Source organism: Pedobacter sp. (assembly GCF_041662865.1).
In the GTDB taxonomy this organism is placed as follows: domain Bacteria; phylum Bacteroidota; class Bacteroidia; order Sphingobacteriales; family Sphingobacteriaceae; genus Pedobacter.
In genome coordinates, this window is the sequence record NZ_JBAZRL010000006.1 from 57672 (window position 1) to 115342 (window position 57671).

At 34.1% G+C, this 57671-nt stretch carries 46 protein-coding genes and 2 pseudogenes (2 of these 48 cut by a window edge); 27 read left to right on the forward strand and 21 right to left on the reverse strand.

Annotated features, from left to right (window positions below; translation table 11 throughout):
* The 5 genes and pseudogenes from WC622_RS03665 to WC622_RS03685 all read right to left on the reverse strand — a co-directional run.
* A protein-coding gene (locus WC622_RS03665; protein WP_372817397.1) for a DNA cytosine methyltransferase crosses the window boundary here: on the reverse strand, positions 1 to 173 show its 5' end (the start). Its footprint begins 889 nt before the window's first position; the window shows 173 of its 1062 coding nt (coding positions 1–173); it begins with the start codon at positions 171 to 173; its stop codon lies off the left edge, out of view.
* Positions 174 to 291: 118 nt separating this feature from the next.
* Positions 292 to 2339 (reverse strand): annotated as a pseudogene (locus WC622_RS03670) (AIPR family protein).
* Positions 2340 to 2350: 11 nt separating this feature from the next.
* Positions 2351 to 3295: a PD-(D/E)XK motif protein gene (locus WC622_RS03675; protein ID WP_372817399.1), complete on the reverse strand. Its 945-nt coding sequence runs from the start codon at positions 3293 to 3295 to the stop codon at positions 2351 to 2353.
* Positions 3288 to 5954: a Z1 domain-containing protein gene (locus WC622_RS03680; RefSeq protein WP_372817401.1), complete on the reverse strand. Its 2667-nt coding sequence runs from the start codon at positions 5952 to 5954 to the stop codon at positions 3288 to 3290. Before WC622_RS03680 ends, WC622_RS03675 begins: the two co-directional genes overlap by 8 nt.
* Positions 5941 to 7362: an ATP-binding protein gene (locus WC622_RS03685; protein ID WP_372817403.1), complete on the reverse strand. Its 1422-nt coding sequence runs from the start codon at positions 7360 to 7362 to the stop codon at positions 5941 to 5943. Before WC622_RS03685 ends, WC622_RS03680 begins: the two co-directional genes overlap by 14 nt.
* 210 nt (positions 7363 to 7572) lie before the next feature.
* Here WC622_RS03685 and WC622_RS03690 point away from each other — a divergent pair, with 210 nt between their 5' ends.
* The 3 genes from WC622_RS03690 to WC622_RS03700 all read left to right on the forward strand — a co-directional run bounded on the left by WC622_RS03690 (position 7573) and on the right by WC622_RS03700 (position 11554).
* Positions 7573 to 8691, forward strand: coding sequence for a hypothetical protein (locus WC622_RS03690; protein ID WP_372817405.1), 1119 nt, complete (start codon positions 7573 to 7575; stop codon positions 8689 to 8691).
* Between the two features lie 697 nt (positions 8692 to 9388).
* Entirely contained in the window at positions 9389 to 10420 is a 1032-nt protein-coding gene (locus WC622_RS03695; RefSeq protein WP_372817407.1) for a hypothetical protein, read from the forward strand.
* Between the two features lie 144 nt (positions 10421 to 10564).
* A complete protein-coding gene (locus WC622_RS03700) occupies positions 10565 to 11554 on the forward strand; it encodes a hypothetical protein (RefSeq protein ID WP_372817409.1) in 990 nt (329 codons plus the stop codon).
* A gap of 397 nt (positions 11555 to 11951) precedes the next feature.
* Here WC622_RS03700 and WC622_RS03705 read toward each other — a convergent pair whose 3' ends face one another.
* The gene (locus WC622_RS03705) at positions 11952 to 12650 is read right to left on the reverse strand and encodes a hypothetical protein (RefSeq protein ID WP_372817411.1); all 699 of its coding nucleotides are present in this window, start codon (positions 12648 to 12650) and stop codon (positions 11952 to 11954) included.
* A 502-nt stretch (positions 12651 to 13152) separates the two neighbouring features.
* Between WC622_RS03705 and WC622_RS03710 the strand changes: the two genes are divergently transcribed.
* Positions 13153 to 15306 (forward strand): alpha-L-fucosidase, encoded by a 2154-nt coding sequence (locus tag WC622_RS03710; RefSeq protein ID WP_372817413.1) that lies wholly within the window; start codon positions 13153 to 13155, stop codon positions 15304 to 15306.
* Positions 15307 to 15326: 20 nt separating this feature from the next.
* Here WC622_RS03710 and WC622_RS03715 read toward each other — a convergent pair whose 3' ends face one another.
* The gene (locus WC622_RS03715; protein WP_372817415.1) at positions 15327 to 16187 is read right to left on the reverse strand and encodes an AraC family transcriptional regulator; all 861 of its coding nucleotides are present in this window, start codon (positions 16185 to 16187) and stop codon (positions 15327 to 15329) included.
* A 216-nt stretch (positions 16188 to 16403) separates the two neighbouring features.
* Here WC622_RS03715 and WC622_RS03720 point away from each other — a divergent pair, with 216 nt between their 5' ends.
* Complete coding sequence (locus WC622_RS03720) at positions 16404 to 17027, forward strand: GNAT family N-acetyltransferase (protein WP_372817417.1); 624 nt, start codon at positions 16404 to 16406, stop codon at positions 17025 to 17027.
* Positions 17028 to 17433: 406 nt separating this feature from the next.
* Here the strand turns inward: WC622_RS03720 and WC622_RS03725 are convergent, their stop codons facing one another.
* Positions 17434 to 17802, reverse strand: coding sequence for a hypothetical protein (locus WC622_RS03725; protein ID WP_372817419.1), 369 nt, complete (start codon positions 17800 to 17802; stop codon positions 17434 to 17436).
* Between the two features lie 178 nt (positions 17803 to 17980).
* On the opposite strand from WC622_RS03725, the gene WC622_RS03730 reads away from it, so the two are divergent.
* From WC622_RS03730 to WC622_RS03780, 11 genes are all read left to right on the forward strand, one after another.
* A complete protein-coding gene (locus WC622_RS03730; protein ID WP_372817421.1) occupies positions 17981 to 18283 on the forward strand; it encodes a GNAT family N-acetyltransferase in 303 nt (100 codons plus the stop codon).
* A 341-nt stretch (positions 18284 to 18624) separates the two neighbouring features.
* A complete protein-coding gene (locus WC622_RS03735; protein ID WP_372817423.1) occupies positions 18625 to 19764 on the forward strand; it encodes a hypothetical protein in 1140 nt (379 codons plus the stop codon).
* A 36-nt stretch (positions 19765 to 19800) separates the two neighbouring features.
* Entirely contained in the window at positions 19801 to 20454 is a 654-nt protein-coding gene (locus tag WC622_RS03740; protein ID WP_372817425.1) for a head GIN domain-containing protein, read from the forward strand.
* Between the two features lie 11 nt (positions 20455 to 20465).
* Positions 20466 to 21968: a DUF4833 domain-containing protein gene (locus tag WC622_RS03745; protein WP_372817427.1), complete on the forward strand. Its 1503-nt coding sequence runs from the start codon at positions 20466 to 20468 to the stop codon at positions 21966 to 21968.
* Positions 21969 to 22027: 59 nt separating this feature from the next.
* Positions 22028 to 22606 carry an RNA polymerase sigma-70 factor gene (locus tag WC622_RS03750; protein ID WP_372817429.1) on the forward strand — a complete coding sequence of 193 codons (579 nt, stop codon included), beginning with the start codon at positions 22028 to 22030 and terminating at the stop codon, positions 22604 to 22606.
* Between the two features lie 7 nt (positions 22607 to 22613).
* A complete protein-coding gene (locus WC622_RS03755; protein ID WP_372817431.1) occupies positions 22614 to 23573 on the forward strand; it encodes a FecR family protein in 960 nt (319 codons plus the stop codon).
* A complete protein-coding gene (locus tag WC622_RS03760) occupies positions 23573 to 25309 on the forward strand; it encodes an STN and carboxypeptidase regulatory-like domain-containing protein (RefSeq protein WP_372817433.1) in 1737 nt (578 codons plus the stop codon). Before WC622_RS03755 ends, WC622_RS03760 begins: the two co-directional genes overlap by 1 nt.
* Before the next feature lie 174 nt (positions 25310 to 25483).
* On the forward strand, positions 25484 to 26074 hold the full coding sequence (locus WC622_RS03765) for a TetR/AcrR family transcriptional regulator (protein ID WP_372817435.1): 591 nt from the start codon (positions 25484 to 25486) through the stop codon (positions 26072 to 26074).
* Positions 26075 to 26080: 6 nt separating this feature from the next.
* A complete protein-coding gene (locus WC622_RS03770; RefSeq protein ID WP_372817437.1) occupies positions 26081 to 26305 on the forward strand; it encodes a hypothetical protein in 225 nt (74 codons plus the stop codon).
* A gap of 4 nt (positions 26306 to 26309) precedes the next feature.
* Positions 26310 to 27563, forward strand: a complete 1254-nt coding sequence (locus tag WC622_RS03775; RefSeq protein ID WP_372817439.1) for an MFS transporter — start codon at positions 26310 to 26312, stop codon at positions 27561 to 27563.
* Between the two features lie 231 nt (positions 27564 to 27794).
* Entirely contained in the window at positions 27795 to 29252 is a 1458-nt protein-coding gene (locus tag WC622_RS03780; RefSeq protein WP_372817441.1) for a glycoside hydrolase family 30 beta sandwich domain-containing protein, read from the forward strand.
* A gap of 22 nt (positions 29253 to 29274) precedes the next feature.
* On the opposite strand, the gene WC622_RS03785 is transcribed toward WC622_RS03780, so the two are convergent.
* Genes WC622_RS03785 through WC622_RS03795 form a run of 3 tightly spaced genes read right to left on the reverse strand, consistent with a single transcriptional unit; the run spans position 29275 to position 31436 of the window.
* Positions 29275 to 30117: a DUF6263 family protein gene (locus tag WC622_RS03785; RefSeq protein ID WP_372817443.1), complete on the reverse strand. Its 843-nt coding sequence runs from the start codon at positions 30115 to 30117 to the stop codon at positions 29275 to 29277.
* A 22-nt stretch (positions 30118 to 30139) separates the two neighbouring features.
* Positions 30140 to 30550, reverse strand: a complete 411-nt coding sequence (locus WC622_RS03790) for a hypothetical protein (protein WP_372817445.1) — start codon at positions 30548 to 30550, stop codon at positions 30140 to 30142.
* Between the two features lie 13 nt (positions 30551 to 30563).
* Positions 30564 to 31436 carry a hypothetical protein gene (locus WC622_RS03795; protein ID WP_372817447.1) on the reverse strand — a complete coding sequence of 291 codons (873 nt, stop codon included), beginning with the start codon at positions 31434 to 31436 and terminating at the stop codon, positions 30564 to 30566.
* A gap of 266 nt (positions 31437 to 31702) precedes the next feature.
* Between WC622_RS03795 and WC622_RS03800 the strand changes: the two genes are divergently transcribed.
* The 5 genes from WC622_RS03800 to WC622_RS03820 all read left to right on the forward strand — a co-directional run bounded on the left by WC622_RS03800 (position 31703) and on the right by WC622_RS03820 (position 39149).
* Entirely contained in the window at positions 31703 to 33673 is a 1971-nt protein-coding gene (locus WC622_RS03800) for a DUF1800 domain-containing protein (protein ID WP_372817449.1), read from the forward strand.
* A 7-nt stretch (positions 33674 to 33680) separates the two neighbouring features.
* Positions 33681 to 34952 (forward strand): DUF1501 domain-containing protein, encoded by a 1272-nt coding sequence (locus tag WC622_RS03805; protein WP_372817451.1) that lies wholly within the window; start codon positions 33681 to 33683, stop codon positions 34950 to 34952.
* A 788-nt stretch (positions 34953 to 35740) separates the two neighbouring features.
* On the forward strand, positions 35741 to 37306 hold the full coding sequence (locus WC622_RS03810; RefSeq protein ID WP_372817453.1) for a M20/M25/M40 family metallo-hydrolase: 1566 nt from the start codon (positions 35741 to 35743) through the stop codon (positions 37304 to 37306).
* A gap of 121 nt (positions 37307 to 37427) precedes the next feature.
* Positions 37428 to 38951 (forward strand): glycoside hydrolase family 10 protein, encoded by a 1524-nt coding sequence (locus tag WC622_RS03815; protein WP_372817455.1) that lies wholly within the window; start codon positions 37428 to 37430, stop codon positions 38949 to 38951.
* Between the two features lie 3 nt (positions 38952 to 38954).
* Positions 38955 to 39149: a hypothetical protein gene (locus WC622_RS03820; RefSeq protein WP_372817457.1), complete on the forward strand. Its 195-nt coding sequence runs from the start codon at positions 38955 to 38957 to the stop codon at positions 39147 to 39149.
* Between the two features lie 122 nt (positions 39150 to 39271).
* On the opposite strand, the gene WC622_RS03825 is transcribed toward WC622_RS03820, so the two are convergent.
* The 4 genes from WC622_RS03825 to WC622_RS03840 all read right to left on the reverse strand — a co-directional run bounded on the left by WC622_RS03825 (position 39272) and on the right by WC622_RS03840 (position 45792).
* On the reverse strand, positions 39272 to 40129 hold the full coding sequence (locus WC622_RS03825; protein WP_372817459.1) for an N-acetylglucosamine kinase: 858 nt from the start codon (positions 40127 to 40129) through the stop codon (positions 39272 to 39274).
* A gap of 18 nt (positions 40130 to 40147) precedes the next feature.
* Positions 40148 to 41458: a TolC family protein gene (locus tag WC622_RS03830; protein ID WP_372817461.1), complete on the reverse strand. Its 1311-nt coding sequence runs from the start codon at positions 41456 to 41458 to the stop codon at positions 40148 to 40150.
* A gap of 7 nt (positions 41459 to 41465) precedes the next feature.
* The gene (locus tag WC622_RS03835) at positions 41466 to 44588 is read right to left on the reverse strand and encodes an efflux RND transporter permease subunit (RefSeq protein ID WP_372817463.1); all 3123 of its coding nucleotides are present in this window, start codon (positions 44586 to 44588) and stop codon (positions 41466 to 41468) included.
* A 94-nt stretch (positions 44589 to 44682) separates the two neighbouring features.
* The gene (locus WC622_RS03840; RefSeq protein ID WP_372817465.1) at positions 44683 to 45792 is read right to left on the reverse strand and encodes an efflux RND transporter periplasmic adaptor subunit; all 1110 of its coding nucleotides are present in this window, start codon (positions 45790 to 45792) and stop codon (positions 44683 to 44685) included.
* A gap of 226 nt (positions 45793 to 46018) precedes the next feature.
* Between WC622_RS03840 and WC622_RS03845 the strand changes: the two genes are divergently transcribed.
* A complete protein-coding gene (locus WC622_RS03845; RefSeq protein WP_372817467.1) occupies positions 46019 to 47827 on the forward strand; it encodes a M61 family metallopeptidase in 1809 nt (602 codons plus the stop codon).
* Positions 47828 to 48010: 183 nt separating this feature from the next.
* Here the strand turns inward: WC622_RS03845 and WC622_RS03850 are convergent, their stop codons facing one another.
* The 4 genes from WC622_RS03850 to WC622_RS03865 form a co-directional block, all read right to left on the reverse strand.
* Positions 48011 to 48487, reverse strand: coding sequence for a hypothetical protein (locus WC622_RS03850; RefSeq protein WP_372817469.1), 477 nt, complete (start codon positions 48485 to 48487; stop codon positions 48011 to 48013).
* 172 nt (positions 48488 to 48659) lie between these two features.
* Positions 48660 to 48890 carry a hypothetical protein gene (locus WC622_RS03855; protein ID WP_372817471.1) on the reverse strand — a complete coding sequence of 77 codons (231 nt, stop codon included), beginning with the start codon at positions 48888 to 48890 and terminating at the stop codon, positions 48660 to 48662.
* An 84-nt stretch (positions 48891 to 48974) separates the two neighbouring features.
* Positions 48975 to 49292 (reverse strand): hypothetical protein, encoded by a 318-nt coding sequence (locus WC622_RS03860; RefSeq protein WP_372817473.1) that lies wholly within the window; start codon positions 49290 to 49292, stop codon positions 48975 to 48977.
* Positions 49293 to 49437: 145 nt separating this feature from the next.
* Entirely contained in the window at positions 49438 to 50154 is a 717-nt protein-coding gene (locus tag WC622_RS03865) for a pirin family protein (protein ID WP_372817475.1), read from the reverse strand.
* 223 nt (positions 50155 to 50377) lie between these two features.
* On the opposite strand from WC622_RS03865, the gene WC622_RS03870 reads away from it, so the two are divergent.
* Positions 50378 to 51520: a putative sensor domain DACNV-containing protein gene (locus tag WC622_RS03870; RefSeq protein ID WP_372817477.1), complete on the forward strand. Its 1143-nt coding sequence runs from the start codon at positions 50378 to 50380 to the stop codon at positions 51518 to 51520.
* An 11-nt stretch (positions 51521 to 51531) separates the two neighbouring features.
* Here WC622_RS03870 and WC622_RS03875 read toward each other — a convergent pair whose 3' ends face one another.
* Entirely contained in the window at positions 51532 to 51690 is a 159-nt protein-coding gene (locus WC622_RS03875; RefSeq protein WP_372817479.1) for a hypothetical protein, read from the reverse strand.
* Between the two features lie 411 nt (positions 51691 to 52101).
* On the opposite strand from WC622_RS03875, the gene WC622_RS03880 reads away from it, so the two are divergent.
* The 4 genes from WC622_RS03880 (at position 52102) to WC622_RS03895 (ending at position 57125) form a co-directional block, all read left to right on the forward strand.
* Positions 52102 to 52455 (forward strand): PadR family transcriptional regulator, encoded by a 354-nt coding sequence (locus WC622_RS03880; protein WP_372817481.1) that lies wholly within the window; start codon positions 52102 to 52104, stop codon positions 52453 to 52455.
* A gap of 95 nt (positions 52456 to 52550) precedes the next feature.
* A complete protein-coding gene (locus WC622_RS03885; protein WP_372817483.1) occupies positions 52551 to 54173 on the forward strand; it encodes a PspC domain-containing protein in 1623 nt (540 codons plus the stop codon).
* Positions 54174 to 54278: 105 nt separating this feature from the next.
* Complete coding sequence (locus WC622_RS03890; RefSeq protein WP_372817485.1) at positions 54279 to 56729, forward strand: TonB-dependent receptor domain-containing protein; 2451 nt, start codon at positions 54279 to 54281, stop codon at positions 56727 to 56729.
* 24 nt (positions 56730 to 56753) lie between these two features.
* Complete coding sequence (locus WC622_RS03895) at positions 56754 to 57125, forward strand: hypothetical protein (protein ID WP_372817487.1); 372 nt, start codon at positions 56754 to 56756, stop codon at positions 57123 to 57125.
* Between the two features lie 78 nt (positions 57126 to 57203).
* Here the strand turns inward: WC622_RS03895 and WC622_RS03900 are convergent.
* Positions 57204 to 57671, reverse strand: a pseudogene (locus WC622_RS03900) (carboxypeptidase regulatory-like domain-containing protein) (its annotated part continues 605 nt past the right edge of the window); the annotation flags it as partial.

Consider the following 57671-nt stretch of genomic DNA (forward strand, 5'->3'; position numbering starts at 1 on the left):
CCGATATCTTTACACAGAATATTTACTCCAGGATGATTTCTACTAAAGGTTTTTGCAGCGGAAGGGTCTTTTTCTATAGCTAGTCCAATAGAAATTCCAGCGTTTTCTGCGCCTAAGCTCAGGCCACCTGCTCCGCTGAAAATATCGATACCAATTTTTTTAGACTTTTTCACGCTGTAATATTTTGATAATCAATTCGTTAGTGAAAAATCCTGATATTTCCAAGAAAAACGCTAACAAACAGTGAAAATAATAAATATGGCAACAATAAAAAATGTTTTTTTTACCCAATCAGATCGTATCAAGTAATACCCCTTCTTGACGTGCGCCTTCAAAGATTTGATATAAAATTTTTGACTGTTTTTCTGAGGGCAGGGTTATTTTTTTCGAGGCCATCTTTTCTAAAACGTCAAGGTGCATGGAGCTTAGATTTTTGATGCCCTTATAATTTTTATAATAACTGAGCAAAGTATTCCAGTCTTTGGCAATAACTTTAAGAACAAAGATTTGATTATCAATACTTTTGTCTACCGCCTTGACATCTTTACTTTCTTTTGCCTTATATTTTTTATCTTCCCTGTGGATAAATAGACGAGGATCTTCAATAGGAAATTCAATGTCAATTTCTTTAACGGCAATCCAGCACATAGAATTTTTAGTCCACTGTGTGATGTTAGCATAACCTGGTGCAGGATGAGTTACTTTATGATATACTCTTTCAGAAATAAGTTTTAGCATCTCAACAAGTGATTGTGGGATTTCCTGAAGTTCCCATATAAGGTCGAAATTAAGTTCAAATCTGGAGGCTTGTGTTAGTTCAGACAGATATGAAATAGTATATGCTACTGTCTGCGCTCGAAATCCCCCATCATACCATGGTGCAGCTGAAACCATTCTCTCTACAGTCCTGAATAGAATAACTCTGCAAATCGCATCTTTAAAATAAACTTCGGTTATTGCTAAATTGTCCTTTTCCAAGGTTTCGGTAATTTCATCAGCAAATTTTTTAAATGCTTCCTGTGCTCCCTTTGATACAATATCAGGTCTACCACGCCACATAATTTCTGTCTTTGAAAGGAGTGTTTTGTCTACAACCTGATTTTTAGGATTTTCTAGTAAGAATTTTGCTTTTTCAGTAGCTTTAAGATATGCCTGACTATTTAAATATTCACCTCGAACTCGCTCATAAAACCAGTGGGTTCGTTTTTGTGCGCCCCCAGTTGCAGGAGCGAATATTCTATTAGAATATTCCTTCATGTCTTTATGGAAAGGACTATTTGAGAAAAAGTCTGAATTATTTATTTTGTTTTGCGTATTTGCGTATTCGGCAACCTTTGATACAAAGTCATCTTGATTTTGTGTGCTTTTTACCACTGAAAGTTTCATCTGGACAGCAACTTTGGAGACATCAAGCTTTGACGTCATTTTAGCAGCGTAAATAGCGGAGGTGGTTTGCCCTCCATTTACAATCTGGAAATTTCGAATTTTTTTAAGCCTTCCGTCATTTGATATTTCTACTGATTCTGCTGTGGCAGTTATACCATTATTATAAGCAAAAACATTTCGGGATTATACTCAATTGTATTTCTAAGCCCCTTATTGACATTCCCCTTGAACTGTAGAAATGTGCGTACATTTTGCTCAAAAAGCTTTTGTCCATTCTCCTCATAAATATCAACCAAAAGGTCACCACTTATCACCGCAAGATATGATTGGTAGCTATTTTTATCATCGTTAATCTTAAGACACGGAAGATCAATTTCAATATCTGAAACGGCAGATTTAGTTTCCGACTCATAAATATTATGTAAATACTCAATATCCACAACTCGGAAATCAAACTGTATATCTTTGATGCTTTCGGCAGGAAGTTCAAGCAGATTTCTTGTTGCTTTACCGTCAGTTAGGACCATAAGCCTAACTTTATTTAACTGTTTCCTTTCAAAGTATCTGAAGATGTTATAAGCCATTGAATATGCTTCAGATGTTTCTTCCATTTCACTGTAGAGTTGTTCAGTACACTTATTAAAAAATGATTTTAATCGACTGAATTTAGTCTCTATCTGACCTTTAGTAAGTGTCTGAATCGTATCGTCTTGGTAGAACTGATGGTTAAGAATGGTAAGAATTTTTCTTTCTTCATCATAATCATAACCGTATGCCTCCAAACCTCTTTTAATATATTCTGCCGGTGTATAGTTAGTGGTCAAGTCACCAACACTTACAAGATCTTCACAGACAATTTCAAAAAATGACTGGGCCTTGAACAGACTCCTAGATTCTGCATCTATTAGAACTGATTGAATAAAATCTTCGTGAAATTCATCTAATGTTGCCATGGGATGGTGAGTTAAAAAGCTGCGTTAAGGTTTGTTTCAAAAATAGAACACTTAGAAAGATCAATGGTATATTGGAGTGCTACAATCTGATTAGCGATTTCTTTTGGGGTAATTTTTGGAAATTCACTATTGACTTTAAATGCCTTTTTGGTATCAGTGAAGTACTTAAAAAATGGTTCTTCAGAAATACCATCAAGATAACCGTATAAGGCGAGCTTACTTTCAAAGATATCTAGTAAATAATGATTGTCGGTAAATTTATCTTTTATTTCCTTTATCAAATCGATTATAGATCGGCCAGTATTATTTTTAGTAAGCCCATAGGCTACAAGTGTTAAGGGCTTTAGTTCAAATATTAATTGGTGCATGGATGAGATTTTTATGAAAGGTCCATTTGATGATATAAATGTTTTTATTTCTACCAAGCTATTTTCAAATGAAAAATCCTGTTTATGAAAATCAGGACCTACCCATGAAAGCAATGCATCTTTATCACTCATAGTTGGCATAACGCATTCTATCAAAAAAATGAGTTCCCCATATAATCCCATCTGGACTTTTTCTGATAACATCTTTGAAGCAACCTGGCTCAAAAATCGTTGCCAGTGTTTCAGTCTTTTCAAAATTGCAATAAACAGTTGGGTTTCATCTCTGATAGATACAGCAATAACTATAAGGTTTGAACATAGTGTATGGAATATTTCCTTGTCGGAAGAATTATTCAAAATTAGATATAACTCATCGTCAGAATCTGTCAAATATCTAATAATCATAGAAATTCCACTGAATTTTCCAACGTCCTCAAATTCTGCGGGGATGGTTTTAACATTTATTCTTATACCAGCTCGACCACCATCATCCAATATCCAGAAAATATTATGATTTGTTTCAGTGTCTATCCTTCTTCCACTGGAGATGAACATATTGTTCCATGGATTATTAAGTTGGTCAGTCATCTGAAATCTGATCTAATTCAAGGTCTTTTAATAAATTTTGATAATAAACAGTATTAATTTTTAACGTTACAATATCTTCTTTCGATGTAACATCTCCCGGAAAGCTTGTTCCAATGGCTATCATTTCGGTTATACTGTCAAAATTCGAAGTTGGCATGCCATCCTTTTTGAATGTAGGTTCTATGATATGGATCATCAAAAGTGGACGTTCCATATTTTTACGAGTTAAACCTCGGTCAGGACCGTAAGTTTTTCTTAGTTCGGGATCTAATATAGCAATTGATTCAGCTGACCCAGATGATACCTGTCGATTCTGAATTTCAAAATAACCATCATCCTTATATGAGAATTGTCTAGTCTCTCTTTTAACTTTAATATCCTTATATTGAAACGTGCTTCCAATGCCGTTATGCAATGAAATATCCCATAGCGTTTCACGCTCTTCTGTAAACTTTTCTATGAATGGCAATGGCATTCTTGATGTGAGTCCCAATCTATCGTTTTCAAAAGTCTTGAAATTCTTTAAAAAATTTCCAACAACCGATCGATCAATTTTTCTCCAAATGAAGCTACCTTCGATTGGTTCTGGATTTGGCAAAGCATCAATCAGATTTTTGACCAATTGAACATTTTTTTCAATATCATTAGGGTCACTTCTAAGGCGACTGGTTTCTTTTAGTCTTCCATCAAGCTTGAGAGAATGAATATATTCTGTGACATTTTTTTGCTTGTTTCTGGCAGTTACCTGCAATGCACTATCAGGGTTTTCTTGAACAGCCAGTCCGAAGTCATTAGGAGTCATGCCCTTCTCGGCCATTAATTTAAAATCTAGGTAAAGATCTTCCGTAGATTTAATTATTTCTGAAAAATCATCAATTCTTTCAGCAGACATAAAAATTCTGCATAAATCTTCATACCCTGGCCTATATCCGAACCATCTACCCATTTGAAGCAAGGTGTCCCAAAAAACTGTACTTCTCAAGAAATAACTGATACTTAGACCCTCTACTGTAAATCCTCTTGCAAGACTTGTCCCTCCAATAACTATTGCATTGGTAACAATATCATTTCTATACACTAAAGGGAGTGTCGTTTTTTGATGCACTTCCCTGATAATGACTGAATCAATGATCTTAACTAGACTTTTTAAAACTTCTGACCAGCTAAATTCTATTTCTGGATAAACATCAAATAGTGTACTCTTTAAGTTCTGTAGGTGTATACTTTGTTCTATTGCATTATCAAGTTTTCCATATGATGTTATATCCTTTCTAACTAATGAAACATAAGCTCCAGCTAACTTTGCAATCATTTTATGGACATCCGTAAATCTTGAAGCATGAATGAGCATACTATTATGCTTGTTCCCTTGTCCCCTCAGTGCTCGAATGCCTACAACTAAAAGAAAAAGTCTTATGGCTTTTAATAAACTTTCAGGCAGAGCATCGATACTTAAATCTTTTTTATGGTTCAACGGAAGTAAATTTCTCCAATCATTGATTGCAACTAAGTGTTTCCTCTTATTGTCGAGAAATATTTTTCTTGCCCCAAAGTAGTTTGTGGGAGCATCGAGCGCATAAATAAAATCCTTGGGAAAAAGATCTCTTCCTAATTCCGTATTTTCAGCATTATGGTCAATAAAAATATTCGCATAAGGTGTAGCTGTAAAAGCGACGTAAGCGCTCTTTTGGAATAGACTTAGAAGAATGCGAAGTTTTTTATTTATTTGAGTTGGATCATCTTCTTCCTTCGTATTAATGGATGCATAATCAGATTCATCATCGATTACTAGCATTGCATGTTTCACAATCTTGTTCACATATTGCTTTTGTAGCCAATCAATTACATTTTTTAGAGTTCCGGAGTTTTTCTTTATAACAAGAAGTATCGGCACGCTGATATTGTCGAAATTTAAACCTTGGGCTACCTTATCTGCATCATGCTTATTGAAGTCTTTTTCTACAGTTGTTAGGCTATAAGGCAATTTTTCGTGGCTAGAATTTCCTTTGCCAGCGCCTACTTGTATCCCTTTTGATTGTCCAATGAATGCTTCATTTAGTCGTTCTTGAGTTTGATTTCTCAGGTTGTTTTTGTCTCCAGCAATAACAACAATAAATTTATAACCTGCATCGGCGGCTTTACAAACTATTGCTGCATAATTGCCGGTCTTGCCTGATTGTACATGGCCGACTACCATGCCATAGCGAGAGAATACTGATGAAGATGGATTCTCCAGATTATCCATAACGACATCAGTATCTTCATCAATTGTCTTCACTACATCTGGCGGAAGTGTTGTTTCTAGAAAACTTGCATATCTATTCCAATAATATTTTTCTGATTTTTGCTTATGAAGAGTTGACCACCAGACTGTATCGCGTTCTTGTTGCTCATCTCCTTGAATAAGTGTGCCATTTGGTAACTTAACGTTGAAATGAATTTCAAATTCCCGTGTTAATCTATTCCAATCACTTTCTGATAGATCTGAATATTTTTCTATAGAAAGTATATCCGCAAATGTTTCAGTGCCTACTGTTGCGATGACTTTTCTTATTTTAGTAATTTCTTCTTCAATTTTGTCATGAGCAAGGGCTCCTGTCACTTTAACAAGCTTATTGTGTATATTTTCCTTTATTGCTTGATAGCTAATTGTGTCCATTTTGAAGTAGGTTTTTGCGATCGTTGTATAATTCGGTTTTCAAAAGCTCATTTATATATTCTTGTGAAAGACCCGCATCAATTAATTTTTTAGTCAACTCAACAATGTCTTCTTCAGAAAATGCAGATTGTTGTTTAACCAAATGAGGACTTTTTTGAAGCTTGAATTGAATTGCTTCTAGCGGAAGATATGCTTCCAGTCCTTTTAAATAATAGTTTAATTTATCAAGATTTTCAGGAGTAAGGCTAGAAGACAACTCCTTGTAAAATGGATGCTCATGATTTACTGCGAAACGGAATTCGTCATTGAGCGGAAGAATTTCCCAGAAGTGCACTATGTTTTTATTTTCAATCTTTCGACCTCTACCTGTAAATGGTCTCGATCCTTTTTCTGTTGATTGGCCAATGATACGGCGCAAATCATTTTTTATTTCCTCGGAAGGCCTTGCAATAGATTTTTTGATATCTATTCCCCAATAAGTATCGATGCTATTAGGTATATCAATCTTAATTCTAACAAGTTTGTGTGCATCTAAAGATTTGTGAAGCCCCCACCAAGTACCATAAATTAGAATTCGATTCTCTCTATATAAATAGAATCCCTGAGATTTAATGTAGCCATCTTCAGTTGCATATAATTCGTATTCTTGCTGTGACAGCTTTGAGTGATGTGGTAAAATATAAGGCTGGACTAAAATAGTTGTTCCATACAATTTAATTTTTTCCAAGGCAAGTTGCTGTGTAGCCGAATGGTTAAGATTAAATGGATTGAATGGGATAAGTGGGTTCTGATTAACAAGTATTCTTACCGATTTTGAAGTTTCTGATCCTTCTAAATATTTATGAAATACTAGAGATAGATGTTTTCTTAACTTGTCAATAACGTTAGAAAAACCATTTTTTTCACATCTATCGACGTTTTCCCAGCATACAAGAGTTCCACTGTTTAAGTTTAAAAGTTCTTCATAAAATGGATAATGGTCAATTTTATCTGGATTAATGAGTAGCCAAGCATTTTGTTCAGATATATAATCGATATCCCATTGTCTAGCAACTACAGAGTTATCTTTTTTTGAAATGACAGTTAGCTTTTTACACTGAGAAAAGGATGCGGTTTTAAGTCCTAATCCAAATCGTCCAAGATCTGTCTTGGTTCTGACTTCACGAGGGTGCTTGGATGCTAGTCTCATCGCTTCTGATAGCTCTACTTCAGACATTCCAAAACCATCATCAAGCATTGCAAATATTAGATCAGGTTGAGGTATGGTAACGATTTTAATATTCAAACACCCTGCGGTAAGACTATTATCTATAAGGTCAGCAACAGCTACCTCAAAAGAATACCCTATGTCTCGGATAGATTCAATAAAATTTCCAACATTAGGATTAACAAGTTCGGTCTTTGGCATTTTTTTGAGAGAGGAAACTTTTAATTAAAAATCTAAAATAATAAACTTTAAGTATACTGTCATCTATTAAAGCCGTGTTCAGCTATATATCTATCTCTTAATGTAAATTACAATTGGTAAGGTAGGCAATTTTAACATTCGGACAATTACATGATGAGAAATCTTATTATTTTTAAGCATTTCAAACTATAAATTTATGGTAGCAATAAAATGTCTAAAGAAAATCAAATGATCCAAATTAAATTCACAAGAGAGGATCTCTATAATATAGTTTGGGAAAAACCACTAAGCCATTTTATCGAACTGTATGGTGGCACTTACGCCGAGGTCAAAATGCTGTTAGAAAAATATAAGATCCCAGTACCGCCAAATGGATATTGGTCGCAACTAAGGGCTGGACACATAATTGAAAAGAAAGCACTTCATATAGATAATACTATTGCAGAAAAGATTATTTATGAACCCAAGCCACCCAAGATCAAGAGAGAAAAACGAATAGAGCAGCATTTTCAGAAGGCAGAAGAAAAATCAGTTGATAAATTTGATAAGGTAGTCTCCGAAGCACAGAGGATATATCAAGCAGAAGCTAAAGGGCGGGACAACAAGAAGCTGATATCGATAGGCTACCATGCTTTAAGTATTAATGTGAGTCCGACCTTAATAGAAAAATCACTGCGATTCTTCAACTCTGTTATCATTGAAATAAAAAAGGCTGGAGGGACTATTAGTGTAATGCCACATTCGACGTTTACGATGTTTAATGGCGAAAAGTTTGTTTTATTGCTAAGGGAAAAACAAAATAGAATCGAAAAAAAAGATGCCCAGTATTCTTGGGATAATTATGAATACATCGGCTCTGGAATACTCCATTTCAAGATTGGAGAAAATTCGTGGAATTCAAAGGAGTGGAAAGATACTACATACGTGTCGATCGAGGAAAAGGTGAATGATATTATTGAATTTCTAAAGCTTGCAGCAATTAAAGCAAAGGAACATCGGAAAGAGCAGGAATTATGGAGAGCAAAGGTCGAAAATGAGCGACAAATCAAGGTTAACATTGAAAAAAGGCAGGCTACTGAACTCGTAGATTTTTTTAAATTAAAGACCGATTCCGAGTTATGGGAGAAAGCTGTGCTAATGAGAAGATACCTTGAAGAAACTGAAAGGCTGGCAAGGGAGCAGAACAGGTATAATGAAGAAATGGAGAACTACCTGTTATGGGCTAGGAGCAAGGTAGACTGGTACGATCCATTTATAAACAAAGATGACGAACTACTTAACGACGTGGATAAGAAAACGTTAACCGCAGTTAAAAAAGGCTATTGGTAAATAGTGCCTTTTTGTTTGGAAATTGCATGATTGTTGCTATATTTGCACTATAAGTAATTACGGTCAAAACGTATTTAAAAGCAGTGGGGAATTCAATGAGTACCGAATTTAGCTGTTTGTAAATCATTGATATAAAAGCTTTTAGTGGGGTGGTTCGATTCCCCTACGGGCTACTGGTTACAAAACGAAAACGAAAGGCTGTAAATCTTAGATTTACAGCCTTTTTTGTTTTAAACTATGCCTAATGAGGCAAAAATTCTTCTATATAAAGCATGTCATGCAGTGAGTTGTACAACTCAGATACAAACTCCTGATGGTCTAGATTTAACCAAGGATAGGCACGGAGAGGGCAGAATAGATGGGTGTTACAGCGGAAATGGTAGTATTCAATCTGCTTCCTTGCGGAAATTGCTAAAACAATCAATAAATTAGGTTAGTAGGCACTATTGGGATAGCTTCAAGACTTCCAATGCAGTAGCACTTCGTTTTTAGGATTCCTTTCAGAAATAAAATCCAATACCGAATTTAATGGCCTTCTAACTTCTCATTTAGCTTCTTTCCCAAAAATCTCATGATATCTATTAAAATTGATCCCATTTGTACCTCTCCATGCCCTTCCAGATTGAATTAGAAGCAAATCAAAAAGGGTTAACTATGCCTAACGATTTTATACAGCTTGCTAAAGCTCTCCATCAAAATGGAAAAAATACTGAGAAATAATATACAAAGTATACAGGATAAAGGAACTGTTTGGAAAATGCTACTAATGTTGTTGGCATTTGATCTAGTGGCGCTAGTAATTCATGTGGTTTTTTTTATTAAAGGCAGTTCATTTATGCTAAATGAGGAAATGTATCCTAAATTATCCTTCTTTTTTGTAGCTCTTGGAATCATCATATTATCTATGGTCATTCTTAAGTTTGGTAATGATAAAGCATTGATTTTAGGGTGCACTTTTTCTGCAGTTCCATTAGTTTTCACCTTTGCTCTGATGATAGCTAAACTAGATTTGGTTGTCAAGAGAGAAGAATCACAAGCACTACATTATTACCATACATCCACCCAACAAGATATTGCATTAGCAATCGAATATAACAATGTCGAACTGCTTAGTGAATTAATAGCTAAAGCTAAGGAAGCAGATAAATTGAGTAGTGATGAAAATCAATATAGCTATTTACAATTCGCAATAGATATGAATTGCTCAAATGGAAAACTAAAGAATTCTTTTGAAAAAATATTGAGAGTATTGCTAGAGTCAGGCATTCATGCAAATGATGCATTGATTGCTGATTATGATTGTTTATCACCAGAATCTGTAGTATTATTATTAGATTTTGGAATGAACCCTAATCGCAATATTAGAGGAAAAGATCCATTAATTTTTGATATGATTGGCAAGGGCGAGAAAGAAAATGCCATAGTGCTATTGCTGATAAGGAGTGGGGCAGATATTGATGTGAGAAACTCAAAAGGTCAAACCCCAATAATGTTTGCGGCTCAAGTTGCGGCCGCATTTCCTGAAAAGGAGAGCAACTGGAATTTAGTGTATAAGCTATTAGAATTAAGGGCAAATTTTACTTGCAGTGCAATGGATGGTAGCACTTTAGGTAATATTATAAGGGCAGCTAAAGTCAATGCTGCAAGAAAAAAGCAGTCAATGCCAACAATTTTTTTCTTAGTATCAAAATGGATGACAGATCATCATTACGCTGATGTACCTTTCTGATTATATTAAGAAGCTTCAGCAATACTTCAAATAAACTAGAAACTTAATATGGAAATTTTTTTCAATTACCTAATTACTTTTTTGAGGTTATATGGGCTATGGTGTATACTTGGCTTAATTGCCTTTTTTTTTATCATCTATTGGGTGATACATATTGGTAAACTTGGGCTTTTCAGACGTAAAGAAAGTTTAAGTGGAAATCGAATTACTGGATGGATAGTTTTTGGAATGTTCTTTATATTTTCAGTTTCGATTTTTATTAATGAGATTAATCCGGAATATTTAGGTTTAGGTTATGCTACAACAGGACCTAAATTATTACTTCATCAAAAAGGAGTTGTTTGGCTAGAAGATTATTATAGCCGTTCGGCAGGGGGCATGGGATCTTCTGTGAATTACCGTATTAGGGGAATTGATTTAGGGAGTGGAAAGTTACTATTTACTAAATTGATTGGTAGAAGCTATGAATTACAAGGTAATGGAGCTAAGGTAGCTTGGTTAAAAAGTGATAATAGGTTGGTAGCCACAAGCCTAATTAATGGATCAACTATTGATATGTTTGATCGACCTCGACTGGGTAAATTGAAAGGGATGGAAACTGGTGTTTATAAGTTTGATTATAATGCCCTTACAGAAAGTATTGAAGTTATTGCGAAAGATGGTCATAAGACATCTTTTTTAGTAAAGCATGGTTCAGAGAAATTAGCAAATCAATTAGATATGAACCTAAAAGTCGATGCAAATCTAATACATACTAGAGATGGGGTACCTATTGTATCGTTGCATAAACAAGGAGAACAACAAAGACTGGTTTTCGCAAATAAAAAAACCGCTAGTGAATTATTTTTGCTTGCTGGGCGAATATTAGCCGTAGACACATTAGCTGGAAGATTTTTTACTTTCAGTTATAAAACACTCGATCGTAAAGAATTTATTATCAGCTGTATTACAATGGATGGCAATTTGTGTTGGCAGGTTGGACAACAACAACTTGGTGCATCTGATTTCATTATTCCGTCACCAAGGTTAAACGCTTCTTTTTTTTATAATGGGAAGTTAGTTGTTTTAGTGGAAGGTTTTATATTTGCTTTAGAAGGAAATGGGGGGGTATTAGAGTGGTTAAAGAGGGTTTAAAAATTGCCACAATATTATTGCAGCAGTTTAGATGAATTTCAATTGTTTATTTTTTGACTTGCTGGTCTATCCACTTATGAATATCATTTAATACTTTAGGAGATATAGTTTGTTCTATACTTCCATACTCGCCCATTGAACCAGTTTTTAACTCTTGGAAAAGATGTTTACTTACCTCTTCTGTATAATAAGATTAAGGCAGTGTTGGATCTTGTAGTCTAGTAACCTTGGTTTTGGTCTGTGCAATAGATGATATTGCAATCGTTAGGACAATACCTAATGATAAAAAATGTTTATAGTTCATATTTTTGTTTTGGTGAGTTGTTTTGCTATAAGGAAACGTTTAACTCTATGTTTACAGCGGATTAAATTAGTTCATATTCAAATGGATATGAATCTATTTCCTTATTAATGTTTTGATTCTGTTGGCAAAAACCAAAAGAATAATAATATCAACTATCAAAACCACTACTACAAGCTTTGGCATGCCCATAAACCAGATTGTATCCATTATTCCAATCTTAAGTAAGTGATTGAAAAAAAGAAGAACCACAAAACCTTCCAGCAGCATAGGTAAGATAAGGAATGACATAAAATATATAATTCTATGCCTTGAACATAATGATTTAAAGGCAATTGTTAATGGATAAGCAAGTACAATAAACATTAAAGCTAAAACTACTAGCCTAGCTAGATAAGCATTTTGAATAAAGGTTTGTGCTGTTCCCATTTCATCGCCTCCACCAAATAAAGCAGTAATTACCCTTGCTAGTGGTAAACTTGCAAATATGAGAGAAATCCCCCAAGATTTATTTGATGGGTTGCTTCCATATTTAATCAATAAAGCACCAACCCAGATAAGGATGTAGTTAACCATTGGGCCTTCCAATATATTTGGTATTGTGCCTGCATTTATACATGTCTTGGAAATGGGCTGTACATTGTTAAAGTCTCTCGTACCCCATTCTCCGCACCATAATCTTCCAAGAAGCATATGTGAAGTTTCATGCAATTCGTGAATTAAGTGTCTGAGTGCTATAAAAGCTATAATAAATGGAAGGGATATTTTTAGTGTCAATTTTTGTTCGTTATCCATAATTTATTTTTAAAAGTAATTTCAGATATTGTTTAACAATGCATTATGACTTTTGATATTGCACTGTAAGGCTAGTGCCAATTGAGAGCAAAATTAACCCATACTAATTTGCTATAAAATCATCTTTATAGGGCGTTTGGGAGCTAAACTTAATGTGATAAAGTGTGTTTAGTTCATTTATATAATGTTCTTAAACAATAACTAAAATAAAGGCTCACCCTTTAGGCTTAGGTGATTTTTTAGATTGAAGACTTAATGCTATTTATAAAAAAAATTGAATGCAAGAATGAGCAGGGCTATACCAATTGGAGCAAAATTTCGTCAACTCTTGATAGAAGAACTTGGACTATAATACATTCTTAGCATGCAGGACTAATTTTGATTCTATTTAAATTTAACAAACTCACTTTCTGATATTTTGCATTTAGTATTTAGGTATTAAGTAATTTTCTTTATTAAGCTTAATATTGTTTATTTGTAATGACCACAAACAAATAATCATATGCGACTTAAATCCCTCATCATCCTGGTATTAGAGCTCAGCTTATCCACTTCCTTATACGCACAAAATTATCAAGCCAACTGGGAAAGTTTAGACGCCAGACCTATTCCCACCTGGTTTGGTCAAGCTAAATTTGGGATATTTATTCATTGGGGAGTGTACTCTGTACCGGGATGGAGTACAAAAGGTAATTATGCAGAATGGTATCAAAACGGATTAAATGGTAATGATACTGCCCGTATTTCATATCAAAAAAAACGTTTTGGTGAGCGCACCTATTATGATTTAGCAAAGGATTTTAAAGCTGAATTATATAACCCTGATGAGTGGGCTAAACTCATTGAAAAATCAGGCGCTAAATATGTCGTGTTAACTTCTAAACATCACGATGGTTATGCGATTTGGCCGAGTAAAGAAACCGATAAAACATGGGGATTTCCTTGGAATTCGGTTACTACAGGTCCACATAGAGATTTATTGGGTGATTTATTTACTGCATTGCGTAAAACTAGTGTAAGACCAGGTATGTATTATTCTTTGTATGAATGGTATAATCCATTGTATAAAAAAGATATAAAAAGCTACGTGGATAACCATATGTACCCACAAATGTTAGATTTAATTAACACTTATAAACCTGATGTTTTTTGGACGGATGGCGATTGGGATTTGCCTGCGGAAACTTGGCGTTCGCAAGAATTTTTGGCATGGTTATATAACTCGAGCCCAGTTAAAAACTCAGTAGTAACCTATGATAGATGGGGTAGTGGCATTCGGTTTAATCATGGGCAGGTGTATACACCAGAGTATCAACCCGATTTAGATTTTGAGGATCATGCTTGGGAAGAAAGTAGAGGAATGGGCTATTCATATGGTTACAATCGTGCGGAAGATGCTTGGGATTATAACACAACACAGTCACTCATCATTTCATTAGTGGATAAAGTAAGTCGTGGAGGTAATTTTTTATTGGATATTGGTCCCGATGAGCATGGCAAAATACCGCCAATTATGCAAGAGCGTTTATTGCAAATGGGCGACTGGTTGATTGTTAATGGAGAAGCAATTTACAATACGGTTAGATGGAAGAATGCTTTTCAATGGAGTGAAGGAAATCAGTATTATCAATCTAAAAAAGTGGAAGGAGATTGGAAAACCACAAACGATTACATGACGAAAATTACGATTGATCCAGATCCTGGTTTTGCGGTAAAAGAGGTTTTTTACACCTATAATCCTACAACAAATGCTTTGTATGCTATTTTGCCAAAATACCCTTCCAACAAAAAAATCAGATTAAAAAATATTATTTTACCTAATACTGCCTCTCTTAGTTTATTGGGTAGCACAGCAAAAGTGGTTTGGCATATACAAAATGATGCAACGGAAATTGATTTGCCAGAGTATGATCCAAATGTATTTAAAGCACCTTATGCATATGTGCTAAAAATTGCAGGCTTTGGTCAATTTGCACACAAACCAGAAATTGACGTGGTTCAAAATAACAAAACTTTACAAACTACAATTCAACTCAAAGGCAATTCAACAGCGATTTATTATACACTAGATGGAAGTGAGCCCACCACTAAATCAACCAAATATAGCAAACCGTTTAATGTGACTGCTAAAAGTATGATTAAAGCCATCGCATTGCGGGATGGCGCTTTAGAAAGTAATGTAAGTGTTAAAGAAGCAAAAGTTTATCGATGGAAAGCGCCTATTAAAATAGCTGCAAAACAAGGAGTAAGTTATGAATATCTTGAGCCTGTGGGTAAAATTAATATGGAAACTTTAACAAATACTGCGGTTAAGACCAAAGGAGTTACGCCTACCTTATCAATTGACAAAAAGGAGAGAAAAGATAAATTTGCTCTCCGTTTTACTGGATATATTCATATAGATAAGGATGATTTGTATACTTTTTATTTAGATTCTGATGACGGAAGTAAGCTTTGGATAGATAATGAAGCAGTTGCAGAAAATGATGCAGCTAAAGGCAAACCTCAGCCGAATGGAACTATTGCGCTTAAAAAAGGATATCATAAAATTGGCTTATGGTATTATGACAGTGGTGGCGGCAACAATTTAACCGTAAGTATAGAACCCTTAAACGGTAAAAAATCAGTGATTACCGCATCGCAATTATTTCATTAACATGCAATTATTAACTTTGGCTAAGCAGTTATAAACGACTTTTGGTATTGTAATGGACTTTTTCCTGTTATACTTTTAAAGTATTGATGAAAGCTGGCGAAGTTATAAAAACCACTATCATAACAAACTTCTTTTACATTTACTTTTCCATCCATTAAGAGTTTACAAGCGTGACTAACTCTTATCTCATTAATAAACCTAGAATATGTTTTCTTGCTTCGTGATTTAAAATATTTGCAAAAAGAATTTGGACTAATTTTAGCCACCTCAGCGATGGTTTTTAAATCGATTTTCTCCTTGAAATTAGATATTGTATAATTGTAAATAGAATGCATCCGATCTTTTTCTAATTCTTGAAAATGATACTTAAACCCCATAGAAACTAAATGTTTTACCTCTTTGGTGGCTGCAATAGAGAGCAATGCTTCCATCAGGTTAATAATTTTTCGACTGCCACTTGTTTCAATTACATTCGTAATTAGCCTAGCAACTTCCTTTTTTGCTGTTCCGACAATTTGAACGCCTAATTGTGATTGTTTTAACAAGTCTTTTAATTCTTTATTCTCCGGAATATCCAAAAACTCTGCTCCCCAAAAATTTTCATTGAAGTGAATTACTCTTACATCCACATCATGATCATCTTCAGTTATGCTATCAAAACGCCAATAATGAGGTACATTACTGCCTACTAAAATTACATCTCCAGAATTAAAATTTTCAATACTATCTCCAATAAATTGTATTCCACTTCCTTTTGCAAAATAAATTAGCTCAACTTCTGGATGATAATGCCAGTGACTATTAATGTCAGGGACAATGTCTTTTCTAGCACTAAAAGAATGAATTAAATCTGTCGATACTTTTAAAAGTTGCGGTTTCATAGTCTCGTTTAGTAGGTAATAATTCAGTATTATTGTTGAATTTTAATTAAAAATAGTTAAAATAATATAATATCGCTTACTATTTAGTAAAGATTAAGGCTTAGTGTATCATTTGGCTTTTTAATATCTTTGTCTGTAGAACATAGTGCTAAATGAAACATATACTAGATAATCCCATTTACAATTCTTTAAACTCTGCTCATCAAATTTTTGCTAATGGAACTGAAAAATGTGAAATATTATTCAGGAGATATTGCTCCATTTGCAGGTTTAAAGGATAATTCTGTTCAAGATTTTGAAATGCTTTATGATAATAGTGCTATAGAAAGTACGTTTGTCGTTTTTACACCAGTAGCATATCCTATTCCTAATCAATGGAAATTGGTTCATCAAATTGACATGTTTCAAATGGTGTATGAATCTAAACAACTTCCAGCAGGAGATGATTTAGACTTTAGGAATTTGGATAAATCTCATGTAGAAGAAATGTTAGCACTTGTTAAACTAACAGAACCTGGTCCATTTCGTTCGCGAACAATAGAATTTGGAAATTATACTGGAGTAATGAATAGTGATGCATTAGTCGCAATGGCTGGTCATCGATTTAGTCCAACACCTTATGTTGAAATTAGCGCAGTGTGTACTCATCCAAATCATTTAGGGAAAGGATATGCTTTCGGACTTATTCGTGAACAGATCAAAAGAATAGTAGAGAAATCAGAAACTCCTTTCCTACATGTTAGGAATGATAATGATGGTGCAGTAAAGCTGTATCAAAAATTAGGGTTTCATATCCGTAGTGAAATGATTGCATATGTTATTCAAAAAGTAGTGAAATAATATACTATTTTTTCAAAAAATAGTAAGAGTTACCATCACATCCAGAAATTACAACTAAAATAAAAGACTACTTTTCGTCAATTTTGAGATCTTTTAAATAATTATTAACTGATATTTCTTTCAATTAAGTTACAGAATCAATTTTTTCTGACGTAGCTGTTGATGGTACAACTGATAAAAGTACCCAGAGTCAAGATATGAATACTAGAGTAATACCTGATGCAGAGTTAAATAACCCAGATTACAATAGAATTGGTTTTTATTGGATATAGTGGGTATGAAAACAATGTTCCACCCCCTTGATAAAATCCCATAACTAGTTATAAAAACAGAGATGGTAGTTTATAAGTTAGAGGCAGTACTTGAAAAAGGCTGCCTCTTTTTTTATCTAATGAAATTTTGGTGATTAATAATTATCTCTTCTTTTTAAATCCAATTTAGAAGGGATTTTGGTAATCAAGAAAAATGCAACAACAGTGATAACAATTTGTAAAATAACTAGGCCTATTGCAAACGCATTAAACTGAGGAGAAGTTTCTAAATTAAATAAACGATGTATATTTTTTACAATCAAAATAATTAATAAGTACTTAGCCCACGTAAAACGTCTTTTAATTAAAAAAACCGAAAAATATCTCAATGCTAAAAATACACCTGCAATAAGGACATCGCCCCAATCCTCAAGCCCCCGCATAAAAAGAATAACAAGCCCAATGATAAAGCTACATAAAACAAGATTGGAAGCAATTGTATAGTTTTTACTAAATTTATTCATCTGAGATCATCAATGCGGCTACTCTTCAAATATCGATAATTCTTTTTTTATGCCCTAATATTTTGCTTAATTTCTCTATTTAAATAGGTTTAATTCACACATTATGAGCAATTAACAACATCCTCGTTTTAATCATCAAATAAATTGACATATTTGATTCATAATAAACAATTCAGTTATGGAAGATATTAAGCTAGATTTAAATGATAAAGGCAAAGGAGCTTTTTTTGTTATGGATGGGGAAGAACAATTAGCAGAAATGGCATTAGCTATTTCTGATGATGATTTAATTGTATACCACACTGAAGTAGTTCCAAAAGCAGAAGGTAGAGGATTAGCAAAAAGCTTACTGAATGAAATGGTAAGTTATGCTCGCAAACATGGACTTAAGGTAGTACCACTATGTCCTTATGTTCATGCCCAATTCAAAAGGCATCCAGAAGAATTTGAAGATGTTTGGATTAAAGGGGATGAAGATTAATAAGAAGAGCATGAATAATTATTATATTTTGTAGATGCTCGGCTGACATTAGTAGCCCCTATTAATTTTATTTGAGTGAAACCCTGATTTTCACTCTTTCTGGCATTCTATTAACCAATTGGGCCATCGCCCTCCAATTCCTCCTGCACCAACTCTTCGAAGAAACTGCTAAATACACGTTTAGTGGCTTAGGTTGATATCTAAAATCGAAGTCAAATACAATTTTAGAATAGAAATTTAAATATTTGATTTCCAGTCATTTAATTAGTTAAAAAATATTTTTAAAATTGACGTAGGGGTAAAGTTTCTTTTCGTTGTCTCATTTTAAAATTCGACAGAAAATGAAAATTACACACTACAAAACAAATACACTAAAAGGTAAAACTGGGTTTAACCTATCGATCTTTAAAACTTTAATATTCTTAGCAGTTTTAACTACTGGGATTATTAGTAAGGCACAGCAAAACAATACTACAAAAATAAACGTTGGCCTAATATACCCGCTAAGTAGCAATGGCAGAAATGCACCGCTTGATACAAATAGTCTTTCTATAAATGTATTAGCTGGGGTTTCTTCAGTAGAGAAGGGTGTAGCATTTGCAGGACTTTCAAATGTTGTTCGCAACAATACTTACGGGACTCAATTTGCAGGTTTCTCTAATCATATCGGTAAAAAAGCTAGTGGAGCTTTATTTGCTGGTTTTGCAAACACCTACCATGAGGGTGATGGAGCCGCTTTCGCAGGCTTTGCAAATATAGCACACGGAAATTTAAAGGGTGTACAGTTTGCTGGCTTTGCAAATGTAGCCATGAATGTTAATGGGGCGCAATTTGGAGGCTTTATGAATGTTGCAAAAAATGTATCCGCTTCGCAAATTTCTGGTTTTATGAACAAGGCAAAAGATGTGAAAGGTTCTCAATTTGCTGGTTTCATTAACATTGCTAGAAAAATAAAAGGTGCCCAAATAGCTGGTTTCATTAACATTGCAGATAGTAGTGATTGCCCAATAGGTATTCTCAATTTTATTAAAAATGGAGAAAAAAGCATTGGTGTTAGTGCCGATGAAAACCAAACAGCCATGCTTATTTTCAGGTCTGGTGGTAAAACGATGTATGGCATATTCGCTGTTGGTTATAATTTCAAAAACGAAGATGAAATTTATGCATTAGAAGTAGGTTTGGGTGTGCACTTTTTCCAATCAGATAACTTTAGGCTTAATATCGAACTAACTCAAAGCACTTTAGAAAGTTTTAAAGAAGGCGAATATTTTAAATCATCATTTAAGCTTTTACCAGCTCTTAAGCTAAGTAAACATATCGAAATATTTGGTGGACCAGCCGTAAATTTTGTAAGCACAAATACTATTGAAGGTAAATCTTTGAATCCCAAAAAACACATCGATCAATGGCAAAGTAAATGGTCAGATTATCAGGAAACCTTATATATCGGCTATGGAGGTGGTATCAACATCATTTTCTAATTATCAGATATTAAATACACACAAATTATTACAATTATGAAAAAATTAATCACTTTCAGCTTACTAGCCATTCTATTTTTAACTTCTTGTAAAAAAGATAGAATTACAGCCGATGGCAATATCATTACAGAAACTAGAAATCCTGGCAATTTTACTAAAGTTCATACCAGTGGAGCAAACAATGTTTATATCAAGTTCGGGGCTGATTATAAAATTGAACTAAAAGGTTCAGCTAACCTTATGCCTTATTTCAAAACCAACATTGTAAATGGTAAACTTTATTTAAGTTTTGATAATGTAAATGTTAAACAAGATGATATTGAAATATTTGTCACACTGCCAAGCATAAAAGCGATTACGCTTAGCGGTAGTGCTAAAATTACGTTAAGTGGTAATTTCCCAGTTATCGATTTCTTAAATTTTGATATCAGTGGATCTGGTGATATTGTGGCAAACAGTAATATTCTTGTCGAAGAATTGAATGTCAATATCTCTGGTTCAGGTAAAATTGAAGCTGAGAAAATAACCAGCAACTATGCTGATGTTACCATTTCAGGTAGCGGAGATGCAAGAATTGGAGTGCAAAGTGAATTGAAAGCATCTATTAGCGGTAGTGGTAAAGTGTATTATTCTGGTAATGCCACAGTAGAATCCCATATTAGTGGATCAGGGAAAGTAATTAAATTTTAAAACTTAAGCTCATGATTAACCTTCAACCATATTTGCAATCTTTCGGCTCTATTTTCGGAGCTGAAAGAATTGCTCTGACAGATATATATCAGTTACAAAGTAATGCCCCAAATTTATTGGTTTATACCATGCCTGCTATTATTTTACTTACTGTATTAGAGTTTGTTGGGTCATATTTTAGTGAACATAAAACCTATGAAAGCAAAGAAACACGAGGTTCGTTATGGGTTGGTTTAGGTAATTTAATAGTGAACCTTTTAATGAAAACCATTTTAATAACGAGTGCAATTTGGATTTATAATCAACTTCCATGGCGCATGGAGTTAAACTGGTGGACTTTGATTTTTTGTTTTGTTGGTTATGATTTTTGTAGCTATTGGTCGCACAGAACATCACATTACAATCGTTTCTTTTGGGCAACTCATGTAGTACATCATTCTGCAGAACACTATAATTTAACAGTTGCTTTTAGACAAAGCTGGGTGCAGCATTTTAAAACAATATTTTTCATTCCTGTTGCCCTAATCGGTTTCCATCCTGTAATATTTCTTATAGCAAGCCAATTAAGTACGCTGTATCAGTTTTGGGTACATACAGAAGCTATTGGAAAGCTTCATCCATTTATCGAAAAGTATTTTGGCACTCCATCTAATCATCGTGTACACCACGGAAGCCAAGAAAAATATCTGGACAAAAACTTTGGGGCAACATTTATGATTTGGGACCACATTTTTGGATCTTTTCAATATGAGGAAGAAAAGCCAGTTTATGGGCTAACAACGCCAATTGAAAATAAAACCAATCCATTTGTGCTCAATTTTCATGAATATAAAGACATGTTATATGACGTAAAACATAGTGATGGAATTAGAGAAATGTTGTTTTTCGTTTTCGCTAGTCCGGCAAAAATATATAAACACAAATTAAATAATGTCGAAAAATCTGATTTAAAGACTAGGAAAATTAATATAGTTGTCATTAAAGTAGCTGTCGCGTTGGCAATGCTTTTGCTAAGCCAGATGGTAATAGCACAAGAAACTAAACCAGCAAAATTGCCAACTCCAAGGGGGAAAGATTTATTGTTCTTTTTACAGCGTACCCCAGATGCAAATACTGTAATTTATGAACTGAATTATAAAACAGATGGTTCAATAGATTATAAATCACCAGTTAAAGGTTCGTGGATTAGATACGCTGAGAATGGAATTTATAAAGATTTAACAGGTTTCGAAAAAAAGTTTGCTTATGGTGTAAAATGCAAAGCAATTGGCGATGGAGCTTTTGAGATTAGATTAGCAGCTTATCAAAAAATAGCCATGTACCTATTGAAATCAGAAGATGATCAGAAGTATAGGATTTATATTAAAGATGAAGGTAAAAATTTATTGCTTAAAAGAATTTTTGTAAAAGTTAATGGTGGTACTTTCTGGTTCCCAAAAGTAGAATATATAGATTTATTTACAACCAATAGTGATAATGGAATTGAAATTTTAAAAAGAATTAATTTGGGATGAACCTTTGAAAGGTTACCATAAGTTTAAAAACCAATATATTTGAAATACAATAAGAACAAGTGAATTTAATACAGACAATTCCTGCAAGTACGTATAACGATCAATCTTTTGAGCAATTGTTTAAAGCTCATTACAAAGCTTTGCATGCTTATGCCAACATGATTTTAAAGGATTTAGACCTTGCCGAAGAAATAGTGCAAAATATGTTTTTAAGATTTTGGGAGAAAAGAGAGTTGTTAAATGTAGAAACTTCCATCAAAGCGTATTTGTATAAATGCGTTTATAATGATAGTCTTAATTATTTAAAACATGAAAAGGTAAAGGTGAAATATCATGATTTTACCAAGCATACCATGAGCGAGTTGAGTGAATCGGCAGCAGCTAAAGTAGAATTAGGAGAGTTGCAATTTAACCTAAGAGTAGCTTTAAATGAGTTGCCAGAGCAATGCAGAACGATATTCCAGATGAGCAGATTTGAAGAATTAAAGTACAGAGAAATAGCAGAACGGTTAGGCATATCAATTAAAACTGTTGAAAACCAAATGGGAAAAGCATTAAAAATACTACGTATAAAACTGGTAGATTTTCTGATTTTGGTTTTAATAGGAATAACATATTATAAAGATTTTATAAACTAGGGAAAGCATGAACGATGAATTATTGATAAAGTTTCTACTTAAAGAAACTAGCGAAGAAGAAAATGCTGAGGTACAGAGGTGGTTATCCATGGATACTGAAAATGCCACTTATTTTGCACAATTTGAAAAAATTTGGAATGCAAGTGGAAGTTTAAAAGAAAAAACAACTGTTGATGAAAATGAAGCATGGCTAAAGTTTAAAGAGAAAGCAGATCAACGCTTAACTAAAAAAGAAACGATAGTTAACCCATTAAATAGAATGAATGCCTGGTTAAAGATTGCCGCAGTTTTTGTATTAGGTTTAAGCATATGGACAGTTTATAATTTTTTTGGAAATTCTACTTATCAGGATATTTTTTCTGGAGATAAAGTGATTAGTCAAATTCTTCCAGATGGCTCTGAGTTAACGATTAATAAAAATTCTGAGATCAGTTATGCTAATAATTTCAAGACTAATAGAAGAGTACATTTAAAAAAGGGTGATGTTTTCTTTAATGTTGCGCATGACAAGAGCAACCCTTTTATCATCAAAATTGATGATGTTTCGGTAGAGGTTGTAGGAACTTCATTCAACATTCAACATTTAAAAGATGAAACAGAGGTGGTTGTTGAAAGTGGAATTGTAAAAGTTTCCTTAGGAAGCGAGGAGATTACGTTAGTCAAGGGTGAACGGATTTTAATTGATGCGAATACCAAAGTTTTAATCAAAAAACAAAGCGATGATCAATTGTATAATTATTACAGAACTAAACTTTTTGTAGCCAATAATACGCCATTGCCAGAATTAGTAGCTAAACTAAATGAAGCTTACGGTAGCAATATCGTATTGGGAGATGAAGTAAAAGATTTAACCATTTACATTACATTAGAACTGGGCTCTTTGGAAAATAATTTAAAATATGTTTGTGATGCGCTGAAATTAAAGGTTTCTCGTAACCAACATGAAATTTTGTTGTCTTATAAGTAATGAAGAGTAAACTACTATTCTTATTTCTTATTTTGACTGGCATTTGTAAAGCACAAATGCCTATAAATAATTACCAGAATAATCTTTCTAAACGAGTAACTTTTGACATTAAGCGGCAAAAGGTGAGTTCTGTTTTACAACAAATTAGTAATGCAGGAAATTTTTATTTTGCTTACAATGGGGCCCTATTTAAACAAGATAGTTTAGTAACATTAAATGCCAAAAGCTTACCAATTAGAGATGTGCTAGATCAGATTTTTGATGGAAAGGTAGATTACAAGGAAAATGACAAATATATTATTCTACGCTATGCGGTAAACCATTTTACAATAGAAGCAGATAACATTACAACTGCTGAAAATTTATATATGATTAGCGGTTATGTAATTGATACAGAAACTGGAAAAAAGGTCAAACAAGCTAGCGTTTACGAAAAAAAACTACTGCAAAGCACTTTAACTGATGACAATGGATTTTTTAACCTAAAGTTTAAAGGCGATCATGCCGCAATAATTTTAACTGCAAGTAAAGAAACGTATAGAGATACCGCTTTGGTGTTTCTATCAAGTATTGATATTAAGCCCCAGGGTTATAATGACCCAGATAAAGAAAAGGGAACTTTTTTTTCCGATGCGATTGAAGAGTTGGGAATTGGTAAATTTTTTCTATCGGCCAAACAACGCATTCAGAATAGTAACATCCCTAATTTTTTAGCAAACACACCTTTTCAGGCTTCCTTAACTCCAGGTTTGAGCTCTCACGGAATGATGAGTTCTAAAGTGGTAAATAAGGTTTCATTAAACTTATTGGGCGGTTATACTGCAGGTGTAGATGGAGTAGAGGTTGCAGGTTTATTTAACTTAACCAAGGGTGATGTAAATAAAGTACAAGTTGGAGGTTTATTTAACGTAGTCGGCGGTTCTGTTAATGGTATTCAAGTTGCTGGTTTAATGAATAACGTTCGCGGAAATGTTAAAGGCATACAAATTAGTATGGCAAATACAGTTAAGGGAAATGCAAAAGGAGTACAAATAGCTGGATTAAGCAACATCACTTCTAAAAATACAGGTGGGCTTCAATTAGCGGGCTTAGCTAATATTAGTATTCGTAGTACCCATGGAATGCAAATTGCTGGCTTGGGGAATATCACTTCTAGAACTTTAAGAGGGATGCAACTATCGGGTGTTTTTAATTACACAAGGAATAATAAAGGTTTTCAATTGGGATTGATAAACATAGCTGATACCTCTTCTGGAGTTAGCTTTGGTTTGATTAATATAGTTAAATCTGGCTATCATAAAATCAGTTTATCAACGAATGATTTGATCAATGCCAACATTGCTGTAAAGACAGGTAATGCATCACTTTATACCATTTTCTTTGCAGGTAAAAACTTTTCAGATACCGCAAAAATTGAGACATTTGGTTTAGGTTTTGGACATGATTTAATTTTCAATAAACGAATTTCGATAGCTGCAGAATTAACGGCACAACGCATTCATCTAGGTAATTGGGATCATGCAAATATTTTAACAAAGTTTCACGCTAATCTTCAAATCCAACTATTTAAGGGGATTACCATTTTCGGCGGACCAGTTTATAACTATTACATTAGTGATGCGCCAATAGGTTCAAGTGCTAAAAATTATAAACAAAACATTGTGCCAGCAAAACATCAAACCATTAATGGTAATAAAGGCTGGTTAGGTTATAGTGCAGGGATTACAATAATGTAATTTTAATTGAAAATACATCATTGCATTTATATTGTTGTAAAAAGACAATTGCAATGCAATGAGAAAGTTAAGCAATTTATATTTTTTAATAGGTAGTTAATATTGATTTCCTGTAGGAGGACAAAAGAATGAAATAAATCTATAAATGAATGAATATTCATTTATATTTGCGCCATGAGAACTAGAGATGAAGATAAAGTCAGCTTAGTTAAAAAAATGGCTATTAAAAGCATTGTAAAAGATGGTTTTGAAGGTTTTAGTATGAATAAACTTGCTAAAGCCTGTGGAATTTCTGTAGCAACTCTTTACATTTATTACAAAGACAAAGACGATCTAATTATCAGTATTGCTAAAGAAGAAGGTGATGCGATGGGCGATGCGATGATTAAAAATTTTGATCCAACAGTTTCTTTTGAAGAAGGAATGCGAGTACAATGGCAAAATCGTTATGCCTACATGCTCGAAAACCCATATACGATTTCATTTTTTGAACAACTACGTAACTCAACTTATCAAAGCCGGTTTTTGGATAACTACATGCAGAAATTTAAACTAGTTATAGGGCAGTTTATGGATAATGTAGTGAAAAACGGCGAGATTAATGCAATGCCATTGGAAGTATTTTGGTCTGTTGCTTATGCACCGCTTTACTCTTTAGTACGGTTTGATAATGAAGGACAAAGTGTTGGTGGAAAGCCTTTTAAAATGACAGATGGGGTATTATGGCAAACTTTTAATTTAGTCATTAAGGCTTTAAAAAATTAATTCGGTATGGGAAATTTTGATCATATTCTATTATTTAAAACTGACATTAAAACCGAAGAATGTAAGGCCAAACTGCAAACTATTTTAAATGGTTATGAAGGCATTGAGCAGTGGAATGTCGCTTTAGATGATCAAGATTGTGTATTAAGAGTAATATCATACACTTTAAATCACCAACAAATTATAGAACTTATTACTAATCATGGTCACTTTTGCTGTGAATTAACTTAAATAAATGAAACAAGAAGTTATTCCTTTCACGGGATATCAAAAAGTCGTGATTTTTCTTTTAGCGGTTACACAATTTACTGTAATATTAGATTTTATGGTGATGTCGCCATTGGGGGATATTTTAATGAAATCAATGTCATTACAACCAAAAGCATTTGGTTTTGCAGTTTCCGCCTATGCTTTTAGTGCTGGTATCTCTGGTTTGCTTACTGCAGGTTTTGCCGATCGTTTTGATCGAAAGAAATTACTAATGTTCTTTTACTTTGGCTTTATTGCCGGAACATTTTTTTGTGGTTTAGCACATACATATGCTGAGTTGGTTGCTGCCAGAATTATTACTGGCTTATTTGGAGGTGTAATTGGCTCGATCTCTATGGCAATTATTACCGATTTATTTAGCTTACAACAACGTGGTAGAGTGATGGGTTTTGTGCAAATGGGTTTCGGTGCTAGTCAGGTTTTAGGTGTACCAATTGGGCTATATTTAGCGAGTTTTTGGGGATGGGAAGCGCCTTTTTTAATGGTAGCTTCATTGGCTGTTCTGATTGCTATTCTAATCTTAATTCAATTAAAACCGATTACGGCACATTTAGCTATTCAAAAAGATAAATCTGCAGTATTGCATTTGTGGCATACTATTAAAAAACGTAAACATCGTATTGGTTTTACTTCTACCGCATTATTGTCTATTGGTGGTTTTATGATGATGCCATTCGGCAGTGCTTTCGCTATTAACAATTTGAAGATTTCTAACGATCAGTTGGTTATGTTATTTACCATTTCTGGTTTAAGCTCATTAGTAATTATGCCAATTGTTGGTCGCTTGAGCGATAAGATTAGTAAGTTTAAAATATTTGCTTTTGCCACTATATGGATGATGGGAATGTGCGTACTCTATACAAATCTTTCTGTTACGCCATTTTGGATTGTAGTTATTCTTAATATTTTAATGATGATGGGTGTGATGAGCAGAATGATCCCTTCATCAGCATTAACAAGTGCAATACCAGAAATGGAAGACCGTGGTGCTTTTATGAGTATCAACGCATCATTGCAACAAATAGCTGGTGGTGTAGCTGCTGCAATTGCCGGAATGATTGTAGTACAAAAAACCACATCTAGTCCATTAGAAAATTATAATATTGTAGGCTATGTAATTGTAATAATCTCCATGATCAGTATTTTCTTGTTATCTAGAGTAAGTAAAATGGTTACGGAAAAAGCGGTTAAATCTAATCCTACAGTTGTAGAACTATAGTATAATTAGTAACCATATTGATTGGAGACAATAACTCACAATCATTTAAAAAGAAATCAAAATCAAGCAGCCACTACAAATCCACTACTCAAATAGCAAATTAATTGGTTTTAAGTGATTAGGCAAACCTTTGCGTAAAATTATAAGTTTACAGCCAGCTTAGCTATTGGTTTGCGCCTTTAAAATGAGGAAATTGCAAATCAATTCTATCAAACCAAATTTTAGATACAAATGAACAAGTCCAAACAAATTATATTACTGGCTGCTCTGATTTTTACTACTGTAACGTCATTTGCCCAGCAAAAAGTTAAAACTTCTTTCTCAACCAAAAAAGTAATCGTGTATTCAACTGTTAAAGGTTCAGATAAGCCGATGGAAGAAACAGGAACACTATCTTTTAAAAGCTTAAAGCAACCTGTAGAAACACAAACATTGGTTTTTGTAGATCCTACTAAAACTTTTCAAACCTTTATCGGAATTGGAGGAGCGATTACAGATGCTTCTGCAGAAGTTTTTGCGAAAATGCCAAAGGCTGCACAACAAGAACTTTTAACTGCCTATTACGATAAAAAGAAAGGAATTGGTTATACTATTGCTCGTACAAATATAAATAGTTGCGATTTTTCTAGTGGGAGCTATACCTATGTTGCTGAGAATGATAAAGCTTTAAAAACATTTAACATTGATCACGATCGTAAGTTTAAAATTCCTTTAATTAAACAAGCCATAGCAACTGCTGGAGGAAAAATTAATCTATTTGTAAGTCCATGGAGTCCACCAGCGTGGATGAAAACCAATAACAGCATGTTAAAAGGTGGTTCTTTATTACCAGCTTACAATCAATCTTGGGCTAATTATTATGTAAAATTTATTCAGGCTTACGAAAAAGAAGGCATGCCTATTTGGGGCCTAACCGTTCAAAATGAACCAATGGCAACCCAAAAATGGGAATCTTGTTTATATACAGCAGAAGAAGAAAGAGATTTTATCAAAAACTTTCTAGGCCCAACCTTACAAAAAAATAACATGGCCAATAAAAAACTAATTGGGTGGGATCATAATCGTGATTTGATTTATCAAAGAGCTTCAACTTTGTTAAATGACCCACAAACTGCTAAATACATTTGGGGAATTGGCTTCCATTGGTATGAAACTTGGACAGGAAGTAGTCAAAATTTCGAAAATTTAAAAAGAGTACATGAGGCTTTTCCTACAAAACAATTAATTTTTACAGAAGGATGTGTAGAGAAATTTAGTTTAGATAGAATTAACGATTGGTCGTTGGGCGAACGTTATGGATTTTCTATGATAAACGATTTTAATGCAGGTACTGCGGCATGGACAGATTGGAATATTCTTTTAGATGAAAATGGGGGACCTAATCACGTAGGCAACTTCTGCTTTGCACCAATTCATGCAAATGTTAAAACAGGAAAATTAATGTATACCAATTCGTATTACTACATTGGTCATTTCTCTAAATTTATTAAGCCGGGGGCGAAAAGAATTATTAGTTCTCCAAGCCGTTCAATGCTAATTAGCACAGCATTCCAAAATCCAGATGGCTCTATAGTTGTAGTGGTAATGAATAACACAGATCAGAAATTGCCCTATCAATTATGGATACAAGGAAATGCAGCAGAAACAGAAAGTTTACCGCATTCAATAAGTACATTAATTATAAAATAAATTGTTTATTAAGCAACTATGTTCAGCGTAGTTGCTTAATCTTTTCGGATAGACTTGTAGATCTAGAAACAGCATAAGCGACTCCTCCTGTGGAGATTTGATATCCAGTAGAAACTGTATACACTAATTTTTCAGCAATTAAGCCCGTATTGTTTTCTAGAATATAAGTGCCATTAGAATTGCTATTTAGCAAAGGAGTAACTATAGTACTGCTAAATTTAATAATGGTATTTTTTTGGTTAATATCTTCTATCCAAAACTTTGTAACTAATTTCTGCTTATTAATTTGAACAGAATCAGTCCAAGTGTGGCCTTTTTTAAAGGTGCTATTAACGTTTATATCTGCTAATAACCCTAATAAAGTTCCTTTTTCAAATGCTTCCATTTGTATACCTGCAAATGAAACTAAAGTATCTGTAGCTAACTCACTTTTATATTCTGTTGAAGATAAAATAACACCATATTTATCAATAGCAACATCAACAGGTTTATTTAACATAAAATTTAATGCCTTTTCAATTTTAGAAGTACTATCTCCTTTAGCTTCTGAATTATAATGAAACTGTTTGCCAAGTGCATCAATTAAATTATCCATTTTTTTAATGGTTACGTTTAAATTATAACCTTTATCATTCGCATTTACTACTTTATATGATTTAGTAAGCGAAGAAGTGGTATTAACCGTTAAAGTTTGATTTCCGCGTTGAACCACAGCTTTGGAATTTGATAGAATCTCTTTTTGAAATTCATTTCCTACATTAAGTGTAAAGACACGATGTTTCTCTTGTGCCTGGATAGTAACGGACATCAAAAGAAATGAAAAGAGGAGGACAATTTTTAAAATTGAATTATGATCGTTATTCATGGAGTTGGCGTTAATTTTTGCCTTAAGGATTAATTAATCTTAATTCTGGAAGCGGTGGAATTGGTGGAACTGGTGGTAAAATTGGAAGTGATGGTAATGTAATAACCGTTGCAGTAACTGGCGTCGCAGCAGCTGCGGCGGTTGCAGCAGGAGTAGGCGCTGGCGGAGCTGCAGGTGTAGCCGGAATAGTAGGTACAACTGTATTCGTTGCTACTGTATTTACTGGGACCCCTGGCATAGTTGGCATAGTTGGTGCCGCTGGCACTATAATTGGTGCCGCTGTTGGTGTTGCAGTAGGTGTCGTTTTCGGAATTGACGGTGTCGGCAATGGCACTTTCCAATCGGAGTTATTATTTACACCATTTTGCGCACTTGCGTTTTTTACACTAAAGGCTGCTACAATTAACAGCAAAATAAAAATTAGCTTTTTCATTAGTTATATGTTTTTATTGTATTTTTTTACTTAAAGAAATTGGATAAGATAATGTTGCAAGCATAGATGGTTTATCGCCTGAATATTTGGTTAAATTATAAACTCCCAAACCAAGTGTAAGTGCGGAATTTTTTATTGGCCTCACACCTGTAGAGAAACCTAAATTTAATCCTGACCATTCGGCATTGATATTTATTTGTTTAAAAACCTCATATGAAATATTTGCAAAAACTCCAGTGCCATATTTGCCTTTACCAGCTGCTATATCATAAGGGCTCTTATATAAAAAGCGCCCAGTACCAAATCCAATGGTATAACCTAAAGCAGAATAACCAGCAGTCTTAGAGCGCACTGTTTGTACAGCATGACTAAAAGCAATGTAATAAGTCCCATCGGGCGAGTCTGATACAGTAGAATTGGCAAAGAGTTGAACCCCACCCACAGAAATACTACTCGCCTTAAATATTTGTCTGTTTATAACCAAATTAAGAGAAAGATCGCGTAATTCTGTAACCCTTGTAATATTTACACTCGCAGAAACATTAACACTTTTTGCAGGATTGCCAAAAGTAATTCCTGCAGCAGATATTAAATCTGGTCTTTTACTATATGCTGAAGGATAAACACTTCCTACTACACCAAATAAATAGGTTCCAGTGCTACCCCAAGCAGAAGGGGTCATAAGGCTTTGTATTCCATTGTTTGGTAACATAGTTTGACCGATTAATAATGGACCTTTTTCTTTAATTAAAGAATCCATTTTCTTTTGTAGTTCGGTTTCAAAACTATTTTGAGCATATGTAACTTTAGGGTAAAGCATATAAACAATTAGTGCAAAAAGAAAACCGATTTTTAATAGATGATTTATTCTAATTGCCTTATTCATGAATTTTTGAGCATTAAGTAGGTATTTTGAGCATTATTTAAGTTAACCGAACAAAAAATATAGTTAACTTATACAAAGTAAATAAAAGTTATAACAAATAATGTTTTTTTTAACAACAAAAATTATTTAAGTGTTTAGATGACAAATATTTGAACAAGCATGTTTTCTTTTAAAATTGACTTCTACTAAAATATTATTCGCTTTTTTGATTCTTATATTAATCCTTATTTAATTTCCGTTGTCATAGCATTGTAATTGTCATTGATATGAAAAAAAATATTCACAATTTTTATAAATGCAGCTTGGCATTTATTTGTGCTTTAGTACTTTCTTCTTTTGTAAGAACTTCACAACAAAAAGAACAAATTTCCTTACCTTATAAAAAGGCTGGCTTAACAGAGCAACAAGCAGCAGCACATTTATTAAGCCGTTTTACCTATGGAGCAAAAGAAGGCGATGTAGAATTAGTAACGAAAATTGGCTTAGAGAAATGGTTGAAGCAACAGCTAGATGGAACTTTAGAAGACACTGCCTTAAACCGAATGCTTGAGAAGTTTGATGCAATAAATTTGACCAATACAGAGGTGGAAAATGTTTTTCCAAGAAATGCTCAGGTTGTTAGGTTTGCGGTAAGAGATGGGTATATTCATAAAGACTCGGTTAACAAAGCCAACGGTAAAGAGTATAGGGCAACATTAGCTAACTATATGAGAGAAAAAGGCATTAAGCCTCAACAGGAATTATATAGACAGTTTATCAACCAAAAAATACTAAGAGCTGCTTATACACACAATCAATTAAGAGAGTTGATGACTGATTTCTGGTTCAATCATTTTAATGTGGCCTTAAGCAAAAATCAATGTGCCTCTTATATCCCTGCATACGAACGCGATGTTATACGCCCTAATGTTTTTGGAGATTTTGAGAACTTAGTGTTAAGCACAGCTAAATCTCCAGCAATGCTGATGTATTTAGACAATTTCAGTAGTACAGGCACTAATATCCCTGCAAATGAATATGGGGAAGATATGATGATGGCTGGTCAACAAAAACGTAAAGGTAAATTTGCAGCACAAGTTGCTAAAGCTAAAATCCCTCAAATTAAAAATAAAAAATCAGGCTTAAATGAAAATTACGCCCGTGAAGTAATGGAATTACATACGCTAGGTGTAGATGGGGGTTATACACAAAGTGATGTTACTCAGGCTGCTAGAATATTAACTGGTTGGACTATAGCGCCAATGGGCGATAATGGTTATGGTGCACCAATGAAAAAAATAATAGAAAAGGTAGGTGATGATAACCTTAAAAAACGCGGCTTTGTACACGAAGGAGACTTTCTTTTTGTAATGAACCGTCACGATAATGGAGAAAAAACAGTTTTAGGAAAAACATTCCCTGTTGGTGGAGGTTATGAAGAAGGGGTAGCTTTATTACAAATGTTAGCTCATCATACATCTACAGCTAAGTTTATTTCTAAAAAAATTGCCACACGTTTTGTAAGTGATAATCCACCACAAAGCTTAATAGATAAAATGGCAAAAACATTTTTAAGTAGTAACGGGAATATTAGAAGCGTATTAATTACGATGGTTAGCGCACCAGAATTTTGGTCGGCAAATGCGCTAAGAGAAAAAACAAAGTCACCTTTTGAACTTGCCATAAGCGCAGTGAGAAGCTTAGATGCAAAAATAAATCAGCCTTATCAATTGTATACATGGATTAATAAAATGGGCCAACAAATGTATTATTACCAAGCTCCAACTGGTTTTCCAGACAGAGGTCAATATTGGATAAATACAGGTTCATTATTAAATCGAATGAATTTTGGTTTGGCATTAGCTTCACAACGTATTCCTGGTGTTACCTTTAATTTGGCAGCAATGAATAATAATCACGAGCCAGAAAGTGCAGAAGCTGCATTATTAATTTATAGTAAAATGATGATGCCTGAAAGAAAGTTGGACGAGACGATTGCACGATTAAAACCTATGCTGAATGATCCAAATTTAGAAGGTAATGTTGCAAAGGCCGCAGCACAAACAGCACCGCCACAACAAGCAAATACGATGGCAAATGAAGATGCTAATATGATAGAGCAAAGCACTGATAAAGAAAAGTTAAAGGGTAAAAAGGCTTTATTTAATAGCACACCAGCACAGAAGGCAGGCAATAATACAATGCTTGCTCAAGTTGTAGGAGTTATAATCGGATCACCAGAATTTCAACGTAAATAAATTTATCATGACTTCAAGAAGAGGATTTATCAAAGCTGGCGGCTTAGCCTTATTTGGAATAAGCTTAGGCGGTATACCAGGATTTTTAGCTGATGCTGTTGCAGGCACTGTAGCGCCAGGTTTATTTAAAAAGAAAAAAATAATGGTTTGCATCTTTCAAAGAGGTGCAATGGATGGACTGATGGCGGTAACACCTTTTACCGATCAATATTTAAAAGCAGTTCGACCAAACTTATTCATGTCTGCAGCGCAAGGCGGAAAAGAAAAATCATTAATTGATTTAGATGGTAGATTTGGTTTACATCCATCAATGAGTGCTTTTGAACCTATGTTCCGCGAAAAGCGTATGGCAATTGTGCATGGTATTGGGTCGCCAAATAATACGCGATCTCACTTTGATGCACAAGATTTTATGGAATCTGGAACACCTTTTAATAAAGGCACAGCAAGTGGTTGGTTAAATCGTGCGGTTGGTTTGTTAGGTCATGAAGCAGCAACTCCTCTACAAGCAGTGAGTTTAACTTCATCTTTACCAAGATCATTTTATGGTGATAATCCAGCAGTTGCCATTAGTAATTTAGCAGATTTTAATATTCAATTAAGAGGTAATCAAGCAGGTGCAAATATGGCTTCTAAAAGCTTTGAAGATTTGTACGATCAAACCTCATCTGGCTTGCTAAAAAATACGGGTAAAGAAAGTTTCGATGCGATTAAATTATTGCAAAAAACAAATGTTAGAGATTATAAACCAGAATATAATGCTGTTTATCCAGCTACTGCATTAGGTAATTCATTAAAACAAATTGCCCAATTAATTAAAATGGATGTAGGTATGGAAGTTGCTTTTGCAGAATCAGGTGGTTGGGATACACACTTTAATCAAGGGACAGATACTGGAATTTTTGCTCGTAATGTAAATGATTTAAGCAATAGTATCATGGCCTTTTGGACAGACATGGGTAAATATCAAGACGAAGTTACGGTAATGACGATGACAGAGTTTGGACGTACTGTTGCTCAAAATGGGACTGGAGGAACAGATCATGGTCGTGGTTCTTGTAATTTCATTTTAGGAAATAGTGTAAATGGCGGATTGGTTCACGGATTAATGAATCCATTGGCTAAAGAGAACTTAGAAGATGGTAGAGACTTAGCAGTAACAACTGATTTTAGAGCTGTGTTTAGCGAAGTAGCTGATAAACATTTAGGTATTCATAATGATAAAGTACTATTCCCTGATTGGTCTGGAAAACAGATTGGCGTGATGAGAGGTGTTTAATAAACTTAATATGATATTAGATGGCTCGTGTTTCACGAGCCTTTTTTGTTTTATTCGTCATTGCGAGTTGCGAAGCAACCGAAAGTAGAAAGTTCACGAACACCAAAAAACAATAACCTAATGTGAGTAATCTTAAAGTTTTAGCAAAATTGTTTTTGGCTAATTTGACAACTTTTGACAATTTTTGGGTGTTTTGACAACTTTTGACAAATTTTGGGAGGATTTATAGAGATTCGCAAAATCCATATATGCCTAATATAGGTAAAAAAGCAGTTTCCGCTAATTTATTATTAGCAATAATGCCAATTGTATGCTATACAATGACCATTGTATAGCATACAATTGGCTTTGTGTCGCATACAATGGTGTATGTTTAGTATGCAATAGTCAATGTATGACATACAATGACTAAAATATAACATACAATTAGCTTTGTATCACATACAATGGTCGATGTATCACATACAATTGGCTTTGTATCGCATGCAATGCTTAATTCTTTACTAACCGTACATTAATCCGATTAAAGCAATAGTAGCTTCACTGATAAAATTACAAGTATGGGTCTTACAAAAGAACCACTGCTGGTGTAGTATAAACCTTAGTGTAGCGAATACCTTTTTTTTGGTACAAGAGAAAAAGGAGGGGATGTAAAAGCTATAAACTGTCCCACTGTTTTCAAAATTAATTCTAAAAAAAATTATCCTGTAACTTATTTGATGATTGTTGCTTAAAACTCTAGCAATTCTTATCTTTCAAACAGGAAATAAACTAACAAAACTTATAAAATGAAAACTACCCAAAAATCTAAATTGTTACTATTTGTAGCAGCAATGCTGAGCAGCAGTTTGACTTTTGCTCAAACTAAGGAAGCTTTTGTAGCAAATGTTACCAAAGAAGCAACTGAAAACTCGCAATTAGAAAAATTAGCTCACGAACTATTTGATGTTGTTGGCCCAAGATTAGTTGGAACGCCACAAATGAAACAAGCAGGTGATTGGGCTGTTAAAAAATATAGCGACTGGGGAATTTCTGCCAAAACTGAAAAATGGGGCGAATGGCGTGGTTGGGAAAGAGGAATTACCCACATTGATTTAACAAGCCCAAGATTAAGAACTTTAGAAGGTACTCAATTAGCTTGGAGTCCGTCTACAGTTAAAGGAAAACCAATTAATGCAGAAGCAATAGTATTGCCATTAGTAACAGATTCAATGGCTTTTGTAAACTGGTTGCCAAAAGTAAAAGGCAAATTGGTATTAATATCTCAAGCTCAAATTTCTGGTAGACCAGATAAAAACTTTGAAGATTTCTCAACAAAAGACGGTTTAGCGAAATTTAAAAAAGATAAAGAAGAAGCTGCAAAAGCATGGAGAGATAGATTAGCTAAAACGGGTTTAAATGCTAAAAATTTAGCTTTAGCAATAGAAAAAGCAGGCGCTGCTGGCATTATTATTAATAACTGGAGTGCAGGTTGGGGAGTAGATAAAGTATTTGGTGCAAACACTACTAAAATTCCTACGGTAGATTTATCTGTAGAAGATTATGGGTTAGTATTTCGTTTAGCAGAAAGCGGCAATAAACCGATGCTTAGAATAGAATCTGAATCTAAAGAATTAGGTGTAGTACCAACATTTAATACCATAGCAGAAATAAAAGGTACAGAAAAACCGAATGAGTACGTAATGTTATCTGCTCACTTTGATTCATGGGATGCTTCTAGCGGTGCAACAGACAACGGAACTGGAACTATCATGATGATGGAAGCGATGCGCTTATTGAAAAAATTCTATCCAAATCCTAAAAGAACAATTTTAGTTGGCCACTGGAGTAGCGAAGAACAAGGTTTAAATGGTTCAAGAGCTTTTGTAGAAGATCACCCAGAAATTGTAAACAATTTACAAGCTTTATTTAACCAAGATAACGGTACTGGAAGAGTAGTAAGCATTTCTGGTCAAGGTTTTGCAAAAGCAAAAGACTTTTTACCAAGATGGTTAGCTGCAGTTCCTGATACCATTAAAAATCAAATCAAAACAAGTTTTCCAGGTTCACCAAGTGGTGGTGGTTCTGATAATGCATCATTTGTTGCAGCTGGAGCATTGGGAATTTCTTTGGGCGCCTTGCCTTGGGATTATTTCAGCTATACTTGGCACACCAATCGTGATACCTACGATAAAGTCGTATTTGACGAAGTTAGAAGTAACGCAATTTTAGCTGCAATTTTAGTGTACATGGCTTGCGAAGATCCTGAAAAAACATCTACTGAGAAAGCGCCTATGCCAGTTAACCAACGTACTGGACAACCAGGAACTTGGCCAGCACCAGTTAAGGCAAACCGTAAAGGTGGGTTAAACTAATTTTAGTATATAATTTTTGTCATTCCGAGGAAACGAGGAATCTATTTTGAGCATTAAACTAGATTCATCCTTCTTCAGAATGACAAATTTGTTTTAGCAGTATTCTTATTCAATCAAGCCCATGCTTAAAAAATCTACACTCCTTGTTTCATTAGCTTTATTATGCTTTCAACTTTGTTTAGGTCAAAAAAATAATGAACTAAAAAATCAACCACCAAAACCAATCCGAGAATTTAGAGCGGCTTGGATTGCAACGGTAGCAAATATCAATTGGCCTAGCAAACCAGGTTTAACTACTGTTGAACAACAGAAAGAAGCCATCGTATTGCTAGATTTATTGAAGAGCTTGAATTTCAATGCGGCTATTCTACAAATCAGACCTCAGGCAGATGCCTTATATAAAAGCGACTTAGAACCATGGTCGTATTTTTTAACAGGCGAACAAGGTAAAGCGCCTGAACCTTATTACGATCCATTACAATTTTGGGTAGAAGCAGCACATGATCGCGGGCTAGAATTACATGTATGGTTAAATCCATATCGTGCTCACCATTTATCTGGAGGCGAAGAAAGTGCAACTTCAATTGTAAAATCGAGACCAGAATTAGTGGTTAAATTAAAAGATGGCCAATACTGGATGGATCCTTCTAAAAAAGAAGTTCAAGACCATTCGGCTGCGGTTGTAAGAGACATTGTGAAACGTTACGATATTGATGGTGTTCATATTGATGATTATTTTTATCCTTATGACTCATACAATGGCGGTGCCGATTTTCCTGATGACCAAAGCTGGGCAGCTTATAAACAAAGTGGAGGTAAATTATCAAAAGGCGATTGGAGAAGAGAAAGCGTAAATAATTTTATAAAGCGTATTTACAAAGAGATTAAAGCAGAAAAGAAATATGTAAAATTTGGCATTAGTCCATTTGGTATTTGGCGACCAGGTTATCCTGAATCTATTGAAGGGCTTGACCAATATGATAAACTATATGCGGATGCTAAATTATGGTTAAATAAAGGGTGGTTAGATTATTTTAGTCCGCAATTATATTGGACAGTGAATGCGCAAAAAGTAAGTTTTCCTGTGCTATTGGGTTGGTGGCAATCTGAAAATACAAAAGGTAGACATTTATGGCCAGGAATGAATGTTGGTTTGGGTGGAGATGACAAGAATGTGGATGAAGTGATTAATCAAATTATGATTACCAGAGGTATGGTGCCAACTAGTAAAGGAGCATTACATTGGAGTATTGCTGGATTAGTAAAACACGAAAAACTAAGAAAAGGTTTATTAGAAGGGCCTTATCAAAAAGAAGCCATAGTGCCCGCTAGTAAATGGTTAGATAAAAAAGCACCTAAGATGCCTACTGTAACTAGTTCGCAAAAAGATTCACTATGGCAAATTAAATGGAATCATCCTCAAAAAAGCGATGTATTTAAATGGGTTGTTTATTATAAATATGGTGATAAATGGAATTATCGCATTATGAATCGTAATGACACTAGTTTAGATGTGTTAGCGGCAATTCGTAAAACGGCGACAAGTAAGGATAAACTTTTGCTTACTGCATTTGGAGTTACTGCTGTGGATAGAACAGGGAATGAAAGTAAGTTTCATGAATTTACAATAGGAAAAGAGTTTTAAAAAATGAAAAAACATTCTAAGGAACAAATTGAAGCCACCGCTAATTCGATTATGGAACATTTTATTCCAAAAGATGCGGCAGAACAAAAGTTGAGTTTTCATTTTACCATTCCACCTTCCTCAAATTATAAGGTAACTTATGAGAAAGATGATAAAGGAAATTGGAGTTTTAAAGATTATGAGATTGACGAAAAGTGAAAGCCTTTCCATCTTACGTCATTCCCGCGAAAGCGGGAATCTTAATGCATTAGTTGCTTTTTAACAGCATTACGATACCCAATCAAGTTGGGTAGGACGAACTAAAAATGAATTCAACAGTATTAAGCAGTAATTCCTTCTTTTTTAAGAATATATTCAAAAATCCCTTCAATTGGTTTTTGTAATATTTTGCCAACTTTAATATTATTCTCTGCAAAAACAGCTCTCAATTCATCTTGATAATAAAAAGCAATAGAGCCCACAAAATTACATTCTAAGCTTTTGTATGCTTTGTAGTCTTTAACATTAGTATCTATAAACTCTTGAAAACCATCTTTTAATATTCGCTGAATAAAAGGGTGCTCTTTATGATCTGCCATAAATCGGCTAAAGGCTGCTAAATAAGAATTAGGGAATGGCTTTTGGTAAATATTGGCGATTACACTTTCCTTATCCACGTTAACAAAAGCCTTTGCAAAAGCCTTGCTTAATTCTTCGGGCATTGTTTTATAGAGGTAAGAAACCAATACTTTTCTGCCAAAATAAGTTCCAGAACCCTCATCACCTAATACATAACCTAACCCGTGTTTGCCAGTGTGTACATTCGTGCCATCATAATATGAAATGTTAGAACCTGTACCCAAAATGCAGGTTAGTCCTTTTTTATCGCCACAAGTGGCATAAGCAGAACCAATCAAATCATGATCTACACTAATAAATGCTTTTGGAAAAAAAGTAGAAAGTCCGTTAGAAATGATTTCATGTTTATCAGGAGATGAACAGCCAGCGCCAAAAAAGTACACTTCCTTCATCATATTTGCGTAGGCAGAAATATCTTTGTTCTTAGAAAGGATTTTAACTACATCTTGCGCATTCACAAAATAAGGATTTATTCCCTGTGTGCTAAACTTAATGGAATGGTTTGGGTTATAGGCCATCCAGTCTGTTTTGGAGGAACCGCTATCTGCAACTAAAATCATGAGCTAAAAATAGTAATCTTATTGAATATTTAAAGTTCCACTTAGCTCTTTTAGTGCAATTTCTGCCAATTTAGCTTGATATTGTATTTCTAAATACCTGCTATTTGCATCTAAAGCATTTCTTTGAGCTTCTCTAAGTTCTAATGGAGCAATACTTCCTAAACGATACTTTTCTAAAGTAATATCTAAATTTTGCCTAGCAATATCGACGTTCCCACGCTCTAGCTTAACCAGTTCTAAATACGTATTGTAATTCTGATATGCCGAAGTCAGTTGAGCAATAATATCTTGTTTAGTTTTAGTCAATGTTAATTCAGATGAACTAATTTCAATCTTCGCATTGCGTTCGTTTTGGCGTTGTAAAAAGCCATTAAATATATTAATGCTTGCCGTTAAGCCATATGTTAATCCATTAGCTCTAAGGTTGGTGTTAAAACCAGTAGGCGTGGTACTACGATTAAATTCATATCCACTATTTAAACTTACTTGTGGGTATCTTCCTGCCTTAACTTGCTTTAAATTTAGTTCAGCAATTTTCTTATTAATGAACGCATTTTGTAAATCTGGATTTAGCTGCTCCGTTTGACTAACTAATTCGGTATAATTTAAATTTTTATCGATATCTATTTGATCGTTAACTGAGAACCTAATATTTACATCTCTAGCCAGTAATTGATTTAAGCTCACCATATATGTAACCAACAGATTTTTTTGTTGTAAATAGGTTGAGGTATCCGTATTGTAATCGACTTTTGCAGAAAGTACATCTAATTTGGATCCACGACCAAGCTCTAATTTATTATTAGCAATTTTTAGACGGAGATCAGAAACATCCATAGCGCTATCTGATGCTAAAACCAATTGTTGTTGCTTAGCCAAATTGTAATAGCCTGTAATTACATTTGAAATAGTAGTTAGTACTTGGGCTTTAAGATTGATTTGCCCTTGTTGTTCTAACGCTTTTAGCCGATCGTAATTAGCGAACATTCTAAAACCATCAAAAACTGTCCAATCTAAACCTACGCCATAAGACATATTTGTGCTTCGAGCACCGTCTGTTATTCTTTGTGTTCCAGTAGATTGGGTTTGAACTGTATTTTGTCTACTTCCGCCTGTACTAAAAGTACCTACTGCAACGGGCAATATACCAGCGTTACCTAAATTCACATTATTTTTAGCAATGGCAACATCATTATTTACTAATTTAATATCGTAGTTGTTTTGCAAAGCTATGGTAATTGCATCTTGAAGGCTCAATTTTTCTTGGGCAAACAACTGTTGATTAGCGCTTGCAACCCATATGGCAATAAAAAATATAAAGTACTTCATCTTCATCTTAGTCGTTTAATTTTTTTGCTGCAGCTTCATCAGCCATTGCTGAATTTAATGAATCTGTTAAATCTTTATTCTCTTTATGTTCTTTAGACCAATAAGAATAGATAGCTGGAATTACAAATAATGTTAAAACCAATGAGAACAAGGTTCCGCCAACAATTACAATACCCATACTCATACGACTTTTTGCTGCCGCACCTAAAGCCATAGCAATAGGTAATGCACCAATAGCGATGGCTAAACTGGTCATTAAAATTGGTCTTAACCTCGAAACAGCTCCTTCTCTAATGGCATCATGTACAGATTTGCCTTGCTCTTTTAACTGATTGGCAAACTCTACAATTAAAATACCGTTTTTAGTTACCAAACCAATCAACATAATGGTACCAATCTGACTGAAAATATTCCAGCTTTGACCACATAACCAAAGGGATAAGAATGCGCCTGCAACTGCCATTGGAACTGTTAAAATAATGATAATCGGATCTTTAAAACTTTCAAATTGTGCCGAAAGAATTAAATAAACTAATACCAATGCTAAACCAAAAGCAAACATCGTGTTTGATGAACTTTCTTGAAAATCTCTTGATTCTCCGCTTAAATCTGTAGTAAATGTTTCATCCAATACTTTTGCAGCAATATCATCCATGGCTTTAATTCCATCGCCGATACTTTTACCCGGTGCTAAGCCTGCTGAAACAGTGGCAGATATTAAACGGTTATTTCTATACAATTGCGGCGGACTACTTTCTTCTTTCGCAGTTACCAAATTATCTAACTGAATAAGTTGCCCTTTATCATTTCTTACATATACAGAGCTTAAATCTAAAGGATCTTTACGGTCGCTTACATCAAATTGTCCTATTACCTGATATTGTTTTCCATTCATAAAGAAATAAGAAAAACGCTGACCACTTAACCCCAATTGAAGTGTTTGAGCAATATCTACAATAGAAACTCCTAAGTTTTTCGCTTTAGCCCTATCAATAGTTAAATTGATTTCTGGCTTATTAAATTTCAGGTTAACATCTGAAGTAGAGAACGTAGGGTCTTTAGAAACTTCATCCATAAACAAAGGCACTTTTTCGCGTAACTTCTCGAAATTCTGCGCTTGTAAAATGTAACTAATTGGTAAACCACCACGTCTGCCCACAGATATAGTAGGTTGTTGGTTAACCGTTACTTTACCTTCAGAATATTTTTTAGTGATTTTAGTTAGCTTATCAGCGATTTCTTTTTGACTCCTTTCTCTTTCTGAAGGATCAACCAAACCCATTCTCATAAAACCAGAGTTAGTAGCACCAGCCCCACCAAACCCTGGAGATGTAATGGTAATGTTTACTTTTTTCTCTGGGATGGAGTCAATTACCATTTGGTTCAGCTTAGAAATAAATTTATCCGTGTAAGCAAATGAAGAACCTTCTGGTGTAGATACGTTTACATTGATAGCGCTTCTATCATCGTAGGGCGCAGTTTCTTTAGGGAGTAAATTCCAAAAAAGAACAATTAAACCCGTACATACTACAATAATTGGAATGGCTAACCATCTTCTATTTAAAAATGCATTTAAATTAGATTTATAACTCTCGTTTAGTTTTACAAAATATGGCTCAGTAAAATTGTAAAACTTAGAAGGTTTATGTCCGCCTTTCTTCATCAGGTAAGCGTTTAACATTGGAGTTAAGGTTAACGATACAAATGCCGAGATTAATACTGCGGCACCAATTACCACCCCAAACTCCCTAAACAGTCGCCCGACAAAACCTTGTAAGAAAATTACGGGTAAAAATACCGCAGCCAATGTTACCGAAATGGAAATAACCGCAAAGAAAATCTCGTTAGAACCTTTAATTGCAGCTTCGATAGGTGAGTAGCCTTCTTCTACTTTTTTAAAGATGTTTTCGGTAACCACAATACCATCATCAACTACCAAACCTGTAGCCAATACAATAGCCAATAAACTCAATACATTTATCGAATACCCGAAAATGTACATGATAAAAAATGTAGCTACTAAGGATACGGGAATATCAATTAAAGGTCGTAACGCAATTGCCCAATCTCTAAAAAACAGGTAGATAATTAAAATAACCAGAAGCAACGATAGTAAAATAGTTTCAGCAACCTCTGTAATAGATTTCTGAATAAAAATAGTACTGTCTAGCGAAACATTTAATTTAATATCGCTTGGCATATCTGCCTTTAATTTATCGTAGCGTTTATAAAACTCTTTACTAATATCTAAATAGTTTGCGCCAGGTTGAGGAATAATTGCGACAGCAACCATTGGTTTGCCCGATTCGCGAAGTACGGTTTCTTCATTCTCAGAGCCCAATTCAACCAAAGCAATATCTTGTAGTTTTACCACATTGTTGCTGTCGCTTTTAATAATCAGGTTGTTAAATTCTTCAGCAGTAGTTAATTTACCTAAGGTTTTTACGGTAAGTTCTGTTGTAGCACCTGTTAATTTTCCTGAAGGTAATTCTACATTTTCTTTATCAAGCGCAGCTACAATATCTTGTGATGTTAAACCATACGAAGCCAACCGATTTGGATCTATACGAACACGCATGGCATATTTACGTTGCCCTTGAATTTGCACACTACTTACGCCTGGTATAGTTTGAATTCTATCTGCAATTACATTTTCTGCGAAATCACTTAAATCCGTTACACTTCTCTTATCACTTTGTATGGTCATAGAGAGAATATTGTCCGAATTTGCATCAGCTTTGCTCACTACGGGTAAACCATCTATATCTTTTGGTAAACTACGTGCAGCTTGAGAAACTTTATCGCGAACATCGTTTGCCGCTTCTTCAATGTTTTTACCTAAATCAAATTCTATGGTAATATTACTTGTTCCTTGATTACTTGAAGATGAAATATTTCTAATTCCATCAATAGAGTTGATAGATTTTTCTAAAGGTTCGGTAATTTGAGATTCGATAATATCTGAATTGGCACCAGGATAAGAGGTACGCACAGAAACAACTGTAGGGTCAATAGATGGGTATTCTCGAACCCCTAAAAAGGTATAACCAATTACCCCAAAAAGGAGAATTAGTAAGTTCATTACAATAGCAAGAACCGGTCGCTTTATACTTGTGGTGGATATACTCATTTTTTAATTGTTGTAATGTTTTAAGTTTTAATGTTAAAATGTTTTGGTGCCTTACTTGAATCCAGAACTTTTCAATATTTCAACGTTCCAACTTTTAACCTTTTGGTTTTGCACCTTTTTCTTTACTGCCTGCTATTTTAACTTTCACAGCTGCATCTGGTTTTAAAGACATAGCACCAGTCGTCAGCACGGTATCGCCAACATTTAAACCAGAAGTAATTACAATGTTATCAGCAGTTCGTGTACCAGCTTCTACCTTAACTTGCTTTGCTTTTCCATCTTTACTGATATACACCATTTTTCCGTTTAAAACTGGAATAATTGCTTGGGTTGGTATTAAAATAACATTTTCTTGTATAGCTAAAGCTAGTTTAACCTTTGCAAAAGAACCAGGTAATAGTTCATTGTTCGGATTTGGTGCTAACGCTTTTAGTTGTAAAGTGCGAGTTTGTTGATTAATACCAGGTTCTATTGCAAACACTTTTCCAGAAAAACGTTTGTTAGATCCGTCTGTAGTAAAAGTAATTTCGGAGTTTAACTTAATTTGACCAATGTATTTTTCTGGTACCGAGAAATTAATCTTAACAGGATTAGTACTTAATAAATTTGCAATTACAGTAGATGGGGTTAGATATTCGCCAACCGAAATAGAACGCAAACCTATTTTTCCACTAAAAGGAGCCACTATGGTAGTTTTAGCTAATTGTGCTCGTACAATTTGCCCCTGTGCTTTTAATGATCTTAAATTCGCAAGAGCTATATCATATTCTTCTTGACTTATAGCTCCTTTTTGCAGCAATTGTTTTGCTCTATTTTCGCTTGTAGCCGATAAGTTTTGTTTCGTTAAAGCATCTTGTAATTGTGCTTGAATATCTTTATCGTTTATTTTTACTAAAGTAGCACCTTTACTCACAGTGCTTCCTTCTTTAAAATAAATGCCAGTTACCAAACCAGAAACCTCACTGCGTAAAACAACAGATTCGTTTGCTTCTATTGTACCAGTAATTTCTAAATCGTTAGTAAAAGAACTTGCTTTAGCTACAATACCATCAACTGATAAAGAAGCACCACCACCTCCAGGGCCGCCTTTTGCACCTTTTGGCCCACCGGTGCCTTCAATTTTTTTATTTTCAGAAATTCTATAGTAAACAAGGTAAGCTAACCCTAAAGCGAGAAGAGTGTAAATGATATATCTAATTTTCATCTAGTATATTTAGTTTTCAATTGTGATGAAGCATCAGATTTTTTCATACCACTGTGTAGTTCGAAAAATCATGATGGTTTCATATGTGTTTTATGATTTGGTAACGCACAAAAATATTTAATTGTTTCCTTTATCACATGATGTACTAAGTATGTTACAGCTTATTATCTAATTTAGCTTCGTAAAAAAGCAAGAAGTTATATTTTTGCGTTAAAAGATTTCAACTATGTTTATAAAAAAATCAATTTTCGGATTAATTGTATTCCTATCCATAACTATGGCGGCAAAATCACAAGTTAAAACAGCCTTTCAGGTAAGCTTTACAGAACCACAAGCACATTATGCAGAAGTAGAGATGAACATGACTGGTTTAGCTGCTAAAAGTTATGTAGATGTAAAAATGCCAGTATGGACCCCAGGTTCTTATTTGGTGCGTGAATTTGCTAAAAGTGTAGAAGGTTTTGGAGCTACAGTTGGTGGTAAAGCGGTTAAAGCAGAAAAAGTAAATAAAAATACCTGGAGAGTTTACAATGCCAAAGCAAATGCTGTAAAAATTAATTACCGTGTTTATGCTTTCGAAATTTCAGTTCGTACCGCATTTATTGATGCTTCTCATGCATTCTTATCGTCGGCAAATATTTTTATGTACCCTGCCGGGATGATAAAAACACCAAGTACAGTGAAAATTATTCCATTTAAAGGATGGGATAAAGTAAGCACAGGTTTAGAACCAGTAGCTGGACAACAGTTCACGTATACTGCTCCTGATTTTGACATTTTATACGATAGTCCATTAGAAGTGGGGAACCAAGATGTGTTTGAGTTTACAGCTGCGGGTGTTAGACATGAAGTAGCCATGTATGGTGGCGGTAACTATGATAAAGAACGTTTAAAAGTGGATATGGCTAAAATAGTGGAACAAGAAACAGCTGTTTTTGGCGAAAACCCGAACAAGCATTATACATTCATTGTACACAACTATGCACAAGGTGGTGGTGGTTTAGAACATTTAAACTCCACAGTTTTAGGCGCTAGCAGAAATGCATACGCTAGTGAAAGAGGATACCAAGGTTTCTTAGGGCTAGTTGCACATGAATATTTTCACTTATGGAATGTGAAAAGAATGCGTCCGATTGCTTTAGGTCCATTTGATTACGATAATGAGAACTACACGACTAACCTTTGGATAGCAGAAGGATTTACTTCTTATTATCCAAACAAAGTGATGTTAAGAGCTGGACTTATTAACCCAGAAGGCTTTGTAAATGCTAATTTAGGTGGTATTGGTACAGTAATGAACACACCAGGTGCTAAAGTTAATTCGGCAGCAGAATCTAGTTTTGATGCATGGATCAATCCAGCGTATCGTCCATCAGAAAATGCGAATAACACCTTTATCTCTTATTATTCAAAAGGTCAAGTAATTGGTAATTTAATGGATTTAGAAATTATCAATGCAACTAAAGGTGCTAAAAGCTTAGACGACGTAATGAAAGCTATGTATTTACAATGCAAAACTTTAAAACGTGGTTATACTGATGCAGAATTTAAAGCAGTGGTAGAAAAAGTAAGCGGTATCAGTTTTACTAATTTCTGGAATAAATATGTTACAGGTACAGCAGATATTGAGTTTGCAAAGTATTTCGGCTACGCAGGTATTGATGTAGTGAATGAAAATGAAGGCAAAAGTGTACCTTATTTAGGTGCTAATGCTGGTAGAGCTTCAATGGGAACTGGTAAAGTTATTGTTGGTAGCGTAGCTCGTGGATCTGGTGCTTGGAACGGTGGCTTAAATGTAAACGACGAAGTAGTGACTGTTGATGGCGCACCTGCCGAAATGATGTTAGAAAGAATGAGCCAAATTACCAGCAAAAAAGTTGGAGATGTAATTAAGGTTAGTGTTATTAGAGATGGACTTAAAAAAGATTTGGATATCACATTAACAGCAAACCCTGCGGTTAGATTAAAAGCGACCATTAAAGAAAATGCAACGCCATTACAATTGGCTGTTCGCAAAAAATGGATGGGTAATTAATTTATAAGAACTATCGTCATTGGATTAATACTGTCGTCATTCCCATGAAAACGGGAATCTTAATGCGCAAAATGTAATGTTATTAGTATTCTACATGAAGTTGGGAATGACGAAACAAAAAAATCCCGTTAGGTTTGCCTAACGGGATTTTTTATTGTAAGTCTTTGCTCTTTAGTTTTGTGCTTAAAAAGTAAAACGTACTCCTAAACCAACGTCTCCACTATAAAAATCAGTATCTGGAGTTAATTGTAATGTTGGTATCCAATCTAAAGATAAATTGATTGGTGCACCATTAAATTTATAGTCTAAACCTAAAACACCATTTAAACCCAAATAAAGATCGCCATCATAGCCTTTTACTTTTACAGAACCAAGTGTACCACCACCACCATAATACCAAGATAAACCTTCAGCACCGTTAATTGGGTTGTATACTTCATATAATCCTGTTATTCTAAGGTAGTCAACATTTTTATTGCTTCTAAAGTTTCCAATAAGCTCTAACATTGCATTTTTGTTTAAGCCAGTTTTAAAACTTATACCATTAGCAGATCCAAAGCGACCACCAATAGCATTTTTGTAAGCCTGAGCTTTTACATCAGATGTACTCATTGCTAAAATTGCAATGCCCGTAATTAAAGTAAATAGTAATTTTCTCATAATCGATAGTTAATTGTTATATATTTTCATCAACATAACAAGAGTTGTGCCGTTGTGTTTAATTAATGCAGATTATTTTAATTTTAATTGAATGAGAAGTTATTTACTAAGCAATAGTAGTGGTTAGTACTAGCTAATTATCATATGCTTTTGGTTCATTGTTCATGAACAATCATGTTTTGTTGTTGAACAATACTTCATTGTTGTCGAACAATGCTTCGTTGTTGTTGAACAATGCTTCGTTGTTGTTAAACAATGCTTCGTTGTTGTTGAACAATGCTTCGTTGTTGTTGAACAATGCTTCATTGTTGTTAAACAATACTTCATTGTTGTTGAACAATGCTTCATTGTTGTTGAACAATACTTCATTGTTTATGAACAATTGTCTTTTGTTGTTGAACAATGCTTCATTGTTTATGAACAATTTGAAAATGTTGCCTGAGTATTGAACACAATAAAGATTAAAATAGATTTGCTTAAAGATTTTTTATTGATGTTTATTCGTGTTGCTTAAAGCTTGATGTATTTCTGCAAACAACAATCCGCTTCCACCACCATAATGTTTAACAAGAGGTAAGTTTCGTTTGTTCTTAAGTAAATACTGTTTTAATACCAATTCTTCTTCTTCAGCAATACCACCACCAATAAGTACTACTTTAAAATCTTGTTGTGAACACATAGCTAGCGCATCTTCAAAAGAAAAGGCAATAGTAGCCTGCCATAATCCATCTCTATCAATTAATCTGGCAATGGTTTCCATGATTGGTTTATTTGTACCTATGACTAATATTTGAATGCGTTGCATTTTTGTCTAATTAAAATTTGTCTATAAACTTAACTCGTCATTCTCAACTTGATCCGATAGCTATCGGATGGGGATCGTAATGCAGTGATAGGACTTTTATACATTAAGATTCCCGTTTTCACGGGAATGACGAAAAACATAGTTTTTAAAACTCCATTGGAACTTCCATTAACAAAAACTCTGCATCAGCTGTTGCTTTTATTTCAACAGAATTTGTATCCCAAATACCCATGCCATCTCTTGTATCTAAAGCTTCACCGTTTACTTCTACCTTTCCTTTTAAGACAAAAACATACAATCCATTTCCTTCATTATGAAACGAGTAGGTTTTTGAAGTGCTTGCTGTAAAATTTGCTAAATTAAACCAAGCATCTTGATAGATCCATACTCCTGCATCCTCTTTATTTGGGGATAAAACTTGTACAAACTCATTTTGCTGATTTGTATTATTTAATACGATCTGATCATAACGTGGGGTTACATTTCTTTTATTAGGGAACAACCAAATTTGTAAAAATTTAGCAGGTTTTGTTGCATCTGCATTGTACTCAGAATGATAAATTCCTGTTCCTGCACTCATTACCTGAATTTCTCCAGCTTTAATGGTTGCCGTATTTCCCATGCTATCTTTATGCTGTAATTCTCCTTCTAACGGGATAGAAATAATTTCCATATTATCATGAGGATGTTCTCCAAAACCCATTCCACCTGTTACAATATCATCATTTAGAACTCTTAATGCACCAAAGTTAATTCGCTCTGGGTTGTAATATCCAGCGAAGCTGAAACTTTGATAACTTTTTAACCAACCATGATCTGCCACCCCTCGGGTGTTAGCTTTGTGTATTACTGTTTGTGCCATATTGTTATAATTTATTAATACAAAGATAGGCCCACTAGTAGATTTGGTTATTGATGTAGGATAAGAAATCTTGAAGCACATAGTTAGCACACACATACATAAGTTAGGTGTATTAAAGCTATGTGTTACTATGTATCTATGTGGTAAATAAATAAAAAGTCGACGAAATGTAAACAGTGGATTAAAAGTTAAAACTGCAAATGGAAAAACATAACTTAGTGAAATGGTAAACCGAGCAACATACCAAGCAGCTAAATTAGTGGCTTCGAAAATAGAAGTGCATTTTGCAAAACATTTGGCAGAGGCTAACGCTAAGGGCGAACAAGATTTAGCACCGCAACCTCCTGCACGAGTAATAGAAGCAATATTGGATGCTGCCTTTTGGTCGAGCTTGCGTAAAGAAGAAGGACATTCTCCTAAAATATCGATTGCTTTTTTACCACCAGAGCAAGCTGGAAAACCTTTACTTTTTAATCAGAAATTACCATTAAATCCCAATGTATTAACAAAATTAGCTCCTGGTGTAGAGCGTGGCGGTATTCACATTGGTGTATGGCACGATGGATATAATTTACATATTTGGGGCACTACCTTAAATATTCCTAATTATTGTTTTGTAGTGGATGTATCGGAGCCAGCATTATTAGTTATTAAACATCGTAGAATTTATGGTTTCGGTAAATACACCAACGTAGCAGTATTAAAAGGCGATCAAATAAAAATTGTGGAGGACAAAAGCGCAAGTAGTCCAGATTGTCCTTCTATATTGTTATCCTTATTAGATTTAACCGCACATTCGTATTGGAATGATTCTGCAAATATTTTAATTCAATTAGCCGTTTCAATGCGGGCGCATGGACGAGGAGGAGCGCTGTTGGTTGTTCCACAAGATACAAAGGATTGGGAGCGATCGGTCATTCATCCGATTAGTTATGCATTAAGCCCATCTTTTAAAGGATTAGCTGATTTAGTGCATAAAGATAGACCTGATGCAAGTGAGATATTTTGGCAAAGCGCCTTAAAAAGAGAAGTAGATCATTTAGCTGGATTAACTGCAATTGATGGTGTAACTATTATAACAGACCAATATCAATTGCTGGCATTTGGTGCTAAAACAGGCAGAGCAAATAGTAGTGGACATATTCAGGAACTATCTTTCTCTGAACCAATTTCAGGTGGGGAAGCAGTGGTGGTTCATCCTGCAAAAATTGGAGGAACTCGGCATCTTTCCGCCGCTCAATTCGTGTTTGATCAAAGAAATGCCCAAGCTTTGGTAGCTTCACAAGATGGACACTTTACTGTTTACAGCTGGTCGCCCACTTTAAATATGGTGCAAGCACATAGAATAGATACTTTATTATTATAAATCGGTATCAATTAAGATAAAATAACAGCAGCAGCAATTGCGATTAGATAAGAAATAAAAATAGCTAAACGATCAGCTTTAACTCTATCCTTTAACGTTAAAGGAGTAGTCACTTTCATTACTTTATGTCTGGCATAAAGAATTGTTGGTAAGGGTAATTTGATAATCATAGGATGATGTTTTGATAGGTTATTTTTTTTATTACAAAACTTAAGCCAATGATTACTAAGTTGTTGAATTTTTTGAAAATCTAGCTATACGATCGATATTAGCACTTTTTAAACTTTGCTTTTTCTTTAATTTAATCAATTGTATTGTTTCTTAAACAGGTTGTATTATACAATGTTCTTTTTTCTGTATAGCAATTAAATCATCTTCTTTTTTGTGCATTCATTGGATAAAACAACAGCGCATTTATCACTGATTTTTATTGAAATCTATAAGTTTTATAGAAGAATGTTCGTTTTATAAAAACTTAATTAAAAATTATTCTATTGATTATCAGTTTATTACACTGTATTACGAAATATTTATAGTACTATGTATTGCATAATACTATATGAAACATATATCTTTGTTTTATGATAGCAGAAAATACGCAAACACAAATGCGAAAAGGCATAATTGAATATTGTGTGCTTTTAATTATATCGAGAGGAGAGATTTATGCCTCAGATATTATCGCCGAATTAAAGCAAGCTAAACTACTCGTAGTTGAAGGAACTTTGTATCCTTTATTAACCCGCTTAAAAAACAACGGATTATTGAGTTATAATTGGGTTGAATCCACATCTGGTCCGCCTCGTAAATATTATGTGCTTACCGAAGATGGCAAACAGATTTTAAAACAATTGGACACCACATGGGAGGAATTGGCTTATGCCATTACCACTTCGCAGCATGGTGCAACTAAACCAAAAAACGCTCAAAATTAAACACAGCAATTATGAAACCATCATGATTTATCAATCACAAAAAGCAGATAAGAAAATCATGATAGCTTCATCGCCACTGAAAAAAATATAATCACATGAAAAAGACACTTATTATAAATATTGGTAATTCCATCATTCACATCGAAGAGGATGCCTACGAGATATTAACCACTTACTTAAACGAGATTAAACAACATTTTGCGAAAAATGCTGATGATTTTGAAATTGTAACGGATATAGAAAACCGAATTGCTGAAATGTTTTCGGAAATTTTGCAAGCTGGACAAAAGCAAGTAATTGAATTAGCAGATGTTCAAAGTGTAATTGCACAAATGGGTCGTGTTCAAGATTTTCAAACAGAAGATGAAGAGGAAGCTCCACAGACAAATACATACAACAATTATACGGGTAGTAAAAAACTACATCGCAAACTATACCGCGATACAGATGAAGGTGTTATTGCTGGTGTTTGCGCAGGTTTAGGCCACTATTTAAATATCGAAACACGTTGGGTCAGATTAATTGCTTTCTTGTCTATCTTTTTAGGTGGATCTGGAATATTAGCCTATTTAATTTTATGGTTTGCAATGCCAAGAGCGGTTTCTAGATCAGAAAAAATGTCGATGAAAGGCGAAGCAACCAATTTATATGGTTATCAAAGAAGTTTTGAAGAGGAGCTTGCTGCGTTTAAAGAAAACATGAAATCTGCTAATGCGCATCTTGGGCCAATGGTTAAACGTTCAGGAAATTTTATTACAGAAATGATAGAGGTTTTAGGCAGATTTTTAAATGGTACAGGTAAAGTAATTATGAAAATTATTGCAGGATCATTTATTATTTGCGGTTTTGGATTGATGATCAGCTTAATTATATGTTTAGCTGCATTTTTAGGCTTCTGGGATTCGAATGCTTATGATTATTTCCCTTTATCAATTATTAACCAAGGTTTTAGAAGTGAAATTGTATTGGGAGCTTTTGTGACGCTATTTATTCCGGTGTTGGCATTGGTTTTATTTGCGATAAGAGTAGCTTTTAATCGAATGGCAATTCATAAAACACTTTCTTTTGCGTTATTAATTATCTGGTTAATTGGTGTTTCGTCAACTGTATATTATGTAGCTAAAATTTCATCAGAGTTTCAAGAACATGCAGAATTAGTACAAACAACGGAGTTGAAAACCTACCCAACCTATGTAATCGATGTAGATAAAAGTATGGTGTTAAGTAAAGATGATAGTGTAGCCTATCGAATTAGTGAAATGGATTTCGGAAAACGAATTATTGTTGATGATTCTGATGATCATCCTTTTAGAGTTCCACGTAATGTGCGTATAGAAATTGTAAAAAGCGATAATGATAAAACTACTATGGTACAAACTTACGAATCGCAAGGAAAGACATTTCAAGTTGCTTTACAAAATGCTCAAAACATTAACTACAAATACACACAAACAGATTCATTGCTAACACTTAGTCCGAGATTAGATTTGAAAAGAGAAAGCATTTGGAGAAACCAAGAAGTAAACATTACCTTAAAAGTACCCGTTGGAACACATTTATTCTTAAACGATAACATATACAACTACTTGCAATTCTATTATTACTCTTGCAATACAGATGATCAAAAAGACAGTGAATATAGAGAATGGGTAATGACGGAAGAAGGTTTGAAATGTAAAAGTGAACTAGATAAGCCAAAAGAAGAAACTAATCCTTAACAAATTTTATCATCCGTTAGTTATCGGATCAAAGCAAAGCGAAGAAATTCTATTAATCACTTGTATCCGCTTTGCTTTATTTGATAACTCCATAACAGACAAATCATGAAAAATTTACTTGTGCTATTAACATGCCTTTTGGTGTGCGGGACTTCTTTTGCCCAAAAATTAAATAAGATTTCTGGTAAAATAACCAACGAGAAAACCGAAAATGTACCGTATGCGATTGTTAAACTAGTACGCTTACCAGATAGTAATTTGGTTAAAAGTTCATCGGCAGATTTAGACGGTGGTTTTACTTTTGAAGAGATTAAAACTGGAGAGTATTTCCTTTCTATCAATATGGTTGGTTATAAAACATTAACAACTGCAAAATTTACAGTTAATCAAGATGTAGTACTTCCAGCAATTAAAATAGAAAGCGTCACTAAACAGTTAAAGGAAGTTACGATACAAGGTAAAAAGCCTTACATCGAACGTAAAATAGATAAAACAGTATTAAATGTAGAAGGCAGTATTGTCTCATCGGGTAATAGTGCGCTTGAACTTTTAGAAAAAGCACCAGGCGTAACTGTAGATCGACAAAACGATGAAATTAAACTAAATAACAAATCAGGTATTACGGTAATGATTGATGGGAAGACTAACTTTTTATCAGGTGCAGATGTAACTACGTTGCTTAGTAATATGAGTAGTGATCAAATTGCTACAATAGAATTAATTACCAATCCATCTTCAAAATACGATGCTGCGGGTGCGGCCGGGATTATAAATATTAAGTTGAAACGTAATAAGGCTTATGGTACAAACGGAAGTTTATCGTTAAATACTGGTCAAGGTTTTCAGCCAAATTTCCCGAAAGATATGTATCGTGTGGGTTTGAGTTTAACACTTAATCATCGAGTGAATAAGTGGAATGTTTATGGAACAGGCGCCTTTAATAGAAAAGTTGGTTTTAATAACATCAATGTATTGCGCAGTACTTTAACGTCTAGTTTGGCTAGTTCTTTCAATCAGAACTTTGAAAGGGAAATGAAAGGAGTTGCGTACATGGGTAAATTAGGCGCAGATTATTACGTGTCGGATAAAACAGTTATTGGTGTAATGGTTGATGCAAATACCATAAATTCTGATTTAAATAATGTGAGCCAAACACACATTAGAGAAATGCAAAACAGTATTGCAAGTTCTAATACTGTAAATCAATTAGCACTTTCAGATTCTCCAGTTGGAAACTTAACTGCAAATTTTAACATTAAACATGATTTTGATAAAGAAGGCACGAATTTAACTTTTGATGCTGATTATTCTGGTTTTAGCAATGAAAAGAATGATAAATTTAATGCGCAATATTTAGATAATTCAGGAACTTTAACTAAAACTACTGCATTAAGAAACTTTACTGATGCACAAATAAATGTGGTAGCTGCAAAATCAGATTTTACTTGGGCAGTAAATAAAACGGTTAAAGTAGAAGCAGGTTTAAAAAGTAGTTATGTCGTTACACACAATGATTTAATTTCAGAAGAATATTTATCAGGAGCTTGGCAAAATGATGTTGGAAAATCTAACAGCTTTATTTACAAAGAAAACATAAACGCTGCCTACGCTAATTTTGCTAAGGAATGGAAAAAATGGCAAATACAATTAGGTTTAAGAACAGAATACACACATTCTAATGGTAATTCGGTAACGAGCAATAAAGTGGTAGATAGAAATTACTTATCACTGTTTCCAACCTTTTTTGTAAACCAAACCTTAAATAAAGACAATAGCCTAAATTATTCTTTTAGTAGAAGGGTAGATAGGCCAAATTATCAGCAATTAAATCCTTTTGTTTTTTACATGGATCCATATGCGTTGGATGAAGGAAATCCATATTTAAAACCCCAATTTACTTATAATTATGAAGTTGGTTATACGTATAAAGAAATCTCCTTCTCTTTAAATTATGCGGATACAAAAGATATGATTACTCAAATTAGTCAGCAAAATGAAGAGACGAGAATTGTTAATGTAATTCGTAAGAATTTAGGAAGAGCACAAACCTATTCCGCCAATTTATATTTTCCTGTTAAGGTGACTAAGTTTTGGAGAATGCAAAATAACCTAAGTATGTTTTTCTTAAAGTTTGATGATGGAAATTTAGAAGGTGCAGCATATACCGCCAATAAAGTGGCATATAATTTTAATACGAATCACTCCTTTACATTGCCTCAGGATTTTTCGTTAGAGCTTAATTTTTGGTTGAATACGCCAAGTTTAAGAGGGGTGGAACAAACTACAATTACACAATACGCGTTAAATGCTGGCATTCAAAAAAGCTTAATGAATAAGAAACTGAAAATTAGATTGAGTATGGATGACATCTTTTTAACCAATCATTGGGAGGGGAAATTACAATACCAAAATGTAAACTTAAATGTGGTTAATCGATACTTAAGTAGAAGAGGAGCATTTACAATTAATTATGCTTTTGGAAATCAGAATGTAAAATCTGCAAGAAATAGAAATACAGCAACTGATGATATTAAAGGTAGAGCAGGAAGTAATTAAAATTTTAACTTATAAAACAACAACATGAAAAATAAACACTACTTATTCGCATTAATTTGCTGCGTAATATTTGGATGTAATTTAAATGAATCCAATCAATCTATTAGCGTTAAAAAAACAGAAGCAGCGTATAACTTTGAAGCTTCTTATCCCGAAAGGAAAACTGCAAAAGTGATCGCATATATAGAAAGCACATTAAAAGAGGATGATCTTTTTTCAACCACAAAAAGTAAACATAACTCAGAAGTTGTACTAAAAGATAGCACTCGATTTTATTTAAAAGCTGAACCAGGTTTTATCACTATCGATGTTAAGAAGCAGAAGAATTCTTTTACTTCTTATCAAAGGATGGAAAAACTATGTATGGGTATTAAAGAGATAATTAGTGAAAACTAAAAAAGGTTGATGTTTTCATCAACCTTCAGGTAAAATTTAGGTGCGGCGGAAACGCTGCACTTTTATTTTTAAAGTTTTTTACTTAACGGTGTAACGATAAACAGCTCTACCTACATTTCCATTTTTATCAATTCCTTCTACCACTGCACGATAAGATCCTTTTCCATCGGCATTAAAAAATTCAAAACTCACGTTGCCTTTTTCGTCAGTAATTAGTTTAGGATTCCAGTAAATGGTAGTACGTAAATCACTGTTTGGATAAGTAACTGATGGAAGATATTTTGGTGAATAAAACTCACGTTCTTTGCTATATCCCATTGGGCTAAATGTAATAATGTTTGTTTTTGGTAACATATCCATCAATTCTTGTTTGCTTATTTTTTTGCCAACTGGTGCTTTTTTGGTGTTAATTACTAATACGCCTTTTGTTCCATAGGCCCTATCAACTGTGCCTAGATCATCTTTTAAAAATACTTCAATAGATTCTACTTCGGCAGGATTTACATTATTAACGTCTCTAGCATCTACTGGATTCCCATTAATAAA

Bases quoted from the DNA above. Each gene is read 5' to 3' on its own strand.
- WC622_RS03675 (WP_372817399.1), bottom strand. From the start codon at position 3,295: ATGACTGACCAACTTAATAATCCATGGAACAATATGTTCATCTCCAGT.
- WC622_RS03680 (WP_372817401.1), bottom strand. From the start codon at position 5,954: ATGGACACAATTAGCTATCAAGCAATAAAGGAAAATATACACAATAAG.
- WC622_RS03685 (WP_372817403.1), bottom strand. From the start codon at position 7,362: ATGCCAAAGACCGAACTTGTTAATCCTAATGTTGGAAATTTTATTGAA.
- WC622_RS03690 (WP_372817405.1), top strand. From the start codon at position 7,573: ATGTCTAAAGAAAATCAAATGATCCAAATTAAATTCACAAGAGAGGAT.
- WC622_RS03695 (WP_372817407.1), top strand. From the start codon at position 9,389: ATGGAAAAAATACTGAGAAATAATATACAAAGTATACAGGATAAAGGA.
- WC622_RS03705 (WP_372817411.1), bottom strand. From the start codon at position 12,650: ATGGATAACGAACAAAAATTGACACTAAAAATATCCCTTCCATTTATT.
- WC622_RS03710 (WP_372817413.1), top strand. From the start codon at position 13,153: ATGCGACTTAAATCCCTCATCATCCTGGTATTAGAGCTCAGCTTATCC.
- WC622_RS03715 (WP_372817415.1), bottom strand. From the start codon at position 16,187: ATGAAACCGCAACTTTTAAAAGTATCGACAGATTTAATTCATTCTTTT.
- WC622_RS03720 (WP_372817417.1), top strand. From the start codon at position 16,404: ATGGAACTGAAAAATGTGAAATATTATTCAGGAGATATTGCTCCATTT.
- WC622_RS03725 (WP_372817419.1), bottom strand. From the start codon at position 17,802: ATGAATAAATTTAGTAAAAACTATACAATTGCTTCCAATCTTGTTTTA.
- WC622_RS03730 (WP_372817421.1), top strand. From the start codon at position 17,981: ATGGAAGATATTAAGCTAGATTTAAATGATAAAGGCAAAGGAGCTTTT.
- WC622_RS03735 (WP_372817423.1), top strand. From the start codon at position 18,625: ATGAAAATTACACACTACAAAACAAATACACTAAAAGGTAAAACTGGG.
- WC622_RS03740 (WP_372817425.1), top strand. From the start codon at position 19,801: ATGAAAAAATTAATCACTTTCAGCTTACTAGCCATTCTATTTTTAACT.
- WC622_RS03745 (WP_372817427.1), top strand. From the start codon at position 20,466: ATGATTAACCTTCAACCATATTTGCAATCTTTCGGCTCTATTTTCGGA.
- WC622_RS03755 (WP_372817431.1), top strand. From the start codon at position 22,614: ATGAACGATGAATTATTGATAAAGTTTCTACTTAAAGAAACTAGCGAA.
- WC622_RS03760 (WP_372817433.1), top strand. From the start codon at position 23,573: ATGAAGAGTAAACTACTATTCTTATTTCTTATTTTGACTGGCATTTGT.
- WC622_RS03765 (WP_372817435.1), top strand. From the start codon at position 25,484: ATGAGAACTAGAGATGAAGATAAAGTCAGCTTAGTTAAAAAAATGGCT.
- WC622_RS03770 (WP_372817437.1), top strand. From the start codon at position 26,081: ATGGGAAATTTTGATCATATTCTATTATTTAAAACTGACATTAAAACC.
- WC622_RS03775 (WP_372817439.1), top strand. From the start codon at position 26,310: ATGAAACAAGAAGTTATTCCTTTCACGGGATATCAAAAAGTCGTGATT.
- WC622_RS03780 (WP_372817441.1), top strand. From the start codon at position 27,795: ATGAACAAGTCCAAACAAATTATATTACTGGCTGCTCTGATTTTTACT.
- WC622_RS03785 (WP_372817443.1), bottom strand. From the start codon at position 30,117: ATGAATAACGATCATAATTCAATTTTAAAAATTGTCCTCCTCTTTTCA.
- WC622_RS03790 (WP_372817445.1), bottom strand. From the start codon at position 30,550: ATGAAAAAGCTAATTTTTATTTTGCTGTTAATTGTAGCAGCCTTTAGT.
- WC622_RS03795 (WP_372817447.1), bottom strand. From the start codon at position 31,436: ATGAATAAGGCAATTAGAATAAATCATCTATTAAAAATCGGTTTTCTT.
- WC622_RS03800 (WP_372817449.1), top strand. From the start codon at position 31,703: ATGAAAAAAAATATTCACAATTTTTATAAATGCAGCTTGGCATTTATT.
- WC622_RS03805 (WP_372817451.1), top strand. From the start codon at position 33,681: ATGACTTCAAGAAGAGGATTTATCAAAGCTGGCGGCTTAGCCTTATTT.
- WC622_RS03810 (WP_372817453.1), top strand. From the start codon at position 35,741: ATGAAAACTACCCAAAAATCTAAATTGTTACTATTTGTAGCAGCAATG.
- WC622_RS03815 (WP_372817455.1), top strand. From the start codon at position 37,428: ATGCTTAAAAAATCTACACTCCTTGTTTCATTAGCTTTATTATGCTTT.
- WC622_RS03820 (WP_372817457.1), top strand. From the start codon at position 38,955: ATGAAAAAACATTCTAAGGAACAAATTGAAGCCACCGCTAATTCGATT.
- WC622_RS03825 (WP_372817459.1), bottom strand. From the start codon at position 40,129: ATGATTTTAGTTGCAGATAGCGGTTCCTCCAAAACAGACTGGATGGCC.
- WC622_RS03830 (WP_372817461.1), bottom strand. From the start codon at position 41,458: ATGAAGTACTTTATATTTTTTATTGCCATATGGGTTGCAAGCGCTAAT.
- WC622_RS03835 (WP_372817463.1), bottom strand. From the start codon at position 44,588: ATGAGTATATCCACCACAAGTATAAAGCGACCGGTTCTTGCTATTGTA.
- WC622_RS03840 (WP_372817465.1), bottom strand. From the start codon at position 45,792: ATGAAAATTAGATATATCATTTACACTCTTCTCGCTTTAGGGTTAGCT.
- WC622_RS03845 (WP_372817467.1), top strand. From the start codon at position 46,019: ATGTTTATAAAAAAATCAATTTTCGGATTAATTGTATTCCTATCCATA.
- WC622_RS03850 (WP_372817469.1), bottom strand. From the start codon at position 48,487: ATGAGAAAATTACTATTTACTTTAATTACGGGCATTGCAATTTTAGCA.
- WC622_RS03860 (WP_372817473.1), bottom strand. From the start codon at position 49,292: ATGCAACGCATTCAAATATTAGTCATAGGTACAAATAAACCAATCATG.
- WC622_RS03865 (WP_372817475.1), bottom strand. From the start codon at position 50,154: ATGGCACAAACAGTAATACACAAAGCTAACACCCGAGGGGTGGCAGAT.
- WC622_RS03870 (WP_372817477.1), top strand. From the start codon at position 50,378: ATGGTAAACCGAGCAACATACCAAGCAGCTAAATTAGTGGCTTCGAAA.
- WC622_RS03875 (WP_372817479.1), bottom strand. From the start codon at position 51,690: ATGATTATCAAATTACCCTTACCAACAATTCTTTATGCCAGACATAAA.
- WC622_RS03880 (WP_372817481.1), top strand. From the start codon at position 52,102: ATGATAGCAGAAAATACGCAAACACAAATGCGAAAAGGCATAATTGAA.
- WC622_RS03885 (WP_372817483.1), top strand. From the start codon at position 52,551: ATGAAAAAGACACTTATTATAAATATTGGTAATTCCATCATTCACATC.
- WC622_RS03890 (WP_372817485.1), top strand. From the start codon at position 54,279: ATGAAAAATTTACTTGTGCTATTAACATGCCTTTTGGTGTGCGGGACT.
- WC622_RS03895 (WP_372817487.1), top strand. From the start codon at position 56,754: ATGAAAAATAAACACTACTTATTCGCATTAATTTGCTGCGTAATATTT.